Genomic DNA, 45,717 nt, shown 5'->3' with positions numbered 1-45,717 from the left:
GAAGACAGCTTCTCAAAAGAGCTGTTCATGCGATCCGTTACGTTAGACAGGTTTTTCTGACCGTTCAGTGCAGAAACGTTAGTATTTACATATAAAGCCATGGGTATCACCTTAAACTTCTATTATAAGTCTGTACGCTATGCGGCATATAACGCTGTACATCCGCCACATTAACTTTGTGATATCTATTATCGGCCCCCCTAAAAGAAGCTTTAGTATTTTTTATTTTGGCATAAAAAAACCCTGACTCATAAGAGTCAGGGTTTTAATTCAGGCTACAGGCAAAAATTTGCCGCAAAAATACCAACCTTTTCCGTCGGCAGCTAGCCTGTTTAGAAAGATTAACCCAGCAGGGTCAATGCAGTCTGCGGCAACTGGTTTGCCTGGGACAAAATAGTCGTTGATGCTTGCTGAATAATCTGATTACGGGTCAGCTCAGCAGTTTCCGCAGCAAAGTCAGTATCCCGAATGCGCGAACGGGAATCAGAAACGTTTACTACAGCTGTGGTGTTATTACGAACCACAGAAGTCAGACCATTCTGCTCCGCACCTAACTTAGCACGCTGCTTATCAACCTGAGTAATCAGATTGCTCATAGAGTCCAGCAGAGTATCCGTTGCAAAAGCGTGAATGGTATGCAACTCATCACCTGTCAAGACATCTGACCCAGTTCCTGTCAGCCCCATAAAGCCGAGAGCAGCACTAACCGTGGATAGAGTAGTAAAACCACCACTACCATCAGCTTCCTGAGTCAGAATCTTCGTTAACTCATCAATTTTGATCGTTGCAGTACCACGCTCCCCAAGGTTATTAGCCGCAGAAACATTAGCTCGTGGACCAACAATAGCGCTGGCTGCCGCAGCAATATCCGACTCACCGGTAACAGCCATATAAGCGCCAACAATCTCACCCAGAGTACCGTACTGAGACAAGCCGTTGGCGCTCATCGCAGACAGAACGCCCGAGATACCTTCGTCAGTTAATACACTACCAAACAATGCCGTCAGCTTAGCATTACCGGTTGTAATGGTATCCTGCTCACCCGCATGGGCACCGGTTTGGATCTGGAAACCCGCATCAGGAGAGTCTTCATTCAGCAGCTTTTGCGTGCCATAGGAAGTACGCTCTGCAATACCATTATTAACATCTAACAGTTTGGCAAATTCCTGGCCAAGTGCATCGCGGTCTTCAGAGGCTAAAGTCCGGTTACCGCCTTGTACCACTAGCTGACGCATACGCTGAACGTTATTAGTAACCTCACCAAGAGCGCCCTCAGCAATCTGAGCAATGGAAATACCATCATTAGCATTTCGTGTAGCCTGCTCCAGACCAATCACCTGAGTGGTCAGACGGTCTGAAATCTGAAGACCTGCCGCATCATCCTTTGCACTGTTGATACGGCTACCGGAAGACAGTTTCTCAAAAGAGCTGTTCATCCGTGCAGTAACATCACTCAGATTCTTCTGACCATTCAGTGCGGCCACGTTAGTATTTACAAATAGAGCCATATTCAGTCCCTTCCGTTTTTTCAGGTATTGGACACGCAGCTTTAAAAAGCCGCAAATCAATTTAATGTCAGGCGCAGCTACCTGCGGTAAAACGCCTGAGCTTGCCTTGCAAATATAAAAGCAAACTACGTGCCAACTAAAAAATCATTATAAATCAATAGTTTATGTATGGCATGATTGGCACAAGCAAATAAATAGTGCTTTTAATATGAGTCAGGCGGCAAAACCGGACAACCAGAGGGAAATAGTTAGCCGGTATAGATGCAAAAAGGCCGCTCATTTGAGCGGCCCTATTAAAGTCAAACAGTTCGTCCGACATACATAAACCCGTAAACATGTTCTTTAAACAGAATATAGGTTTATCCGAATCAGATGCTAACTAATATAGTTAAATAAACTCATCGTTGCGGTCTTACTGAAAGTCTGCTGAGATGCCTGCAAAGCTGTTTGCTCAAGAATAAATTGGCCAAGAGCTTCAGCGTAATCCAAGTCTTCCAGGTTACTCACCTGTTCCTTCAGGTAAAGCTCAACATTGTCATTATTGCCACCGATTGCATCAATACTGTTACGACGGGTACCATGCTCTGTGCGGGCAACTTCTACACTGTTCAGCCAACTATCCAGATCATTAAGTGATGATGCCAGCATATCTGCGTCTTTTTCTGCGCCGGTAAAGCCCTCTAGGGTTTCAGCCAGCCGCTGCATACCTGTCAGCATATCCTGCTTTTCGTTGTTCACGCGCAGGGTGAAACTATCACCAGTAACAGGCGCCTGGTCAGCAGGTGCAGGAGGAGAAACAGGCAATGCAAGAGCCAAGTTGCCTGTTGAGGCATCCGCACCACTATTCAGATAGCTCGCTAATGCTTCCAGTGTATTTGCCGTACCCGCAGCAGGAGCTGAAAGATCAATAACACTTCCCGTTGGACCAGTCACAATAATCTCTGGTGGAGTCACAGCATCATTTGTGATCTCAATCTCATAATCACCGATTTGATTTCCATTAAGAAATGCCTGAGATCCTGTGGCAGCAATATCACCAGTACTTGTATTGGAATCAGATGGGTAACTCGTAATAGGGCTTTCAGCAAATAGAGCTGAGTCAATATCCTCGAAGATCTCTTTGCCGGTCATATTTAGCGGCGTGCGCACACTGTCTGAAATCTGAACATCACGTTCTTTAGCATCCCCCTGATATTCATAACTGCCATCAGTTTGCTTGGCGAAAGGAGCTGTATCTACCTTACTACCAGAAAAAATATAATTACCTTGCTCATCCTTGGTATTAACCAGCTTTTCCAGCTGATAAGTAATTTCCCGCATCTCAAGGCCGATGGTTTTACGACCATCATCGCCCAGAGTGTCGTTGTTCGCCTGAATCATTAACTGACGAGCACGCTGCAATCGGTTATGAATGGTATCCAAAGTTGACTCACTGATTTGCAGACTTTTCTCAGCATAATCAATATTTTTGCCATACTGTTCAATATTCGCCAGCTTATTTTTAGCATTAAATGCCAAAGTACTTGCAACAGGATCATCCGAAGGCGTCAGCACACGCTTACCCGTGCCCAGCTGCTGAGACGTATTAAACATATCCGTCTGCTTTTTCAGAATACTGTTGGTGTTGCTATGGTTGATCAAAGAAGTTGAAACACGCATTTTAATTATCTCCCTACAGCACTAATCAGTGTTGAGAACAACTGCTGAGAAACTGCAATCAACTGAGCCGAGGCATTATAAGCCTGCTGAAATTTTACAAGATTTGCCGCTTCTTCATCCAGGTTAACGCCAGCCACACTTTCCCGCAGCGACACGCTTTGCTCCAAAATAGCCGCGCCGGACTCAGCATTAATATTTGCCTCTGCTGTCTGAATACCCACAAACTCAACGGTGTTAGCATAAGCATCTTGATAGGTTACTTTGCCATCATCGATAACACCTTCAGACTGAAGATCCGAGATAGCAGCACCGTTGGTGTTATCACCAAAGCCATCACGGTTAAACTCAACCAGAACTGCATCGCCATTCGCGGGTATCCCTCCAAGGTCCATCTTGAATCCCCAGGTATCCGGAATAACGTTCTGCGTCTTGCCTAACTCGAATGCATCGGCACCTGTTGCAGAGTACAAAACGGTACCTGTGCTTGCATCTACAATGTCATATTCCATTGAAGTATCACCGGCTGCATAGGTACTACCCGGATCAAAGTCAATTTTAATACCATCTGGTAGATCAGATACAGTTGGTACAGCACCACTATCATAAAAGCGTAGCTGGCCATCTTTCTGGTCAAAGAAAACACTTGGGTCTGCAGGGGTGCCCAAACTGGTAACAATAGAACCTGTGTTTGATGTTTTGAATGTCTCCGTAACTGCACGGGAAGCAACTTCAATGGAGCCTGTGTTATAGGAAGCAGTCGTCGCCCGCATAGGCGAAGCTAAGGCAATTTCATCGCCATCCGTAATCTCACGTCGGATATCCTGAGCACCATTGCGGGTGGGTGAGATAGTGAAATCATCGCCCTGATACACCTTATTAGAGGCTGATGCTGGTAGCTTAAGTCGCACACCATCCACTTCAACCCGTATAGTCGGATCTTTCAAGTCAGCCATGGTAACAACAGATTTGTTAACCGTAGTGCCAGAGGCATCGGTGTACTGAAAGCGCAATGCATTACCATCAGAGTCACGTAAACTGAAAGTGGCATTGGCCGGGTTGGCATCATCACCCGCAGACAGTGCTGACAAACGATAGTCCTGATTTGTCAGCTGGCTTGAGTCCACAATCTCAACCTGAAGGCCTAGGCTGCCGTTCCGGTTATTATCTTGGTAGGGCGTCACACGCTCTTCCATCAGCTCACGTTCATTCACGTCCCGGAAGAAGTTGCCGCCAATCTCATTATTGAGGTTCATCCCCAGTTTATGCTGGTCATTGAATGTCTCAGAAATAGTAATCGCCAACCGACCCAGCTCATTCACAGCGGGGGTTAGAACTTCTTCTCTGAACCGAAGCAAGCCGCCCATCTCTCCACCTGTGATCAGCTCAGTGATCATCTTATCGCCTTCTTTCGGGTCAGAATAGAAGACATCCAGCTCTCTTTGCTCAGCACGCCCTGGGGCAGCTTTCAGCGTAAAAGATTCTTGATTAATGACCAAAGGAAAGCCGTCACCAATGAATACAGATACAGTGCCATCAGCAACATCTGTGGTCTTAACACCAACATATTCGCTCAGCTCACGAAGTTTTTCATCACGCATATCCATCAGATCATTCGGCGGTAAACCACCTGTTCGGCCACTGGCTGACGCGATCTCTTTGTTAAGCTCAGCGATCGCTGTAGAAATGCGGTTGATATCCTGAATATTCGTTGACAACTGAGTATTCAGGTTATCGCTGGTATTTTCATAGCGGTCATCAATCAGGTTGAAACGCTCAACCAGGGTACTCGCTTCAGACATCACCAGACTACGCAGAGGTTGCGAGTCAGGTTCATCATTAAGGGATTCCATGGCAGCAAAAAATTCATTCAGGGCAGCACCAGGGCTTGAAGATGTGTCCGATAAAAGGTTATCCAACTCCTTGGCATAACCCAGAACAGTCTCATACTCTTTAGCAAGACTGGTATCATTGCGCACCTGCTGGGTTAAAAAAGCTTCGGAGATACGACGCACTGTTGTGGTCATAGCCCCCATCCCGTAATAGCCTTCACCCGTCGCAAAGGCCGGCGCTGTTTGCTGAACGGCCTGTTGGCGGCTATATCCAGGGGTATCAACATTGGCAATATTATGCCCGGTGGTGTTCAACGCATTTTGATGAACATGCGCCCCCGAGTAACCCAGTTTAAGAAGATCTGACATAGTTCTGCTCCAAGATTAAGCCCTGCGCTCAGCATGGCTGGCAAAGTCCTTAACACGTTGAATAACCCGGCATCATCCCTGGCTATTTTGATCATTTTTAGCAGCAAGCGTCATATTGCTGCTATTGATAATACGTTGAATTTTCTGGGCATAAGCCGGGTCCGTTGCATAACCTGCGTCCTGTAGTCCTTTGGTGAACAGAACAGGATCAGAAGCACGCTTAAGGGCCTCGGTGTAACGCGGATTACTCTGCAGAAAATTCGCATAATCTTTAAGGCTTTCTTCATAGCTGCCGTAGGCACGAAAAGCAGCCTGCTCCCGCTGAGCGACACCCCCTCGGTACTCTAAGGTAGAAACAACGGCAGACTCACCATCCCAGCGACTATCAGCTTTAATACCAAACAGATTAAAGCTGTTTTTACCTGATTCATCACGAATCATGTAGCGTCCCCAGCCTGTTTCCAGTGCAGCCTGGGACAGCATCACTTTAGGATCAAGCCCCAGAGCTTTCGCCGCTTTTTCTGCGGCGGGGTATAAGGATGTTATGAAGTCCTGTGGTGAATCAAAGCCCTGCTCTACTCTGTTAGCTTCCGCAAGGGCTGCTTTTTCTTCAGCACGCTCAGCAGCAAACTTATCACGCCAGCTCTGCATCAACGCAGGATCATAACGACTGGCCGGGAAGCGACTGCCGCGATCAAGCATATCCTGAACCGATTTAGGATTACGGGTCTCATCGGCCTCAGTTTCCAGGCCGTAGTCTTTACTTAACTGGCGAACAAGTACGTCAGCCAAACCGAAAGTACCACCCTCGGTAACGGTGACCGCCATCTGTTCATCAAACATCTGTTGATAAAAACGGACCTGTTCACTATCAAAAATACCGTCTTTGGAAAGCAGTTCATTGGACTGACGAGCATTTTTCATAATCATCTGAACCATCATGGCTTCAAATTGACGAGCAACCTCTTTCAGAGCCTCAGGGTCATCCTCCCGCGCACCCTTACGCAAGGATTCTAAACCCTGCACATCGGTAACGACTCTGGCCTGATCGTATTTGCTGTTAATCATGCTGATACCCTTCCACTGTTGCTCGTCACATCTATTCCACTAAGAAGGTTACTCTTCAACCTCCACACCGGCTCAACCAGCAAAGTACTTTGCCGGTTTTATACCCAATAACAGTTAGAGCAAAGTATATGCCACAAAAACAAAAGACTTTAAATAACAACCAGATCAGCTTTCAGAGCACCGGCCTGCTTTAAAGCTTCAAGTATTGCCATCAGATCACCGGGGGCAGCGCCAACCTGATTTACCGCCCGAACAATCTCATCAAGAGTTACACCTGGGGCAAATTTAAACATCGTCGAATCATCCTGACGAATATCAATGGCAGTACTTTCCTGAACCGCCGTTTCTCCATCGGCAAGCGGGTTTGGCTGCACAACTTCCGGCGCTTCCTGAATGGTAACCGTCAGACTACCATGGGTAACCGCCGCAGGAGCTACCCGTACATTTTGACCAATGACAATGGTACCGGTGCGGGAGTTAATAATAATTTTGGCCGCTGCTTCGCCAGGCTGAACTTCAAGGTTCTCCAGAACAGAGAGATAGCTCACTCGCTGAGAAGGGTCACGAGGCGCACGAACACGAATAGAAACTGCATCATAGGCCTGAGCAACATTGTCACCCAATAGATCATTCACTCGTTCAGCAACACGTTTCGCTGTTGTAAAATCCGGACGATGCAGGTTAAACGTAATGCTGTCGCCACCGTAAAAGTTATGAACAACAGCCCGCTCCACAGTGGCCCCATTAGGAATCCGTCCTACGCTGGGTACATTAACCTGAATTCGTGAGCCATCAGCACCTTCTGCACCTAAGCCGCCAACCACAAGGCTACCCTGAGCCACAGCATAGGTATTACCATCCGCACCCTTAAGGGGGGTCATTAACAGTGTACCGCCGCGCAAGCTATCGGCATTACCAATGGAGCTTACCGTCACATCAATACGTTGACCCGGCTTGGTAAAAGGAGGCAATTCTGCATGAATGGTAACAGCGGCAATGTTTTCTGACTTAGGGTCAACACCAGCCGGCAATGTGATGCCGAACTGACTCATCATGTTGGCAAAGGTCTGGTTAGTGAACGGTGCTTTATCACCTGTCCCACTCAAACCAACAATCAGACCATAACCAATCAACTGATTTGTTCTAACCCCATCAACATTCGTGATATCTTTCAGACGGTCAGCATGGGCAAGAGAGGCCATCAGTACAAAAGCAATAGAAAGTAAAATACGCATGGACACAAGCTCCTAGAAAGGCCACCAGCTGCTATTAAAGAATCGGGTCAACCACCCCTGACGCGTTGAGTCCGCCAGGTCACCGGTACCACTATAGGTTAAACGCGCATCTGCCATCTTTGTTGACATCGCTGTATTCTCAGGAGATACATCTTCCGGCCGCAGCAAGCCGCTTACACGAATAACTTCGGAGCCATTGGTCAGATTCAACCACTTCTCACCCTTTACCAGCATCAGTCCATTTGGGTAGATCTGATGTACCGTCACGGTGATACTACCTTCAAGGCTATTACTCTGCCCTGTAGAACCCTTTCCGGAAAAAGAGGTGTCGTTTTCAATATTTGTCGCCAGATTCAGGGGCTGCTGACCGAGAATCGTTGGATTCACCAGCTCAACATCGGTTGACTTTGACAGTGATGAATTTGTCGACTTATTGGAGCTGGTCGTCTCTGTCAGCAAAATAGTAATGACATCACCCACACGATAAGCCTTGCGGTCTCCGTACAGTGTCATGCTGTAATTCTGCTGATAAAGCGAGCCATTCGCTGCCGGAGGTGGCGCAATATGGCTTGGCTGAACAGGAGCGTAAAAGGGATCGTCAGGCTTCACCATCCCTTCTTTGGACTGACAACCTGCCAAAACCAAGGCCAATACAAGTCCTGCAACACGTTTCATATTAAACACCACCCTCAACTCTCTACTATCGACCTTAACTATCAACTGAGCTAAACCTTAAAAATTATAAGGTTTGAGTCAGGTTACGCAGCATGCCATCTGCGGCAGATACTACTTTTGAGTTCATCTCATAAGCACGCTGGGTCGAAATCATATTAACCAGCTCTTCAACAGCATTAACATTTGAGTTTTCAAGCATGCCTTGCTCTGTTGAAGCCAAACCATCCTCATTCGGCACACCAACAATTGGAGCCCCGGATGCTGCCGTTTCTTTGAACAGGTTGCCGCCTATAGACTGCAAACCGGTCGGGTTAACGAAATCAGCAATAGTAATCTGGCCAACTTCATCCTCTTCAGGCTGCCCTGGCAGTTTTACAGAAACGATACCATCCTGACTGATACTGACCGACTGAGTATCTTCAGGAATCTCTATCACAGGCTCCAGAAGAAAGCCGGTAGCCGTTACCATCTGCCCCTCAGCATTCACCTGAAACTGGCCATTACGGGTATAGCTCAGCGTACCATCAGGCATCTGGATCTGGAAAAAACCCCTGCCATCCAAAGCCATATCAAGAGGTGCTTCAGTGACCTGCAGGCTGCTGGCTGTATGCATTTTCTGCGTAGCAACAGTCCGCACACCAGTACCCAGCTGCAGCCCGGATGGCAGCTGAGTATTCAAAGAGGATTGAGCGCCCGGCTGACGCACTTGCTGATACAGAAGATCTTGAAAGATCGCCCGTTCTTTCTTGAAACCAACCGTACTCACATTCGCCAGGTTATTAGAAATGGTACGCAGTTGAGTATCCTGTGCACTTAAACCTGTTTTACTTACCCATAAAGCTGCATGCATTGTCTTGTCCTCAATTCGGTTTTAGTTAGCTCATGCGCATAACAGAAGCGGCCGCAGCCGAGTTTTCATCAACGGTCTTCATCATTTTGGTCTGCATCTCGTACTGACGCGTTAATGAAAGAATACTAATCAGCTCCTGAGCCGCATTGACATTACTTGATTCAAGGAAGCCGGATTCTACTGTCACAAAGGCATCAGCTTCAGCTGGCTCACCTGAGCGCAAACGCATCAGGCCATCCAAGCCTTTTTCCATCTGTTGTTTATCCGGATTAACCAACTTAATACGATCCACCTGAACCAGCTCATTCGCTTCGGCTCCCTGAGCCTGAACAGAGATAACCCCATCCACACCAATCTCAATATGAGACGCAGGGGGAATCACAACCGGACCACCTTCACCCATTACCGGAAGACCTTTTCCGGTGCGCAGAATCCCATTTGGGTCAACAACCATCTCACCTGATCGTGTATAAGCTTCATCGCCGATATTAGACTGCACCGCAATCCAGCCATCCCCCTGAATAGCAATATCCAGAGCACGGTCAGTCTGAATAAAAGCACCGCTTTGCATATCTGTAGCGGGACGCTCTGTCAGAGCATAAACACGGGTTGGAAAATGCTCACCAAATACCGGCATAGCCCGTGACTGTTCAAAATCAGCCTTAAAGCCCGTTGTATTAGCATTGGCCAGATTATTTGCCCGAGCCGTTTGTGCCATCATGTTATGTTTGGCACCGGTCATCGCAATATAAAGCGCTTTATCCATAGTGAGTTACCTCATTATTATCCATTTGACTAAGCGTCATGGGACAACATCAATAGGGTGAGCCTTTGCCGCTTTTTCTTCTCTGCACTCTGTTTGAGGCACCAAAAACGGCAAAGGGCTTACAATTACCTAAGTAAATGCAAACCCTATGCCAGAAGTGACTTTCATGAGATCAAACAGAGAAAATAAAAAAGCCTCTCCGGAGAGAGGCTTATAAAGTTATGAAACGCTGCTTATCGCAGGTTGATAATAGTCTGCGTCAACGTATCGGCTGTTTGCAGAGTCTTGGCATTTGCCTGGTAATCACGCTGAGCAATAATCATCTCAACCAGCTCTTCTGAAAGATCAACATTTGAATCTTCAAGAGCTTTAGACGTAATGTTACCGGCAATACCTACACCCGGAGCATTAACAACCGGATCACCGGATTTAGTGGACTCAGCCCACATGGTGCCGCCAACAGGGGTCAGGCCTTGCTGATTACGGAAGTTAGCCAAGGCAACCTGTCCCACCAGCTTAGTCTGGCTGTTGGTATAACTGGCAATAATTATCCCTTCATCATCAATATCCAGCCCCGCCAATTCACCTGTCGCATAACCATCCTGAGCAAGAGAGTTTGCTCCAAAAGAGCCCGCAAACTGGGTAGTCCCGGTCAGATCAATCTCAAAGACCTGAGGCGAATCAGCACCAGTAAAGATACCCAGACTATCTTTAGGTTCCCAGTCTTTGATCGCCATGGTTTTCAACGGCTCATCCAGATCCCCAAACTCCGTAAAATTAAAGGAGAAATAATCCGGCGTATTCACGTTATCATCAGTAACTGTTTCACCGTCTACCGTGACGTGCATATGCCAGCGGTTATCTGCAGCCTCAGATTCCAGCCCTGCCATGACTTTTATCATGGACTCCTGCGCAGCATTAGGATCTGACCAGTCCTTCTCAATATCCTGCAGTACATTAAGAGCTAACTGATAAACACCAGCAACCTCTGTTCCGACATACTTATCACGCTCTGCCTCCAACGCACTAACGACCTCGTTGTATCGGTCTTCATAATCAGATGCCAGCGCCGGAACAGGCACGTTGGTAGAATTAATCTCTGCAGTTAAAGGGTCAGCAGGAGCGACAAGCGTTGTCATCACGGCTATTCTTAAATCACCGGTAACGGTATCAATACCCGCATAAGCTTTCTGCCCATCGCCAATCACACCGGCAAGCTCCTCCAAAGCACCGGTAAAGACTGTCCCAGTGACCTCCGTAGGAACTGTTGGCAAGTAGTCATCAAGAGCTTTATACGCCTCTTCATAGAACTCTTTTGTGCGCCCATCCTCGGTATCCACGAGATCTGAAAGAGCCTGCTTAATCGCTTTCAAACGGTCAGCCAAATCAGTCCGCTCAGCAACTGTAGCACCGGCAGGCGCAGCTGTAGCAAACTCCGGGTCAGCAAGAACATCGACCGAGACACCATTCAGAATAGCCGCAATATCAGCATCCAGAGTACCATCACCGACATCATCAGGAGCGCCAATAGTACCATCAGCATCCCCTGGGAAAACATCAGTCTCATCGGTAAGAGGGCTATAGGAACCCGGTGCAACCGAACCTGCACCACCATGACGAGCCGCACCGATAAGAGTTTGTATCGCACGGGTTGGCTCACCGTATTCAGGCAGATAAGGCGGCTGCTTGACGAAGTACTGGGTCATCGTATGAGAGTTACCCAGGGTGTCATAAATGACCGACGGATACAGATGGGTATAGGTATCTGAATCATTCGGGTCAAAAATATAGTTAGTAGGCGCATCTGCACGGGAGTCCAGATTGAATGCAACGTCAATTTCAGAGGTCGCATTCGGCGAGATATTCGCCTGCGGGATAAAGATATCGTCAATAGCCCCGACAGCAATACCATCACCATTGGCATTGGCAGGGTATCCCTGAAGCTTGTAATCCGTATTGGTTACAACATAACCATTTTTATCTACACCAAACATACCTGCCCGGGTGTAGTTGATCTCACCGTTACCCGCCTCAACAACAAAGAAACCGTTACCATCAATCGCCATATCAAGGCTTCTCTGGGTAAAAGACGTCCCCCCCTGAGAAAACTGCTGCGAGATATTAGTAACCTGCACACCATTCCCTGTCTGGTTTGATGTGGACCCCATACCCGATGTTGCGTAAACATCCGCAAACTCTGCACGGGATTTTTTAAAACCAACTGTACTGGCGTTAGCAATGTTATTACCAACGGTATTCAGGTGTTTTTTAGCCGCTGACAGGCCAGAAATACCAAGACTGAATGTGCTCATAATCCTTAATCCTTACTTTCTAAATTTAGAAAAATTCATTCACTTCGCTTAATGCAATCGAACCTTTACCGGCAAGGTTTAGCCACACTTCACCGCCATTAGCGATAGTGACACTGTTCACATTAGCGTTGGTATAGGTTGTAAGAGACAGTGCCTGACCATTAATCTCAGCACTTGAAATCACCTGATACAAACCTGGTTCGGCTGGCTCACCATTATCCATGACGCCATCCCATTCGAAATCAATCTGACCTTCAGAAAAAACACCTGATTCATTACGGTACTGGCTGGTATCAACCGTCTTCAGTACCTGGCCATTATTATCCACAATCTTCATATCAAGGTTATTTGCTGTAGAAGACAGGAAAACACTTCCAGTGAAATTCTCACCTTCAACCAAATTACCGATATTCGATTGAATCTGAACTTTTCGCCCCACCAAAGCAGAAGCCTGCAGTGCCTGAGAGGACTGTAGCGAAGTGATGAAACCTTCAGTTACGGTGTTCAGGTTCTGAATACCCTCAACCATAGAAAGCTGAGATAGCTGAGCCATATATTCAGCATTACCCTGAGGCTCCAGCGGGTCCTGATTATTCATTTGTGCAATCATGAGTTTCATAAACTCATCTTTACCCATCTCATTACTTTTAGCTGCGCTAGCTGCTGCTTCGGCCTGTTTAACAGCATCAATGCTGTTATTTGCCCAAAATTCACTATTCGTATTTATCGCCATGATCCGCTACCTCGCTTACTGGCCTAACGTCAGAACACGCTGCATCATCGTCTTTGCAGTATTCATGACTTCAACATTGGTTTGAAATGAGCGAGAGGCAGACAGCATATCCGCCATCTCTTCCACAACATTAACGTTAGGGTAGAACACATAACCTTCTTCATTAGCCATCGGATGATCTGGCTCAAAACGGCGCTGAAGCGGGGCATCACTTTCCACAATCCCGCGAACTAAAACACCTTCACCCGCGCTATCTCTGGGATCGAAACTGGTTACCGGATTCCCCAACTCGCCCTGCTTATAATTCTCCAGCATAGGAGCAAAAACTGCCTTACGGGCCCGGTAAGTCTCATCAACACTACTGCTGACACTCTGCGCGTTCGCCATATTACTGGCAGTGGTATTCAGACGAAGCGTCTGAGCACTCATTCCGCTACCCGCGATATTAAAAACCTTACCTAAAGACATAATTATTCACTCCTCAGCGCTTTACTTAACCCTTTGAACTTGCTGTTCAAAAAGGTAAAGCTTGACTGAAATTCAAGAGAGTTACGGGCATATTGTGCCTGCTCAATATCAGTTTCTACCGTATTACCATCAACAGCAGGCTGAGTCGGAATCCGATATTTCAGCGAGCTTTCTGTAGCAACGGCTTCAGCAGGAATATGACGCGCATTAGTACGATTCAGCTCCATACGATCCCGACTCTCATACTCACCACGCAGAATCCCTTTAAAATCCAGATCCCGCGCTTTAAAACCCGGCGTATCCGAGTTTGCGATATTGTTCGCCAGAATCTCAGAGCGCTCCGTACGAACACGAAGTGCATCGGGATGAATACCCAGAGCGTTTTTAAAACTGATTGCGGTCATAGCTTGCCCTACCTGTTTTCTTTGCCAAACATAGATACAAACATCATGCCAAATAAAAAAAATCCTTTAAAAACAATTGCATATAAAAAAATAAAGACTTAAAAACAGATTTTATTTTTTAAAAAGGAAGAGTATTGCCGCTTTTTTTCAGGCACAAAAAAACCGCCCGAAGGCGGTTTTTACAGGTAATATTTTGAAGAGAATCAGAAAATCAATTTAGCTCCTTCAAAATCTCCCTTGCGATAATCACGCGCTGAATCTCGCTGGTACCTTCATAAATTGAAGTTACACGAGCATCCCTTGCGAATCGCTCCAGAGGGTATTCTTTAACGTAGCCATTCCCCCCCATCAACTGCAGAGCGCTGTAACAGGCAGTGTTGGCTTTTTCCGTGGCGTAGAGTTTGGCCATTGAGGCTTCTTTGGCAAAAGAAAGCCCTTGTTCCTTTTTCCAGGCCGCGTTCATCAGCAACAAACGCGCGGCTTCTAATTCGGTATAATGATCAGCCATCATCCATTGCAGGCCCTGGAAACTTGCCAGAGGCTTGCCAAATTGCTCGCGTTCTTTAGTGTAACGAGCCGCATAATCCATGGCTGCACTTCCGATACCCAGCGCCAGCGACCCGATACCAATACGCCCTCCAGCAAGCTCAGCAACAGCAATACGAAAGCCGTCATTCAGTTTACCCATCATGGCAGAATCCGGCACACGACAGTTATCGAACAGCACCTCATTGGTGGCAGAGGCCTTCTGCCCCATCTTATCTTCTGCTTTGCTGATCTTTACACCGGGATTATCAGCATCAACCAAAAAGCAGGAGATGCCCTTACCTTTAGGCGCATCTTTATCGGTCACCGCCCATACGACAAATACACCGGCATACTCAGCGCTACTGATCCACTGCTTGGCACCATTGATGATCCAGTCACCACCATCTTTCACTGCACTGGCACGCATACCGGAAGGATCAGAACCAGCATTCGCCTCGCTTAAACAGAAGCTTCCGGCAGCAAATTCACCGCTGCAGATTTTAGGGATATATTTCTGACGCTGCTCTTCATTGCCTACTTCCTGAATCACTTCGGCCACCATATTGGTTACCGACATGGTGACAGCGGTGGAAGCACAAGCTCGGGCAATTTCTGTCATGGCGACACTAAATGCAATCACACCTGCTTCAGAGCCACCATATTCCGCTTTTACATTCAGCCCCATAAACCCCAGCTCTGAAAGCTTTTTCAGGTTGGATAACAGAGCCTCTCTATTGCCAGTCTGATCCAGCTCTGCAGCCACCGGCTCCAGTTCTGTTTCGGCGAATTTACGCGCCATATCCTGAATCATCTGCTGCTCTTCGGTTAATGCCATCTGCATCGCGGTCTTCCTCAATTCTTCAAATTAAGCGGCATATTCAATATGGTTTAAACCATACGAATGGCACCATCCAAGCGGATCACCTCACCGTTTAGCATGGTGTTTTCAATAATATGGCAGGCCATTGCGGCAAACTCTGCAGGCTTGCCTAAGCGTTTAGGGAAAGGTACTGAGTTGCCTAAAGCTTCAACGGCTTCGTCGGGGATATCGCTCATCATCGGCGTTTCAAATACGCCCGGCGCCAGCGTCATCACCCGGATACCATGACGGGAGAGCTCACGGGCTAAAGGCAATGCCATGCCAGCAACACCCGCTTTAGATGAGGAGTAAGAAGCCTGGCCAACCTGACCATCAAAGGCAGCAATAGAGGCTGTATTAATAATGATACCGCGCTCGTTATCCGCCAGAGGCTCGTTTTTAGCCATAGCCTGAGCAGCCAGCCGGTTCACATTAAACGTACCCACTAAGTTGATATTCACACCTTTAGCAAACAGCTCAAGAGAAGCTGGATTCAGGTCACGATCCAATAGTTTTTGTACAACAACAATACCAGCACAATGTACGACGCCATGCAGAGCGCCATATGACTCAACGGCCAAATTAACGGCATTTTGTACATCCTCTTCCGAGGTAATATCGGTAGCAATAAAGCTTGCGGCCTGACCCAGCTCCGCTGCCAGCTCGACACCCGCCTTATTGATATCTGCCAGCACAACATTGGCACCTTGTTTGACAAGGCTTCGGGTAGTTGCTTCACCTAAGCCTGAAGCAGCGCCGGTGACCAGAAAGGTTTTTCCTGAAATTTGCATGGAGTTTCTCTCACGTTTGCGCTACCACGCCGAGCATGGGAGCGAGTTGACTCTTAATGGGCTACCACGTTCTGCGTGGTAGCCAAAATAATTTTTCTTTGCCGCTATAACGTGTCGGGCTAAAGCCCGACCTAAAAAACGATGAATCGTAAAAGTTACGAGCCATAAAGCTATAAGCTATGCAGTTGCTGCCTCATCTGCTGCTTTTTTACGCAGGATAAAGCGCTGAATCTTGCCGCTTGGAGTCTTAGGCAGCTCATCAACAAACTCGATTTCCCGCGGAAATGCATGGGTCGACAGACGCTCACGAACCAGGTTCTGGATATCCTGCACCAGTTCAGCCGAAGGCTCATAACCATCGCGCAGCACAACAAAAGATTTGATGATATGGCCACGTTTAGCATCAGGTTTACCCACCGCAGCACTTTCTGCCACAGCCTCATGCTCCAGTACTGTACCTTCGACATCAGCTGGCCCGACGCGATAGCCTGCAGTGGTAATAATGTCATCATCTCGACCACTGAACTGGAAACAACCATCACGGTTCTCAAATACCATGTCGCCGGTCAGATAGTATTTTCCATGGAAGGGTTTCTTTTCCTGCCAGGTATAACCCTGAAAGAAAAATGCCGGTGAATTTTCCATATCCACTGCAAACTGCCCTTCTTCACCGGCACTGACTTCATTGTAGTCAGCATCCAGAGCCACTACCCGGTAACCTGGCAGAGCGTAGCCCATCGCACCAATGTGCATATTATGTTCAAGCGCGTGATGGTTACAGCAGGTCATGCCGGTCTCAGTCTGGCCATAGTGATCCATAACCGGACAACCCAGAACATCGCTCACCCAGTTAACAACCTCTGGGCTTAGCGGCTCACCGGCAGAGCTGGCACGGCGTAGTAACAGCTTAGGTTTCATCTCATTATGAGCATCACTTGCCATCATCATCCGGTAAGCAGTCGGTGCCGCCGCAAGGTTCGTAATCTGGTATTTTTCCAGCATCTCGTAGGTGTTTTCGGTGGTAAAACCTGCCTCATTAAAGTGGGTGGCAACCCCCGAACATAATGGGCCAGTAATCGCGTAGTACAAGCCATAAGCCCAACCCGGATCAGCCACATTCCAGTACTTATCATCTTGCTCTAAACCGATGGCGTACTTCATATAAATATAGAAGCCCAGCAGCGCTTTTAACGGCACCGCAACGCCTTTCGATTTGCCGACAGTACCGGAGGTGAACATCTGCAAGAAGGGTTGATCAGCATTCAGAACAACAGGCTCAAACTGATTGCTTTGCGCTGCCATTATCGTAGCAAAATGCAGATCACCTTTAGTCTTAGCTTCTGCATCACTTCCGCAAACCTGAACAACAGTTGGCAGACCTTTTACCTGGTCAAACTTATGGCGATTAGCCGCATCAGTGACGACGACTTTTGCATCACACTGGGTGATACGATATTCAATCGCCTCATAGCCAAAGGCGGTAAATAGCGGTTGATAAACTGCACCGATACGCCATGTACCGAGCACCACAACCAAAAGGTCCACAGTGCGAGGAAGCATACAGGAGATACGGTCCCCTGCTTTTACACCCTGAGAGGCCAGAAAGTTTGCAAACTGAGCTGACTTAGCCTGCAGCTCAGCCCAGGTATGGGTCGAACTGGAACCATCAGCCGCTTCACAGAAAAGGCCAACCTCATCGCCACGTCCTGCCAGAACCTGTTTATCGCAGCACTCTATGCAAGCATTAAATCCCTCTTTGAGACTCCCAGTAAACTGAGCCTCAATTTGATCCATAGAAAAATCAGCCATAAAGGCGGCAAAATGCTGCTTCTCAGCAGCAGAAGTTGTCATAGGGTTTATTTTTTGATCTTTGTTAGCTGTCATGACGGATCTCCGAATATCCAATGCCTGATTATTTTTATTCGTGGCGGGCAACCGGTTTTTTTTATTTACAGATATCATTTCTTTTGAAAAAAATGACACCATCACAGTTTACGTAAACGTAAGCCAAACACTTCAAAAAAAGCGCTTAACTATTAACTAGCAAGCGCTCGGTTTTATAACAATTTAGCGATCCTGAAGCTGTCGCGCAAGCCCTTAAAATGCATTTTTCTGTTAAGTGGTGGATTAAAAGCCGTTCCCTGTTTTTATGCAGCACCTTATAAACACTGACAAGACTCTGATCTGCAAACAAAAACAGGCCGTTTCACTCCCTCATGCAAAGCCTTATCCCAGACCAATCAGCTCGCCTAAAGCCTGAGCAAGATCATCTGGTGTTTTCTCACCATCAGCGTCGTACCACTGAACCGTCCAGTTTAAGGCTCCCAGGGCAAAACGGCGAATCAGCGGCTGATCACCGTTGATCAGACCTGCCGCGACACAATCATCTATAACCTGTTGCCACAACTGCTCATAACGATCACGCATATCAATCAATACACTTAGAGATTCCCCTGTCAGGCTGCGCCATTCATACAGAGCAACAACATGGGCATTTCTGTCATTCAGCAAGGTGCTAAGATGCGCTCTGGCCAGCGCTTTAAAACGCTCTTTCGGCTGAGTAAGCCCTTCCAGCGCCTGATCCGCAATGGTCATGGCGCTTTCCATGCCATCCTGTATAACCGCACACAATATTTCCTGTTTGTCGTTAAAGTGATGAAAAAGACTGCCGGACTTAATGCCCATGGCATCAGCCAACATACGCACCGTTGTTCTTTCATAGCCCTGCTCACAGAACAGTCGAGCGGCGATGGCTACCAGTTCCTTGCGTCGTTTTGAATTATTAGTTAGAGTCATTTCAAATCTAGCGCTTGCTTGGTTTTTGGTTAATGGCTACCAAATTAACCACAATCCCCCTAAAGCGGTCAAATATTAGGGTGATAAAATCACAGAGCAATGCGCACCTGTCTCAGGTTCAATAACAAAAAGAGGTTCAAGCATGAAAGAAGATGCAGTGGTAATCGTTTCCGGGGCTCGTACCCCGATGGGTGGCATGATGGGTAGCCTGAGCTCTCTGACAGCACCTCAACTTGGCAGTGTTGCTATTGCCGATGCGATTGATCGCGCCAGCCTTAAGCCTGAAGACATTCAGGAAGTGATTATGGGCTGTGTTCTTCCGGCAAGTCTTGGGCAGGGGCCTGCCCGTCAGGCCATGATGGGTGCTGGTATCCCTGTTTCCACTGGTGCAACCACCGTCAATAAGCTGTGCGGTTCTGGTATGAAAGCCGCTATGCTGGCACATGACCTGATTAAAGCGGGCAGCAATGACATTATGGTTGCCGGTGGTATGGAAAGCATGAGTAATGCGCCTTACCTGATGACAAAGGCCCGTAGCGGTATGCGCCTCGGTCATGGTGAGGTCAAAGACCATATGTTCCTTGATGGCTTAGAAGATGCCCGCACCGGCAAACTGATGGGCGTATTTGCTCAGGAGATCGCCGATGATCGAGACTACACCCGTGAAGCGATGGATAACTTTGCCATTGCATCCCTTAAAAAAGCGATGGCTGCAATTGATAACGGCAAGCTGAAAGCTGAAACAGCTCCCGTCACCGTCACCAGCCGTAAAGGCGAAACCGTCATTGCCGATGATGAGCAACCCCATAACGCCAATATCGATAAAATTCCTTCTCTGCGACCTGCATTTACGAAGGACGGTACGGTAACAGCGGCTAACTCCAGCTCAATCTCAGATGGTGCATCTGCTCTGGTACTCATGCGTGAGTCCGAAGCTAAAAAGCGCGGCCTGAAGCCTATGGCGCGTTTTGTTGCCCATGCCACTCACTCGATGCAACCATCAGAATTTACCCTAGCGCCCATCGGCTCCATTGAGAAGGTTCTGGATAAGGCGGGCTGGTCGATTGAGGATGTAGATCTGTTTGAGATCAACGAAGCCTTTGCCATCGTCACCATGTTGGCGATTGACGGCCTTAACATCCCGGAAGAAAAGGTGAATATCTATGGTGGAGCCTGCGCTCAAGGCCACCCGATTGGCTCCACCGGCTCCCGTATTCTGGTTACTCTGATGCACGCCTTGCAACAGGAAGGCAAAAAACGTGGCATCGCTTCGCTCTGTATTGGCGGCGGCGAAGCAACGGCGGTGGCGGTTGAGTTACTCTAAGCTCTAGCTAGAATTTAACAAACTTCAGATTAAAGATAAAAAAAGCCGCTGCGTCCAATAAGAGAACGTAGCGGCATTTATAATGCTATTTCCAGATAAAACCAACGCTAAACTTTGAAACGCTCTACCTTCTGGTCCAGCTCGTTCACTAGAGACTCCAACTCTCTACTGGTTGCTGCGGCGTGGTCAACAACCTCAAAAGTCATCTTAGCTTCAGCTACAATCTGTTCCAGTGCACGCGTCATGCTCTGAGCACGAGATGACTGATCCGATGTCATATCCGTGATTTCTTCAAACATGCGATGCAAGTTATCCACAGAGGTACTGACTGTTGCCAGGCGCTCATCAGACTGACGCATCCCTTCAATACTGTTCCGGGCAATTTCACTGGCATTATTGATCGCCTGCACAGCTTTCTGAGTACCGGATTGAAGTTCACTGATCTGCTGCTCAATATCCTCTGTTGATTGCTGAGTCTTACTGGCCAGCATGCGAACCTCATCAGCAACAACTGCAAAGCCGCGGCCGGTCTCTCCTGCCCGGGCTGCTTCAATAGCGGCGTTTAACGCCAAAAGGTTGGTTTGTTCTGCAATAGACTTAATCATATCCAGCACATCACCAATCTGATCGCTTTGAGTCGCCAAACGGTTAATTACTTCCGCAGTATTCTCAACATCGGTTACCAAAACTTCAATATCATGGCGAACCTGCCGCGAAATCACTGAGCTCTGAGTCGTTTCCTCACGAATTCTATCAACGTTTTTAAGTGTTTCTGCAACACTTTCACTCTCCTCAGATACACTCTGGGCAATATACGCCACAGACGATGATGCATCAGAAGCGGCTCCCTGCTGTCTTTCGGTTGCCTCAGAAGCCTGTAGCGTGCCTTTATGCATCGTCGAAACGACATCAGTGGTATGACGGGATAACTGCTGTACATCATTGATGATGCTCTGTATCGCTCCCACAAAGTGATTCACTTTATCGGCCATCTCAGTAATTTCATCATTACCGGATACCTTAATCCTGCGGGTAAGGTCTCCTTCCCCGGCGGAAAGATCCTCCAGGGCATCGGTCAGCACATTAACCCGGCGTAATAAGCGAACAGAAAGCACAATCACCAGTACAACCACAAGTACGAGTGCACTGATCACTGACACCAAGGTCATATGAGTCACCAACTCATCAGAAGAGCTCTCAATGCTTTTGCCAATACTCTCCCGGGCTAAATCATTATTTCTTTGAATACTATCTAAGCGTTTCAGAAGCTCAGCGACAGATTGGACGCCGCCGCTACCAATACTCGCTTTTACTGAGGAAATGCTCTGATCAATCAGGGTATTGAAGCCTGACTCCATCTTTTCGGTTCCATGAATCACCGCATCACGGCTGACACCGATAACCAAGTGACCTATCACCGCACCATTCGGATTGATCGGCTGCTCAATTACAATCAAGCGCTCATGTTTTTTTGCCGCATCCACAACCCGACTCAGCGTATTATCGCCATCACCGGTCTTCATCAGCTCTTTAACCAGATCACTTTTTCGATTCAGGTAGCGAGTCAGACGTTCACCATAGCCGTCATAAAAACCGGCAAAAACCACATGCTCACTTTCATGTGCCATTTTCACGTATTGCGTTAACTGCGGTGTATCACGATCCCAGATCGCCTGAGGTGAAACAGCGGCCAGCAATACCGCCATATTCCGGGATGTCTCCATAAGCGAAGATTCAAGTAAAGCGACTGTCGACTGCTTTTCCTGCTCCAGTTGCAGCTGCAACTTTGCAGAAAGGTCATCGGAGACACTTTGCGTCATACGGGAGATCTGAGCCTGCACGCCTTCACTCGCAGCCTGGAGCTCATTAGAAACTTTGCCATTTTCAACACTCAGACGACTGCGAATATCCGAGATAAGGTTTTTACCACCAGAGGTAGTCAGAAAAATAGTCAGCAGGGTCTGTATACCTGCAAGAAAGATAATAGCGATGATTACCGGGCGCAGTAATCGACTATTTAATGCAAATGACTGCTTCGACATAACAGCACCTAATTTTAAAGCAACTTGTGGTTGCCTACCCTTTGGTCATATTATTTATGCCGTGGGCGTATTTATTATTTTTCTGAGCTTCAGATCTATAAAGCGTCAGACCCTGACAAAGAATAATACTTTCATCTCGCAATAAAAACCGCTTTATTGTGCTTTTAATCCAAAAAAACACTACTTTTTGCTGAAAAATCGATCAAAACCCACCGTTTCAATGAGAAGTCCGATAAGTGTTTCTCTACTTGCCCTCCTTATATTCACACACTTTTTTCATGCTCATTGCTGTAGCAAGTGGTTGTCATCTCTTGGCAGGCTCACCATAATTGAGCTAGTTTTAAGTCCTCATTTACCCATTAGTCTGTCCATGGTGTTTGCGATGCGATCCAGAAGTAAGAACAGTGCGCACTTTTTTATCAATGCCGCCACCGTTGCAGCAGAGTTGAGCGAAGTTCTCACCGAAGCAAAGAACATTTCTCTGGAAGCGATGAATGCAAAAGCATTAGTTGCTAGGGCTGGTGACAATGTCCGTACTTTTAAGCCTATCACTGATTTCATGGTTGAATTAGCAAACGACACCATTTGGCTGGTCAAGGAAATCAATCGGGAGGCACTGGTTTTATCCAGAACCTCCCTGAACGAGCTACACAGCTCTGATGCTAATATCCGTTTTGCCAAAGCCCAACAAAAAGCTTCAACAGCGCTTTATGTGGAAACCTTGGATCCGATGGCGAGAGAAGCGTCCAACCGGCACCACCAGCAAGCCGTTCAGTTAAAGCGCCATATGAGAAAGCTGTTCGAGCTGCTTGATGAGATTGAGTCCCGTATGCTGGCGGCAAACGTTGTCACGGCAACCTCCCGGCTTGAAGCTGCCACTGCAGCCGATAGCTACCAGGCAAGCCTTGAAGGTATTGTTGTTAAACTGGAAAAAGCCGCCAATCGAATTAAGCATATAGCAACCAAATGCCGACGCTCTCTGGAACGCTGAGGCAACAAATCACTCACATTTTTACGCGGCCCTTCTTTTGGGAAGCAATTAAAGTAAAACGGGTTCAAATATGAAAGTTGTAAAGCTTCACGAAGGACGTAGCCATGAGTGGTTGGTTTTTGGGCGGGATGAAGAGCGTCCGAGTAAAATCATTGATACAAACCAATATATGATCAAGACGGCTAACCACGCCATAATGCTCGACCCGGGTGGTATTGAATTATTTTCTGCTATGCTCGCGGCCGTTGTTCACCATGTTCCGGTTAACCAAATCACGCATTTATTTGCCTCTCATCAGGACCCGGATATCATCTCTTCTCTGGGGCTATGGGATAAAACACTCCCCCACGCCGAGCTTTACGCACCCTGGCTTTGGGAAGGCTTCCTGCGTCATTTTGGCTGCAACAGCATTCGCTACAATCCATTACCGGACGAAGGTAAAAGCATCCGGCTGGATGATATTGAGCTGCAGTTTGTTCCCGCGCACTACATGCATTCCTCCGGTAATTTCAGCGTGTATGACCCTCAGGCAAAAATTCTGATGAGCGGTGATATTGGTGCCGCACTTCTGCCTGACGGTGCTCCACTGTTTGTGGAAGACTTTGATGCTCATGTCGAGAAAATGCGCCTGTTTCACCAGCGTTGGATGCCATCTAATCGGGCAAAGAAGGATTGGGTTCGCCGTGTACGCCAGCTTGATATTGAATATATGGCACCTCAGCATGGAGCTATATTCAAAGGGCGCGATGTTCAGCGCTTCCTCGACTGGCTTGATGAGCTTGAAGTCGGTACAGGCATACACCAATAAGTCATGCAATGTGTGCTAAAAATGCCACCCAGGGCCCAGTGGACTAACAAAAGTCATTGGGCTTCACACTTAACCAATAATTTATCCGCCCTGACATCTGACCCGTAACTTTTTCCATACAGTTATTATGGTCTGAACAAGCTTGTCGTAAACCCTCACTCTTGCCGTATAAAATAGTTTACAGGCTTACTGGGTTTAACCCGCTTACCCGCATTACCCGGTAGCTAAAATCAATCGAAAAAGACGTTAGTATCAAGCTGTTATATTGAGCTGCCACTCCTGTGCTCATTGATCAAAACAAAAATATTGTTATATCCTTTCTTCTTTGGAGCCCTCCATGTTCGAAAATGTAAAAGCCATTCCCGGTGATGCCTTGCTGGCACTCATGATGGAATTCAAGAAAGACCCCACACCTGCAAAAATTGATCTTGGCGTTGGCGTATACAAGGATGATGCAGGCCTGACACCGATTCTCCCAGTCGTAAAAAAAGCAGAAGCACTGATTCTGAAAAACGAACAGAGCAAGGGCTATATCGGCCCGGCAGGAGCCCCTGAGTTAGCTCCACTACTGCAGTCTCTGATGCTGGGTGACAACCATACTCTAATCCGTGAAAAACGCATTGCCACTACTCAAACACCTGGCGGCACAGGTGCTCTTCGGGTAGCTGGCGACCTGATCAATGCACTGAACCCAAACGCAAAAATATGGGTAAGCGACCCCACATGGTCCAACCATTTCCACGTCTTCGCCGGTGCGGGTATTGAAGTACGTACTTATCCGTATTATGACGCTCAGCAAAACGCCCTGGCTTTTGACAATATGCTGGCTGCAATCCATGAAATACCATCCGGCGATGTGATTCTGCTCCACGCCAGTTGTCATAACCCAACAGGCATTGATCCGACTCTGGAGCAATGGCAACAGATCAGCGACCTTGTCGCTGAACGCTCTCTGCTACCGTTAATTGATTGCGCATACCAGGGCTTTGGCGACGGTTTAGAGGAAGATGTACAAGGTTTAAAACTGATTCTGGAAAAATCTCCCGAAGCTTTGATCACCACATCCTGTTCGAAAAATTTTGGCCTTTATAACGAACGTATCGGAGCCTTGAGCGTAGTCGCAGCCGAAGCTGAACATTGCAACAATGTCTTCTCCCAGGCGTGCAATTGCATTAGAGCGAACTATTCAAACCCTCCGGCCCACGGAGCAGCCATTGTGACCACCATCCTGTCTGATCAGGCTTTGCGCCAGCAGTGGGAGACCGAGTTATCAGAGATGCGTACCCGTATTCACCGCATGCGTACGGAGCTGGTTAAAAACCTGAGCGCTCTGTCCGAGGAACGTGACTTCAGTTTTATCGCAGGGCAAAAAGGGATGTTTTCATATTCGGGGCTGAGCAGAGACGAAGTAAAATACCTGAAGGACAAGTACGCCATCTACGCAGTCGATTCAGGCCGAATCAATATTGCCGGCATTAATGATGGCAATCTTGAAAGACTGAGCCAGGCGATTGCCGAGGCCATCGACCGTTAAGCGGGCCACTTAATAACAAAGATCTCAACCGAGCTTATAGGGACTGCAAATCATCAGCGGTCTCTATACTTGCTTCTGATACCTGAGGATGACGTTGTAAGCTAATGTGATTTAATCTCAGTGCCAGCCGAGTCAGCAGGTTGCGGCAAAATACCAAATGATTCCACATCGTGCACAAAAGCACTGAAATCTGTAGCCATCATGGGCTTAGCAAAGAGGTAACCCTGGCCTTCATCACACCCTCTTTCCCTTAACCAGTCAAACTGGGCAAAGGTCTCAATCCCTTCAGCGATCACAGGTATGTTAAGGTTCTTGCCCAACTGCAAAGCAGCAGCAACAACTGCTTCATTTTGCCCCTGTGAGCCAGATGAAAGAAGTGTATCCCGCACAAACTCCTGAGCCAGCTTCAGCCGACCGATTGGCAGCCGCTGCAGATACAGCAATGATGAATAGCCAGTACCAAAGTCATCAATAGAAAATCGAATACCCAAAGCACGAAGTCGATTCATCACTAGTTCTGCCTGACGAATATCCTGGACCAATACGGTTTCTGTAATCTCAAGCTCCAGTAAACTCCCCGGAAGCTGATGCAGCTCCAAAGCATCTTTAACCTGTTCAAAAAAACCCTGCGCCAATAGCTGCAAAGAAGAAATATTAACGCCAATACCACCAAAACTGACGCCCTGGTCTAACCAGCTTCTTGCCTGGCGACAGGATTCATATAAAACCCAACGTCCGACCTGATGAATCAGGCCTCGTTCTTCTGCAAGAGGAATAAAGACTGCCGGAGGAATTACCCCACGGTCTGGGTGCTGCCAGCGAAGCAAAGCTTCGCAACCAATCACAGCCTGTCGTTGCAATGCAACCTGCGGCTGGAATACCAGAAAAAGCTCACCATTATACGGAGCCTTCTCAAGATCTTTAGCCAGCAAGGTGTTTTCATAAATACGCTGACTCATACGGTTTTCATGAAAGCGGTAGCTACCCTGCTGCTCACGCTTTACTTCTGATAAAGCGATATCTGCATACTCCATCGCCTGCTCAATCGTTGCGGTTCCCTCAGTCCAGTAAGAGATCCCCATGCTGGCAGAGATTCTGAGGTCATGGCCATCCAATACCATTGGCTGAATTAGCTCTTTCTGAAGATGTTCGGCCCAACCTATGACTTCAATATTACTAGCAGGAGTATCCAGCAAGACAGCAAACTCATCGCCATCCAAGCGACCAAGAAAGCCTGAAGGAGGCAAAGCAGCTTTAATCAACTCTGCAACACGGCAAAGAAGCATATCTCCTACCCGGTGCCCTAGTGAATCATTAACCTGCTTAAAGCGATCCAGATCGACGAGCATAACGGCAAATGGCTCTCCCTGAGTGTTCAGCTTATGCACAGCCCTTTGCAGGATAAGTTTGAACCGCTCACGATTGGCAACACCCGTCAACTGATCGAAATAAGCCAGGCGTCGCACTTCATCCTCGGAACGCTTGCTTTCAGTGATATCCGTGATAGAGCCACAAAGACGAATTGCGCGACCTGCCGGGTTCCACTGTGCCTGACCACGCATCCTGACCCACAACCAGTTCTCCTGCTGCCCACGCACACGATAACGAATATCCAGTAATTCATGGTTTTTAACATGTTCCCGCACGGCGGAGCGGACCTTCTGCCGGTCTTTTGGATGAATACGTTCCAGCCAGGTTTCTGTGCCATGCCACTCTAAGCCATCGTCAGGGGCCCTGTATCCCAGAATTTCAAGAAAACGAGGAGCTAAATAAAGTGCATCAGTTGCGGTATTCCAGTCCCAGATACCATCATTGGTACCTCGTATCGCCAATTCGAACCTCTCTTCACTTATTCTCAGGGCTGCCTCAACATCCTGCCTCTGAGCCACCTCACGGCGCAAACGCCGGATAGAGAAAGAACCGAATAACAGCAGAGCAATAATTAAAAACGCAAAAATAATACTTCCGTAGCGATACACCAAATCTTTATTGATAACACCAGAAAGCTCCGGGTGTAGCCAGCGACGATGAATATCGTCTCGTTCATTACTACTGATGCTATAAAGGCCTTTTTCCAGGACATCGACCAGAAACGGTAGTTCTTTACGCACTCCAAAACGTACGGCATAACTGAAGTTTGTATCACCACTAACGTCCAGATTACTGATGCCTTCGCGTTTTATATGCCACCAAGCACTGGCCACCACTGAGATTGCAGCATCGACGTCGCCCGATGATAGCGCCAGCATCAGATCACGGGAGTTTTTTAATTCCAAAAGTTTAATATTCGGCTTAAAAATACGCAGATGTTCGGCAACAGCAGTTCCCTGAATAACCGCAACGGACTTACCGGATAAGTCATCCAGTGTTTTATAGCTCTGACTGGTTTTTCTTACGAAAATTTTATTGGACAAGAAAGTATAAGGTGAAGTGAATAACAGGTACTTTTGCCGCTCTGGCGTTGAGGAAGCAGCAAAAACGATATCCACTTCCCCTGCCTCAGCTCCTCTTAATAAATCACTATAAGAGGGGTAAAACTGAGTTTTGAAATCTAACGGTAACTTCTTTTCAAGCAACGACAGAAAGTCCATCGCAACTCCGTGATAATCGCCATTTCCATCCTGAGTCAACGTATGGGGAGGGACAAAAGCAATACCCACAGTGATCAAATTACCCCTTTGTTGCAGCCATTGACGTTCTGACTCTGTTAGCGTGATATGGGCATTAGCAGAACCATGAGCAAAGGTGGCTAAAGGTAGTATCAAAAGTAGTAAAAGTAGTAAAAGTTGTCCAACCGCCTTGAGTAGTTTCTCACGAAATAAACACCTCTGTGGATACATCTTGCCAACCTCGTCAGAAAAAACAAAGCATGTAAAACATTACAAAAACACACACAATAAAACCTTAGATACAATCATGCCTATATTATACCTTTAATGATTATCAAATAGCAAAGCTAAGAAAAATATAAAAAATGAGATCACTAAATAAAAAAACAATAATATATTACGGTTATAATGAAAATATAATACTCCCTATGACCACTCAGTTTAGCAGAGAATATAAAAACAAAATTAAGGAAAAGTTGGCCGATAACGCTAGATAGACCCTGAAAACTGCAACAATTAGCCAAAAAAAATGAGCCTATAAGATATAAAATATTCGAAATATTTAAATTTTCTAATACCTTAGTTTAACTCGTATCACCACCTATAAAATAAAAAATATAAGGCTATGGAAAAATAGCTGTATTTAGCTTTCCTGGTTGATAAGGCGATACCCAATGGGTAACCGTTTAGTACTCGATCTATTCTCTGTCAATGATTAATACTGATGAATTTTATTTCAGAGCTCCCCTCGCTATTACCAAGTGACTCAATAACAGCTGAGGACCTCTGAAAAAAGGAGCCAGGAAAAGCTACACAACAAGCTGTAAGCAGCCTGAAAACAGCCCGCTCTTAGGTCGGATGATTTGACGCATAAGCTTAAGCCGGACTCAACCGGGTCTGAATTTGTTGGATCATCACATCAGCATCTTTATAGTCCAAACCAATCTCTAACCACTGCCCCCCTTGCTTCAAAATCAAAGTCGGAAAGCTACGCACACCTAACTGATGATTAAACGCCAACTCCTCGTCCAGTGCTTTATTCGTCTTTTCACTGAGTAGTGCTTCCTCAAACGCTTTAGCATCCATACCAATTTTCTGGGCACAGGTAACCAGGGTATCCGTATCTGAAGGATTTTTTGCTTCAAGATAATAAGCCTGCTGAATGGCTGCAATCATTGCATCTTCTTTTTTCTCATGACGGGCAAGTACAAGCGCTCTGCAGGCTGGATAGGTCGAACGTCTAGGCTGACAGCACTGCCAGAAATCATGATTGAACGTGGTGCCAACTGTTGATTCAATCTTTCGCCATATCCCAGAGATCTGTTCTTTCTGAGAATCCGACATAGGCTCGTGACTATCAGGTGCCAGGCCCCCCGCAAGGGTGTAATAACCCAGTTGTGGGAAGGCTGCACGAATTTCAGCCAGTACAGGCTTAAATGCCCAGCACCAGCTGCACATCGGATCCATGACATAAACTAAAGCTGGCTTATCATCCTGAACCAGTTGCTGTAGATACTCACCCATAACGCTCTCTCTTTTATAATTATCTCTGGATACTTTCGCCTGTCAGTCAGGCCGGAATGCATCAGCGGTATTAACAGCCGCAGACCAGCAAACAGGCTTGCATTGACGGTTAAGCAGATTATGATGCCTGCTTCTAACGCAGGGTATGATGATGAATTTAATCTTACTATATGAGTCAGACTTTATCAGTGAAGATAAAGTTCTCCTGAATGATTACAGAGCACAACACATACAAAAGGTTCACCGGGCGAACATCGGCGATCAACTGAAGATTGGGCGCATAAACCAGTTGATGGGATCAGGGGTTGTTTTGCAATCAGATGAAAAGGGCGTTGTTCTGAGAACCACTTTTGATCAGCAACCGCCTGCCCCTTTACCACTGACACTGATACTGGCTTTGCCCCGCCCCCGTATGCTGGCCAGATCCCTGCAACATATCAGCACCCTGGGCGTGAAACGTCTGATTCTTCTGCACAGTCAACGGGTAGAAAAGAGCTACTGGATGTCACCGGAGGTCAGCCCGGAGAAGATTCACGACAACCTGATTCTGGGGCTTGAACAGGCTAAAGATACCGTGCTACCGGAGGTGCTTCTGGAGACTCAGTTTAAGCCCTTTGTCGAAGACCGTTTACCGGAAATAGTTACCGGAACCCGTGGTTTAGTAGCTCACCCTAGCAGCCCTGACGCCTGCCCCAGGGGGCTAGTTGAGGAAACAACCCTTGCAATAGGCCCTGAGGGAGGATTTATTCCTTACGAAGTGGAAAAACTGGCAGAGGCTGGCCTGCAACCTGTACATCTAGGTGATCGCATATTAAGGGTAGAGACAGCTGTTACCGCACTAATTTCCCGACTGTTCTGATTAAGCCCCCACCAGGCAAACTATAAGCCTGTGACGCAAGCCCTCAAAAAAAAGCTCCGATGCCCAATAGGCGACGGAGCTTTCTCTATATTCAGTCGTCAACAGAATTTTACACGGTGATCTTCTGCTGAATAAGATCAGCTAAAAAAGCGATGTGATCGTGTCTATCATTCAGCGCTGGAATATAACTCAGCAACTCCCCTCCAGCCGCACAAAAAATATCCCGGTTCTCCACCTGAATCTCTTCCAGAGTTTCCAGACAATCCGCCGCAAAAGCCGGACAGATTACATCAACCTGACGAATCTCTTTCCCCCACTGCTCCAGAGTCTTATCAGTATAAGGCTGAAGCCATTCCTCCCGGCCAAAACGGGACTGGAAGCTGCACAGCCACTCAGACTCTTTCAGGCCAAGCCTTGCAGCCAGCTGCTCAGCAGTATGATGACAATGCTGTGGATAAGGGTCCCCATTATCAGCATAACGTTTTGGAATACCGTGGAAGGAGATCAGCAGGCGTTCGCCCCTACCATACTCCTGCCAATGGTCTCTCACCGATTGCGCCAAAGCATCCAGGTATCCTTCACGGCGGTAATAGTCTCGGATAAAGCTGATACCAGGGAACTCAGGGCGTTTAGCAATCACCTTGGCAAGCTTATCAAACACAGCCCCAGTCGTTGTCGCTGAATACTGAGGGTAGAGCGGCAATACAATCACCTCTTCAACACCTTGGCTAACGAGGGAATCTAAACCTGTGGCCATGGAAGGGTTACCATAGGTCATCGCCAACTCAACAGGTATGTCAAAACCACGATGGTTAAGCTCTTTCTGAACAGCGAGCTGCTGCTGACGACTGATCGCCAGTAATGGTGAGCCACTATCGGTCCAGACCTCTGCATAAGCTTTAGCCACTCGCTTGGGGCGCACCTGAAGAATGACACCATGCAGGATAGGGCACCATAACCAGCGCGTCAGATCGACAACACGATGGTCGTGTAAGAACTCAGCGAGGTAACGCTTAACGGCCGCAGAAGTAGGAGCATCAGGTGTACCCAAATTAACCAGAAGTACACCCTGTGGAAGGTTTGAATCACTGCCTGCAGAAGACTCAGTGGCAGCTGAAGGCGCTTTCGCAGCCAAGATAGCATCGGACATCGTTATTCCCTGTATCAACACATAAACCCTGCTCTATTGCTCTTTCTGTAAGCTCTGTTCGTAGCCTAAGAAAGTTGCTCAGCATCTGAGGCTCTTATACGGTGCTGATATGATAACGTGTCCTGAGGAATAAAAAAAAATAGCTGAGGGGTTTATTTTGATACAGCCTCGAAATAAGAAGCCTCAAGCAATCTGCGCGCGCCACCCATGGCTTACTTCTGGCTGAGCAAGGGCTGAAAAGTGAGAGAGGATACGGCGTGACTTAACTCGCTCAACTCCGACTTGTTGCAACATATTGCGCGCTGATTCTTCATCACGAAAAACCAAAGGCTTATCTTTATGTCCATGCAGGCGGTGAGTTTCTTCGTTGTGGGAGATCTCCACTGTGAAGTAAACACCTTCATGGTGAGACTGAATTTGAATATCAGTCGCTGGATGCTGTTCCAGCAGATGGTGGAGTTCTGTCATTTTCATAATCATTATCTCGTTTCTGTCTTATCATTTTAGGGTTGGTTTTTTTACCAACAATCTTATTTTCGCTTTGCGTAAACATATTTATACCGGGGCTAAACGACAGTATTGCGACATATTTATGACAGTACCATGACAGCTCTTAGTTTATCTTGCACCTGATGCATACTCTTCCGATTCTGAAAACAGGTTCACAACAGACCCGGCCAGCTGAGCAACCAGGCTATTGCCTTTAGCGTGTTTAGCTTCATGCTTAATATGACTAAGTTGTCCGGCAACTTCTTTAGCCGAACTAAAGTCTGCTGAATCTGAATCAATTGCGGCAACGGAGATACTCATCAGGTCAAAAAAACGCTTCTCACCAAAGCGGTCTTCAGTCCAGATACCACCATCGCGCAAATGCTCTGCACTGTAGAAGTTAAGACGATGCTGGCTAAACTCATTTAAGATAGCCTGAACATAACTCTGCCAATCCGAGCTTTTGAAAACCACAACATAATCATCTCCCCCCACATGGCCGACAAAATCACGTTGTAAATGGCAGTGCTTTTTTAGAAGCAGAGACACGCTAAGCAAGATCTCATCACCTTTAGCGTAACCATATTGATCGTTGTAAGCCTTGAAGTTGTCTAGGTCGAAATAGCAGACCACAAAAGATGCCTGATTCTCAATTAACTGATCGATCCTTTCCTGAATCAACACATTCCCAGGGAGCCCGGTCAGAGGGTTTGAGCTCTGAGCACTCTTCAGCTGCATCTCTGTGATCTCTTTCAGCAGGTCAATGACCTGCCCAACACCGTAGTAATAGCTATTTCGGGTAATAATAAAGTCTTCTTCAAGCTGATGCCGGTTTCTTTGTGTCACCTGCTGGCTAACCGTTTCTAAGCGCATATGGTGCTCAACCGACATAAACTCCTTATCCAGAATCTGACTGACCGGTTTTTTACTGTACAGATCGCGACCAAAAGCTTTACTGAGTTTCTGCAGCAGCCTTGAACGCATGACAATCCCCACAGGCACCCCGGCAGATACCACAGGTACAGAGAACCAATGTTCATTCTGCTCGAAGATATCCACTACATCCTCCACCAATGTTTCAGGGGTCACGGGTGGAATATCAAGCTTTAAACGACCAATATGTCCATCATCCTTGCACATTTCTCTGCTCTCCTTGTTTTGCTTCAGGACCATCCTGGCTGGCCGGGAAACACTCCTGATCGGCTGGGGATGCGGCCGGGCAAAGTAATATCCCTGAAAGAAGTCAACACCAATATCTGTAAGAGTCTCAAACTCCTGGCGAGTCTCGATACCTTCTGCTACAACCTGACTATTCACCGCACGGGCAATCTCAAGTATGGAACGTACGAAATCCCGCTTCACCTTGTCACTCTCAATACCGGAAACAAAATGCCGGTCAATTTTCACATATTCAGGCTGTAACTCGGACCAGAGACGAAGGCTGGAATAGCCAGCTCCCAGATCATCCAGTGCGATGGAAAAGCCCTCTCCCTGATAGTGGCGAACAGCGCAACACATTAACTCGTAGTCATGGGTTGGAGAGTGCTCAGTAATTTCAATAACAACCTGGTCCGGCTGCAAACCATAGTTATTCAGCAGGTCTAATGTTAAACCTTTGTGATGGTCCGGCTGCAAAAGCGTCTCAGGCGTTACATTCAGAAAAAGTTTTCCCGGGAGCTGCTGGCGGGTAAAATTTTCAATGGCCCGACGCCGGCAGATACTTTCCAAAGCGAAGAGCTGGTGCTGCTGCTTGGCTTCTTCAAAAAGGCGTACCGGACTACAAAGATAGCTGTCAGAAGGACCGCGACTCAGAGCTTCATAAGCAAAAATAGATTCGCCACGGGCACCAATGATAGGCTGAAAAAGAGTGTTGATGGTCTGGCTCTCGATAATCTCGGTCAGCACGGAAGTATGGGGCATGGAACAGTCATCTCCGGTAAGGCGCACAGGGCGCGCGCCTCTGTTTATCACAAACAATTACACCAATGAAAAATGACAGAATTACTACAAAGCTACGTTATCTATGTAAATGATATAAAAGTTAGACTCCAGTCAATTCCCTTGCTTTATTTTATATTCCAAAAAATCATCACCCACAAAAAAGCCATGGCGAACTTTTAGGGTTCATTTCAAACCATGGCTTTTCTAAAAACTCACTCTACACAAGTGTTAGTCGGCAAAAACAGACTCAATTGATATGCCTTGCTTCTCCATCATACGGCGTAAGCGGCGCAGGGCTTCAACCTGAATCTGGCGGACTCGCTCCCGCGTTAAACCAATCTCTTCTCCCACCTGTTCAAGTGTGGAAGGCTCATGACCATGCAGACCAAAACGGCGAACAACGACTTCAGACTGCTTTTCAGTGAGTTCAGATAGCCAGAGATTCATATGCTGAGTAAAGTCATCTTTCTGCAGCATACTGGCAGGATCCATATCGTCAGCATCAGCGATAGTTTCCACCAGAGGCTTATCCATATCTCCACCAATGGGGTAATCCATTGATGTGACCCTTTCATTCAACCCCAGCATTTTCTCCACAGCCGCCACCGGACGATCCAGCGCCACAGCAATATCCTCAGGCGTCGCTTCATGATCCAATTTCTGAGTCAACTCACGGGCAGCTCTCAGGTACACATTAAGCTCTTTAACCACATGAATTGGCAGCCGAATGGTTCGGGTCTGATTCATCAGCGCACGCTCAATGGTCTGACGAATCCACCAGGTCGCATAAGTAGAGAAACGAAACCCTCGCTCAGGATCAAATTTTTCTACGGCTCTGATCAGGCCAAGGTTACCCTCTTCAATCAGATCCAGCAGAGACAAACCCCGATTAAGATACCGGCGGGCAATCTTCACAACCAAGCGAAGATTACTTTCAATCATGCGTCGACGCCCTGCTTCATCACCCTTGCGGGCAAGGCGACCAAAATAAACCTCTTCTTCCGGAGAAAGAAGTGGAGAGAACCCGATTTCATTAAGGTATAACTGAGTAGCATCCAGACTTTTTTCAGTTTTACCCTCTCGCTCCAGTGCCCGTTCAAAATCTGCCTCAGCCTGCTTTTCTATCGCTAAGGTATCGGAATGACTTGCTGTATCCGTTGTTACAGCGTTTTCTTCTGTTGCAAACTCATCGCTTAAAATCGTCATAGCAGTATTCCCATGTCCCGTAGTGAAGTCTTTTCGGAAAAAGCATATTCACTATTATTTTTATCAATACAGGCCTGTGACTGGGTGTTGTGACTGCTCTACTTCCGCTGTACTAATATCTATCACAACCGACCAAATTGGCCCTTGTTTCCTTACTTGAGCATATGCGCCCGGCAGATGATGAATTCTTATACAATCCGCAAAAAGCAGAATACAAGATCCACAAAGAACTCTAACCAATTGATTTATAAGCTATTATTTTTATTTGGCCAGATTCCAATGTTATATGATTTTGCAGATAATCAAGAAGAGCATCTGCAAATCCACACTTAAGACGCTATATCTTTCGCGGTAGGGCCTGCAACTGTTTTTTAAATTCTTTTAGGGAACAGTGATGAAAATTTTTCACAGAAGAGAGGAAAGCTGCCTGAATAAATATCAAACAGCCTTGGAGATCAGTAACATACGGAAACAAACAAAACACATCAATTGATTAATTTATTTATCCGTTTGCCGATAAAAAAACCAAACCAGAGCAAATCCAAGAATCATAAGAATCAACGCCGGCACCATTTGCGCGTTCATACCGGTTAACTGCTCATAGACAGAGGGTAAAAGATTGTCATGAGTAATTGGTGCCGCCCGACCATGACTGTCAATTTTATAAGAAACCACCTGACGCCATGGCCAGATCTGAGACAGTGATCCAATCAAAACTCCGGTAAGCAGTGCAAGCGTTGTCTGATAAAAACGGTGGAGCAACCAGCTAAGAATCTGAGAAAAAACCAGAATCCCTACCGCACAGCCACTTGCGAACCACAGCATGGTCATCAGTTCAAAGTTTTTCACCGCATGCATAACACCGCCATAAACCCCCATAATTAACAGCAGGAAGCTCCCGGAGATACCCGGAAGGATCATGGCACAGATAGCAATAGAGCCCGCCATAAAGATATGTAATGGATTGCCGGCATCAAGTGTTGGCATTAATTGATTAACCAGCAACATCAGGATCACACCAGCTAATAATGCGACGGTAGTTTTCCAGCTACGATCCGTAATCTCACCATAAATAACCAGTACAGAAGCACTTACTAAACCAAAAAAAAACGCAGACAGCAGCACAGGCTGCGCCTCCAGCAAGTAACTGATCACATGAGCCAACAGTAAAATGCTGCTGATAATGCCCGCCAGAAGGGTCAGTAAGAAGTTTCCATCTATTTTTTGCCAGACGGCCTTAAAACCCTCTTTACGCCAGGTCAGCAACAGACTTGGGTTAATACTGCGAATCGACTCAATCAGCTGCTCATAGATCCCTGAAATAAAGGCAACAGTACCTCCGGAAACCCCTGGAACCGCATCAGCTGCACCCATCGCCATACCTTTAATGAAAACCCGGATACCATACTGATGTTTTGCCACGGGGGAATGCTGATAACTCTCACCCTTTGATAGCTCGGACTGAGGTTGGTCGGAATGAGGCTGGTTTGGACCGGATGGCTTAGACGTGTTCAATCAGGATACTCCCTATACAAAAACAAGCGGTTCACGAGATGCGTTAAACAACACCTTGCTGCAGCGGTACGAAATGTACTGGCGCAATAACATCAGAGGTATGACCCGATTCATTCCGCGTCACACGTGTCAGAGACTGCTCTTCGCCTTCTCCTACCGGCAATATCATAACGCCGGTTTCACTCAGTTGGTCAACCAGCGTTGCAGGTACAGATGCCGGAGCAGCCGTAACCAGAATGGCATCAAAGGGGGCTTTTTCATTCCAGCCCTCATAGCCATCGGCATGGTGCAACTCGATATTGGACAGCTCTAATGCCTGAAATCGTTGCTTCGCTTTTGGCTGAAAACCACTAATACGTTCAAGGCTGATCACCTGCTTAAAAAGTGAAGACAGGATAGCGGTCTGATAGCCAGAGCCTGTGCCTATCTCCAGCACTTTGTCTGGGCGTTCGGGCATCTCCAGCAGTAATTCTGTCATTCTGGCCACTACCCAGGGCCGAGAGAGCGTCTGCTGATGGCCTATGGGTAAGGAGATATCTTCATATGCTCTGTGGGACAGTGCCTCATCCAGGAAAATATGACGGGGCACTCGCGCCATCAGAGTTAGTAACTCTTCATTCTCAATGCCCTGTTCCTGCAAACGCTCTATCATCCGGTTTCGGGTTCTCTGGGAGGTCATCCCAATACCCTTAAGATTCCACGGGCTGTTGGTCTGACCCTCAGTCACTCTATAATCTGTCATCAAGGTTCCTCAATCTGCCACCAACTCAGTGGCTGAGCTGACAGATGAAAGCCAGCTGGCCAGATTCTTTCTGGCGCGATCCTGAGTCAGGTCCACGTGTAAAGGCGTAATACTGATATAGCCTTCAGCGACTGCATAAAAATCCGTATCGGGCCCGGCATCACGAGTGCCACCGGCAGCAGGAATCCAGTACCTCTGCCTGCCTCGTGGGTCACAAACAGGCACAGGCTCACCAGCAGGATGGCGCTTCCCCAAACGGGTCAGACGAATACCCTTAACCTGATCATAGGGAAGATCAGGTACGTTAATATTAAGAATACTCCCCTCCGGTAAATCCAAGGTGTGGTAACCGCCTAATAACCGGGCCACAAACTCTGCAGCTGTTGCGAAGTATTTTTTTCCAGCCAGAGAAACGGCAATAGAAGGCACCCCCAAAAAACGGCCCTCCGTTGCAGCGGCTACAGTGCCGGAATAAAGCACATCATCCCCCAGGTTTGCACCGTGATTAATACCCGCAATAACCAGGTCTGCTTCAGACTGAAACAGTTGCGACAATCCCATATAGACACAATCCGTTGGTGTACCATCAATGCTGTGGAATCCACTTTCCATCGTCTCCGGACAAAGAGGACGGCTCAGGGTGAGTGAATTACTGGCACCGCTGCGATCACGGTCCGGTGCAACAACGGTAACCTTCGCAACGTCGTGCTGCAGACGTTCTGCCAAAACCCGCAGGCCTTCAGCGCGAACACCATCATCATTTGATAGCAGTAACTTCATTAGGTTATAGACCTCATCTGTGTATCGTTCTATTTCAACGCAGTACTGTCATTATACGGGTGTTACCTTAATCACTTTCAGATCAGCCTCAGCGATCCTCTGCTTCTGTAAAATGGCTATCCCAGCGTGCCACTTCACGCAACATCGATGTTGCAAAGGTGCCTACCGGCAATAAAAAGCTCAGGAGCAGGTCTGTTTGTCCTGCTTCACGCTCGGTTTCCCAATCCCAGTGCAACTGCTCAGGTATCAGTCGCAGGGCTCGTCGCTCCGGGCTCAAACCAGCACTTTCAATGCCTTCAGCCAGCGCTGTATAGCGTCCGGCTACATCTGTTTCAAGCTTACGGGCTACGGCTGTCACTTTCGGCTCCCCTGCTCCCCAGAGGGGGCCTGTTGGATGAATAACCCCATCCTGAAGCCGCTGTTGGACATCTGCATCACCAAGCTCAATAGCGAACTGGCTGCGACTACCAGAGAAAGTGGCCACATCACCTTCAAGCCAAGTTTGCCAGTTATTCTGCTCAATACGCTCAGCCAGTATTCGATTAAATAACCAACTACGCAGGGCAGACAACATCATGGCGTGACCATCCTTATCACGTTTGCTCAGTTTCAGAGACTGTCCGGCTTCCACCCGGGCAACAGCTTTAGTCAGATTGTTCCCGTTTCGACCAAAACGCTGCTCGCCAAAATAGTTCGGCACGCCCTGAATGGCGATTTTATCCAGCAGCTCTTCAGCTGCAGCCTGATCCCCTTTGAAGCCTCTCAAACGAATTGAAAATTTGTTAGCCCGATGAACACCTCGTTTGAGTTTTTTACGATGGCGGATCGCCTTAAGAATCTCGACACCTTCAACACAGAATGCGCTCCAGTCCGGTGATTCCAACCCTGGAATATGCACGCTGAACCATTGCAGTGTCACGGCATGGCGGTCTTTCATACCGGAATAAGAAACCGCGTTAAAACCGACATTAGCAAAGCGCGCCAGCTGACGAGCAACCCAATCCGTATTATTGCCACGTTTGCGAACCCAGAGAAAATGATGCTCCCCTTCGCCTTCCGGTTCAAAGCCCAGAATCTCCTCCACCTGGAAATCTTCAGGCTCTGCACGGAGCTGTGCTGTCGCTATAGGACCTCCCCAGGCATAGGGAAATTCAAGTGATAACGGGCATACCAAAATATCCTCGTCATAAGAGTTACTGTGGCTTACAGGTGCAGAAGAGGATTCAGACATTCAATCAGTTCCAATAAAAAGTTCAGAAGGGCTGACGCCCCATATTCTGTAAAACAGGCTTAAGATGCCGGCAGTAACAGAGCTACCGCATGAGCTGCAATACCTTCTTTACGGCCGGTGAAGCCAAGCTTTTCTGTTGTCGTTGCTTTAACATTTACAGCGGATATATCAACGCCCAGATCCTTGGCCAAATTCTTACACATCACACCAATATGCGGGGCCATCTTAGGAGCCTGGGCCACAAGAGTGCTATCGATATTTCCGACAACCCAGCCTTCCTGATGAAGTAGCTTCACAACATGACGCAATAAATTACGGCTATCAGCGCCTTCAAATTCAGGATCAGTATCCGGAAAGTGTTTGCCGATATCCCCTAGGCCTGCAGCACCCAAAAGTGCATCACACAGAGCATGGATCAGGACATCGCCATCAGAATGCGCCAGCAACCCCTGTTCATAAGGAATGCTCACTCCCCCTAAAACGACATGATCTCCGGGGCCAAACTTATGTACATCAAAACCATGACCGACTCGCATGATCTCTCCTTGGATGAATAGGAATAAAACTACGGGGCTGACCCGGCCTTATCTGCTTCGCTGTAATCAACCAGGCTCTGCTCTTGCTGAGCCTGGATAAAGAGCTCGGCAAAAGCCAAATCATCAGGGTGAGTCACCTTGATGTTGTCTCTGTGACCGGTAATCAGCTGTGGAGAGAACCCAAGCCATTCCAGCGCAGAAGCTTCGTCAGTAATCGTAGCGCCAGCAGCCAGGCCTTCTTCCAGTGCCTGATACAGTCTGCCAAAGCGGAACATCTGAGGGGTCAGCGCATGCCAGAGTGCGGTGCGGTCAACGGTTTCAGAAATAGACCCATCCGCACGACTCCGTTTCATGGTATCCGCTACCGGCAACGCAAGAATACCGCCAATATCCGAGCCTTTAAGACTCGCCACCAGATCTGCAATATCACTTACCCGTACACAAGGACGAGCCACATCGTGTACTAAGACCCAATCGTTTTCAGAGGCTTGGCTGGCAATCATTTTCAGGCCATTGAACACAGAATCTGCCCGTTCTTTACCACCGGGTACTTCACGCAGACTAATACCTTCCGGCCGTTGAACTGATGGCCAGTATGGGTCTTCCGGATTAAGACAGATCACAAACTCAGCATGGGGTAAAGCAACCGCCAGACGTTCAAGGGTGTGTTCAATAATAGGCCGGCCGTTTAAGAGCAGGTACTGTTTAGGTCGATCCGCCTGCATTCGGGAACCTACGCCCGCAGCTGGAATAATCAGCCATATTTTAGTCGCCACTTCAGGCTCACTCATGACGTAATCTGTCTTTGTCTTTGTTCACTGAATAACCGCTTCCTACTGGCTCAATCCGGCAGCTGGAGAAACGACCTTACCGCCCTGCTCAGGCTCATCGATTAGCAGAAAGAAGGTTTCATTGGGACGAACCATACCTAGCTCATAACGCGCCCGCTCTTCAATAGCATCAAGACCACGACGAAGATCAGCAACCTCCGCTGCCAGTGCTTCGTTTCGCTTTGCCAGGTCGGCATTTTCCGCTTTACGGGTTTCGATCCGGCTTTCCAGCTGCCAGGTTTCCGGCAAACTGCTTTCACCAAACCACAGGCGAACCTGTAAGAGAAGAATCAGTACAACCAAAATTAAATTCAGAAAACGAAACATGGTTTCGATCAGTATCCCGATAGTTAGCCATCGAACCCGCAAAATGCAAAAGTACTGGCTGTTGAGAAAACAGGCATTATGAGTGAAAAAGCAGCGACAAAAAAGGGGAACCCTAAGGCTCCCCTCTTTTTACCTGCCTCTAAAGACAAGTTTCAGGTCTGACTGGCGAATTAAGCCTGACCTTTGATCTCTTTCAGACCGTTGTAAACGGCTTTGTCACCCAGCTCAGCTGCGATTTCCAGCAGGCGATTGTACTTAGCAACGCGGTCAGAACGGCAGAGAGAACCGGTCTTGATCTGACCGGCTGCAGTACCTACGGCCAGATCAGCAATGGTGGTATCTTCTGTTTCGCCGGAACGGTGAGAGATAACAGCAGTAAAGCCTGCATCTTTCGCCATTTTGATCGCATCCAGGGTCTCAGAAAGAGAACCAATCTGATTGAATTTAATCAGAATGGAGTTACCGATGCTTTCTTCAATACCACGGGACAGAATCTTGGTATTGGTTACGAACAGGTCATCACCCACCAGCTGAACTTTGTCGCCGATCTTGCGGGTCAAGTAAGCCCAACCTTCCCAGTCAGACTCATCCAGGCCGTCTTCAATCGAAATAATCGGGTAGTTTTCAGTCAGAGCGGCAAGGTAATCACCAAAGCCTTCTGCGTCGAAAACTTTACCTTCACCGGACAGGTCGTATTTGCCATCTTTGTAAAACTCGGATGCTGCACAGTCCAGAGCCAGAGTCACGTCTTTACCCAGCTCGTAACCCGCGTTGCTGATCGCTTCTTTGATCACAACCAGCGCTTCTTCATTAGATGCTAGGTTAGGTGCGAAACCACCTTCATCACCTACCGCAGTGTTCAGGCCTTTGGCTTTCAGTACCGCTTTCAGCGCGTGGAAGATCTCTGTACCGCAACGCAGCGCTTCGTTGAAAGAGGTGAAGTTAACCGGCTGAACCATGAACTCCTGGATATCAACGTTGTTATCCGCGTGTTCACCACCGTTCAGGATGTTCATCATCGGCACAGGCATAGAGAACTGGCCTGCAGTACCATTGATCTCTGCGATATGCGCATACAGAGGCATGCCTTTGTCAGCTGCTGCTGCTTTAGCCGCCGCCAGAGAAACCGCCAGAATCGCATTAGCGCCCAGAGTGGCTTTATTTTCAGTGCCATCCAGTTCCAGCATTTTGTTGTCCAGCCTACGCTGGTCCGCAGCATCCATACCGATCAGCGCGGCACGGATTGTAGTGTTCACACCTTCAATGGCTTTCAGAACACCTTTACCCAGGTAACGGCCTTTGTCGCCATCACGCAGTTCCAGCGCTTCACGGGAACCGGTAGACGCACCGGAGGGAGCGCAAGCACGGGCACTTACACCAGACTCCAGAATTACTTCGGCCTGTACCGTTGGGTTACCACGAGAATCAAGCACTTCAAGTGCTTTGATATCAACGATTGCTGTCATTTGGATTTTTCTCCAGAAAATGTCATTTCTTAACTGAAACGATTTAGTTCTATGACTGAAAATGAACAGAGCAAAAGGCTCTGATCAAAAAACACTCTGTTCAAAAAAACAGACCGATGAGCAGCAAAAGCTAGTCACCGGCCGGACACCTTAATACCCTGAATTATCGGATATCCAGTGGGGCAAAGTCTTTAACCAGATCGTCGATAGCCTTCATCTGAGCCAAAAAGGGCTCCAGCTGTGTCAGCGGCAATGCCGACGGGCCATCACATTTGGCTTGTTCAGGATCCGGGTGCGCTTCAAGGAAAAGCCCAGCAAGCCCTAACGCCATACCTGCACGGCCCAGCTGAGCCACCTGATGACGACGACCACCGGAAGCCGCGCCCATAGGATCACGACACTGCAGAGCATGGGTGACATCAAAAATCAGTGGTGCGCCTTTACAGACCTTCTGCATCACATCAAAGCCCAACATATCCACAACCAGATTGTCGTAACCAAAGCTGGAGCCACGCTCGCAGACCATCACTTTGTCGTTACCACACTCAGCAAACTTCTCTACCATATTGCCCATCTGAGCCGGGCTGGTGAACTGAGGCTTCTTAATGTTGATAACAGCTCCGGTCTGCGCCATCGCCTGCACCAGATCCGTCTGACGCGCCAGAAAAGCCGGCAGCTGAATGACATCGGCCACCTCAGCCACAGGCTGAGCCTGATACGGCTCGTGCAGATCGGTGATAACAGGTACATTAAACTGCTGCTTAACTTCCGCCAGAATCTCCAGACCTTTTTCCAGACCCGGACCACGGTAGGAGTGGATCGAAGAGCGGTTGGCTTTATCAAAAGACGCCTTAAAGACATAAGGTATGCCCAGACGCTGAGTCACTTCAACATAATGCTCAGCAATCTGCATCGCCATATCCCGGGATTCCAGAACATTCATGCCACCATAAAGCACAAAGGGCAGGTTGTTAGCACACTGCAAACCGGCGAACTCAATAACCTTGTTACTGTCCTGTGGTGAATCAGGCTGTGACATGATGCATCTCTCTGTCAGATATCGATAAAACGGAGTGTTTCAGCCCTGCAACAGAAAAGATTGCAGCAACTGAAAGACAAAAGCCCTTAATTAAAAGGGCTTTTGCATCGGGTAACGATTAGCTGTCCTGTGAAGCAGCTTTTTTGGCAAGACCCGCCTCAACAAAACCGGTGAACAGCGGATGGCCGTCACGTGGGGTTGAGGTAAATTCAGGGTGGAACTGGCATGCCACGAACCATGGGTGATCTTTCAGTTCAACCACTTCAACCAGAGACTCATCAGCGGAGCGGCCAGAGAAAATCAGGCCAGCTTTTTCCAGATCGCCAACAAACTGGTCATTAACTTCATAACGGTGGCGGTGACGTTCAAAAATCACATCCTGACCATAAACTTCACGGGCCTTGGAGCCTTTCAGCAGTTTACAATCCTGTGCACCCAGGCGCATGGTGCCACCCAGATCAGAGCTTTGATCACGCTCTTCAATCTTGCCTTCAGGGTTAACCCATTCAGTAATCAGACCAATAACCGGGTGGGTTGTATCGTGGGTAAACTCAGTAGAATGTGCATCTGTCATTCCGGCAACGTTACGGGCATAGTCAATTACCGCAACCTGCATACCCAGGCAGATACCCAGATAAGGAATGTTATTTTCACGGGCAAACTGTGCAGTTGTAATCTTACCTTCCACACCACGCTCACCGAAGCCGCCGGGAACCAGAATCGCATCTTTGTCCTTCAGACGGTCAGTACCATTGTGCTCAATATCTTCAGAGTCAATATATTCAATATTAACTTTAGTTCGGGTTTTGATACCGGCGTGATCGATCGCTTCGATCAGAGACTTGTAGGCATCCAGCAACTCCATGTACTTACCGACCATGGCAATGTTGATGCTCTTCAGCGGGTTCAGCTTGGCGTCAGCCACAGCAACCCACTCAGACAGGTCTGCCGGAGGGCATTGCAGGCCGAAGCGTTTAACAACGATCTCATCTAGGTTCTGACCATGCAGCATACTCGGAATACGGTAAATAGTATCGGCATCTTCCAGAGAGATAACGGCTTTCTCATCCACGTTAGTAAACATGGAGATTTTACGGCGTTCGTTGGCTTCAATCGCCACTTCGGAACGGCAAACCAGAATATCAGGCTGAATACCGATAGAGCGCAGCTCTTTTACAGAGTGTTGCGTCGGCTTAGTCTTCGTCTCACCGGCGGTCTTGATGTAAGGCACCAGCGTCAGATGCATAAACATTGCGCGATCAGAGCCTACTTCAACCTTCAGCTGACGCACTGCTTCTAGGAACGGCTGGGACTCAATATCACCCACGGTGCCGCCGATCTCAACCAGTGCAACATCGCAGCCTTCAGCACCGGCAATCACACGATCTTTGATCTCATTAGTGATATGCGGAATAACCTGAACGGTACCACCCAGATAATCACCACGACGCTCTTTGCGTAGTACGTGCTCATAAACACGACCCGTCGTAAAGTTATTGCGCTGAGTCATCTTGGTACGGATGAAGCGCTCGTAGTGGCCAAGGTCAAGGTCTGTCTCTGCGCCGTCTTCCGTCACAAAAACTTCACCGTGCTGGAAAGGGCTCATAGTGCCCGGATCAACGTTGATATACGGATCCAGCTTCAGCATGGTAACTTTCAGACCACGAGCCTCAAGAATAGCGGCCAGAGATGCGGAGGCAATGCCTTTCCCTAAAGAAGAAACAACACCACCTGTGACGAAGATATATCGCGTCATGGATAACCTGTTTTATGCTGCAAATAGAAAGAAGGGGGGTACTCATTCTTGTGCCTGACCCGTGTAAAATTACGCATCATAAGTACAAAAATAGATGGGAGTGCAGGATACCAGAAGGCCTTGCCCTTCACAATTCAGACCGCGTGAATTCAGCAAGAAAAACTCAAA

The 45,717-nt window shown here is 47.7% G+C and carries 38 protein-coding genes; 5 read left to right on the top strand and 33 right to left on the bottom strand.

Features of this window, described 5'->3' with window-relative positions; genetic code table 11:
- Positions 1 to 341: 341 nt before the first annotated feature.
- The 16 genes from ACN0R8_RS10805 to ACN0R8_RS10730 form a co-directional block, all read right to left on the bottom strand.
- On the bottom strand, positions 342 to 1,508 hold the full coding sequence (locus ACN0R8_RS10805; RefSeq protein ID WP_417597270.1) for a flagellin: 1,167 nt from the start codon (positions 1,506 to 1,508) through the stop codon (positions 342 to 344).
- 375 nt (positions 1,509 to 1,883) lie between these two features.
- Complete coding sequence (gene flgL / locus ACN0R8_RS10800; protein ID WP_417597268.1) at positions 1,884 to 3,167, bottom strand: flagellar hook-associated protein FlgL; 1,284 nt, start codon at positions 3,165 to 3,167, stop codon at positions 1,884 to 1,886.
- A 5-nt stretch (positions 3,168 to 3,172) separates the two neighbouring features.
- Positions 3,173 to 5,365: a flagellar hook-associated protein FlgK gene (gene flgK, locus ACN0R8_RS10795; RefSeq protein WP_417597266.1), complete on the bottom strand. Its 2,193-nt coding sequence runs from the start codon at positions 5,363 to 5,365 to the stop codon at positions 3,173 to 3,175.
- 72 nt (positions 5,366 to 5,437) lie between these two features.
- Entirely contained in the window at positions 5,438 to 6,433 is a 996-nt protein-coding gene (gene flgJ, locus ACN0R8_RS10790) for a flagellar assembly peptidoglycan hydrolase FlgJ (protein WP_417597264.1), read from the bottom strand.
- A 149-nt stretch (positions 6,434 to 6,582) separates the two neighbouring features.
- A complete protein-coding gene (locus ACN0R8_RS10785) occupies positions 6,583 to 7,668 on the bottom strand; it encodes a flagellar basal body P-ring protein FlgI (protein ID WP_417597262.1) in 1,086 nt (361 codons plus the stop codon).
- A gap of 12 nt (positions 7,669 to 7,680) precedes the next feature.
- Complete coding sequence (gene flgH, locus ACN0R8_RS10780; protein ID WP_417597260.1) at positions 7,681 to 8,343, bottom strand: flagellar basal body L-ring protein FlgH; 663 nt, start codon at positions 8,341 to 8,343, stop codon at positions 7,681 to 7,683.
- Positions 8,344 to 8,407: 64 nt separating this feature from the next.
- Positions 8,408 to 9,193, bottom strand: a complete 786-nt coding sequence (gene flgG, locus ACN0R8_RS10775) for a flagellar basal-body rod protein FlgG (RefSeq protein ID WP_417597259.1) — start codon at positions 9,191 to 9,193, stop codon at positions 8,408 to 8,410.
- 25 nt (positions 9,194 to 9,218) lie between these two features.
- Positions 9,219 to 9,959: a flagellar basal body rod protein FlgF gene (locus ACN0R8_RS10770; RefSeq protein WP_417597257.1), complete on the bottom strand. Its 741-nt coding sequence runs from the start codon at positions 9,957 to 9,959 to the stop codon at positions 9,219 to 9,221.
- Positions 9,960 to 10,192: 233 nt separating this feature from the next.
- Positions 10,193 to 12,271, bottom strand: coding sequence for a flagellar hook-basal body complex protein (locus tag ACN0R8_RS10765; RefSeq protein ID WP_417597255.1), 2,079 nt, complete (start codon positions 12,269 to 12,271; stop codon positions 10,193 to 10,195).
- Positions 12,272 to 12,296: 25 nt separating this feature from the next.
- Positions 12,297 to 13,004, bottom strand: coding sequence for a flagellar hook assembly protein FlgD (locus ACN0R8_RS10760; RefSeq protein ID WP_417597253.1), 708 nt, complete (start codon positions 13,002 to 13,004; stop codon positions 12,297 to 12,299).
- Positions 13,005 to 13,019: 15 nt separating this feature from the next.
- Positions 13,020 to 13,472, bottom strand: a complete 453-nt coding sequence (gene flgC, locus ACN0R8_RS10755) for a flagellar basal body rod protein FlgC (RefSeq protein WP_077243044.1) — start codon at positions 13,470 to 13,472, stop codon at positions 13,020 to 13,022.
- A 2-nt stretch (positions 13,473 to 13,474) separates the two neighbouring features.
- Entirely contained in the window at positions 13,475 to 13,876 is a 402-nt protein-coding gene (flgB, locus tag ACN0R8_RS10750) for a flagellar basal body rod protein FlgB (RefSeq protein WP_417597251.1), read from the bottom strand.
- Positions 13,877 to 14,087: 211 nt separating this feature from the next.
- Complete coding sequence (locus ACN0R8_RS10745; RefSeq protein ID WP_417597249.1) at positions 14,088 to 15,245, bottom strand: acyl-CoA dehydrogenase family protein; 1,158 nt, start codon at positions 15,243 to 15,245, stop codon at positions 14,088 to 14,090.
- Positions 15,246 to 15,292: 47 nt separating this feature from the next.
- Entirely contained in the window at positions 15,293 to 16,054 is a 762-nt protein-coding gene (locus ACN0R8_RS10740; RefSeq protein ID WP_417597247.1) for a 3-hydroxyacyl-CoA dehydrogenase, read from the bottom strand.
- Positions 16,055 to 16,231: 177 nt separating this feature from the next.
- On the bottom strand, positions 16,232 to 17,938 hold the full coding sequence (locus ACN0R8_RS10735) for an AMP-binding protein (RefSeq protein ID WP_417597245.1): 1,707 nt from the start codon (positions 17,936 to 17,938) through the stop codon (positions 16,232 to 16,234).
- A gap of 342 nt (positions 17,939 to 18,280) precedes the next feature.
- Positions 18,281 to 18,850, bottom strand: coding sequence for a TetR/AcrR family transcriptional regulator (locus ACN0R8_RS10730; protein WP_417597243.1), 570 nt, complete (start codon positions 18,848 to 18,850; stop codon positions 18,281 to 18,283).
- A 142-nt stretch (positions 18,851 to 18,992) separates the two neighbouring features.
- Here ACN0R8_RS10730 and ACN0R8_RS10725 point away from each other — a divergent pair, with 142 nt between their 5' ends.
- Entirely contained in the window at positions 18,993 to 20,174 is a 1,182-nt protein-coding gene (locus tag ACN0R8_RS10725) for an acetyl-CoA C-acyltransferase (RefSeq protein WP_417597241.1), read from the top strand.
- A gap of 107 nt (positions 20,175 to 20,281) precedes the next feature.
- Here the strand turns inward: ACN0R8_RS10725 and ACN0R8_RS10720 are convergent, their stop codons facing one another.
- Positions 20,282 to 22,216, bottom strand: coding sequence for a methyl-accepting chemotaxis protein (locus ACN0R8_RS10720; RefSeq protein ID WP_417597239.1), 1,935 nt, complete (start codon positions 22,214 to 22,216; stop codon positions 20,282 to 20,284).
- 382 nt (positions 22,217 to 22,598) lie between these two features.
- On the opposite strand from ACN0R8_RS10720, the gene ACN0R8_RS10715 reads away from it, so the two are divergent.
- From ACN0R8_RS10715 to ACN0R8_RS10705, 3 genes are all read left to right on the top strand, one after another.
- Positions 22,599 to 23,207, top strand: coding sequence for a hypothetical protein (locus ACN0R8_RS10715; RefSeq protein ID WP_417597237.1), 609 nt, complete (start codon positions 22,599 to 22,601; stop codon positions 23,205 to 23,207).
- 70 nt (positions 23,208 to 23,277) lie between these two features.
- Entirely contained in the window at positions 23,278 to 24,015 is a 738-nt protein-coding gene (locus tag ACN0R8_RS10710; protein WP_417597235.1) for an MBL fold metallo-hydrolase, read from the top strand.
- A gap of 337 nt (positions 24,016 to 24,352) precedes the next feature.
- Complete coding sequence (locus ACN0R8_RS10705; protein ID WP_417597233.1) at positions 24,353 to 25,549, top strand: aromatic amino acid transaminase; 1,197 nt, start codon at positions 24,353 to 24,355, stop codon at positions 25,547 to 25,549.
- Positions 25,550 to 25,650: 101 nt separating this feature from the next.
- Here the strand turns inward: ACN0R8_RS10705 and ACN0R8_RS10700 are convergent, their stop codons facing one another.
- Entirely contained in the window at positions 25,651 to 28,389 is a 2,739-nt protein-coding gene (locus ACN0R8_RS10700; RefSeq protein ID WP_417597231.1) for an EAL domain-containing protein, read from the bottom strand.
- Between the two features lie 645 nt (positions 28,390 to 29,034).
- Entirely contained in the window at positions 29,035 to 29,682 is a 648-nt protein-coding gene (locus tag ACN0R8_RS10695; RefSeq protein WP_417597229.1) for a DsbA family protein, read from the bottom strand.
- A 151-nt stretch (positions 29,683 to 29,833) separates the two neighbouring features.
- On the opposite strand from ACN0R8_RS10695, the gene ACN0R8_RS10690 reads away from it, so the two are divergent.
- Positions 29,834 to 30,541 (top strand): 16S rRNA (uracil(1498)-N(3))-methyltransferase, encoded by a 708-nt coding sequence (locus ACN0R8_RS10690; protein ID WP_417597227.1) that lies wholly within the window; start codon positions 29,834 to 29,836, stop codon positions 30,539 to 30,541.
- A 109-nt stretch (positions 30,542 to 30,650) separates the two neighbouring features.
- On the opposite strand, the gene hemH is transcribed toward ACN0R8_RS10690, so the two are convergent.
- From hemH to ACN0R8_RS10620, 14 genes are all read right to left on the bottom strand, one after another.
- Positions 30,651 to 31,691 (bottom strand): ferrochelatase, encoded by a 1,041-nt coding sequence (gene hemH, locus ACN0R8_RS10685; protein ID WP_417597225.1) that lies wholly within the window; start codon positions 31,689 to 31,691, stop codon positions 30,651 to 30,653.
- A gap of 183 nt (positions 31,692 to 31,874) precedes the next feature.
- A complete protein-coding gene (locus tag ACN0R8_RS10680; RefSeq protein WP_417597223.1) occupies positions 31,875 to 32,159 on the bottom strand; it encodes a DUF6482 family protein in 285 nt (94 codons plus the stop codon).
- A gap of 150 nt (positions 32,160 to 32,309) precedes the next feature.
- Positions 32,310 to 34,100, bottom strand: a complete 1,791-nt coding sequence (locus ACN0R8_RS10675) for a GGDEF domain-containing protein (protein ID WP_417597221.1) — start codon at positions 34,098 to 34,100, stop codon at positions 32,310 to 32,312.
- Positions 34,101 to 34,349: 249 nt separating this feature from the next.
- Complete coding sequence (gene rpoS, locus ACN0R8_RS10670) at positions 34,350 to 35,327, bottom strand: RNA polymerase sigma factor RpoS (RefSeq protein ID WP_417597219.1); 978 nt, start codon at positions 35,325 to 35,327, stop codon at positions 34,350 to 34,352.
- Positions 35,328 to 35,825: 498 nt separating this feature from the next.
- On the bottom strand, positions 35,826 to 36,842 hold the full coding sequence (locus tag ACN0R8_RS10665) for a DUF368 domain-containing protein (protein WP_417597217.1): 1,017 nt from the start codon (positions 36,840 to 36,842) through the stop codon (positions 35,826 to 35,828).
- A 43-nt stretch (positions 36,843 to 36,885) separates the two neighbouring features.
- Positions 36,886 to 37,584 carry a protein-L-isoaspartate(D-aspartate) O-methyltransferase gene (locus ACN0R8_RS10660; protein ID WP_417597215.1) on the bottom strand — a complete coding sequence of 233 codons (699 nt, stop codon included), beginning with the start codon at positions 37,582 to 37,584 and terminating at the stop codon, positions 36,886 to 36,888.
- Positions 37,585 to 37,593: 9 nt separating this feature from the next.
- The gene (gene surE / locus ACN0R8_RS10655) at positions 37,594 to 38,364 is read right to left on the bottom strand and encodes a 5'/3'-nucleotidase SurE (protein WP_417597213.1); all 771 of its coding nucleotides are present in this window, start codon (positions 38,362 to 38,364) and stop codon (positions 37,594 to 37,596) included.
- Positions 38,365 to 38,452: 88 nt separating this feature from the next.
- Entirely contained in the window at positions 38,453 to 39,595 is a 1,143-nt protein-coding gene (gene truD, locus ACN0R8_RS10650; RefSeq protein ID WP_417597211.1) for a tRNA pseudouridine(13) synthase TruD, read from the bottom strand.
- A gap of 59 nt (positions 39,596 to 39,654) precedes the next feature.
- Entirely contained in the window at positions 39,655 to 40,131 is a 477-nt protein-coding gene (gene ispF, locus ACN0R8_RS10645; protein ID WP_417597210.1) for a 2-C-methyl-D-erythritol 2,4-cyclodiphosphate synthase, read from the bottom strand.
- 29 nt (positions 40,132 to 40,160) lie between these two features.
- Complete coding sequence (ispD, locus tag ACN0R8_RS10640) at positions 40,161 to 40,922, bottom strand: 2-C-methyl-D-erythritol 4-phosphate cytidylyltransferase (protein WP_417597208.1); 762 nt, start codon at positions 40,920 to 40,922, stop codon at positions 40,161 to 40,163.
- Positions 40,923 to 40,964: 42 nt separating this feature from the next.
- Positions 40,965 to 41,288 carry a cell division protein FtsB gene (gene ftsB, locus ACN0R8_RS10635; RefSeq protein WP_417597206.1) on the bottom strand — a complete coding sequence of 108 codons (324 nt, stop codon included), beginning with the start codon at positions 41,286 to 41,288 and terminating at the stop codon, positions 40,965 to 40,967.
- 170 nt (positions 41,289 to 41,458) lie between these two features.
- Entirely contained in the window at positions 41,459 to 42,754 is a 1,296-nt protein-coding gene (eno, locus tag ACN0R8_RS10630) for a phosphopyruvate hydratase (protein WP_417597204.1), read from the bottom strand.
- 163 nt (positions 42,755 to 42,917) lie between these two features.
- On the bottom strand, positions 42,918 to 43,793 hold the full coding sequence (gene kdsA, locus ACN0R8_RS10625) for a 3-deoxy-8-phosphooctulonate synthase (RefSeq protein ID WP_417597202.1): 876 nt from the start codon (positions 43,791 to 43,793) through the stop codon (positions 42,918 to 42,920).
- 118 nt (positions 43,794 to 43,911) lie between these two features.
- The gene (locus ACN0R8_RS10620) at positions 43,912 to 45,549 is read right to left on the bottom strand and encodes a CTP synthase (protein ID WP_077243069.1); all 1,638 of its coding nucleotides are present in this window, start codon (positions 45,547 to 45,549) and stop codon (positions 43,912 to 43,914) included.
- Positions 45,550 to 45,717 lie beyond the last annotated feature (168 nt).

The organism is Oceanospirillum sp. (genome assembly GCF_048265165.1).
Lineage (GTDB): Bacteria > Pseudomonadota > Gammaproteobacteria > Pseudomonadales > Halomonadaceae > Oceanospirillum.
The sequence above is the reverse complement of the archived record's forward strand: the minus strand, read 5'-3'. Positions and strand labels throughout refer to the sequence as shown.

What these genes read in the sequence shown, in the direction of transcription:
- rpoS (WP_417597219.1), bottom strand. Translation starts at nt 35,327, where the DNA reads ATGACGATTTTAAGCGATGAGTTTGCAACAGAAGAAAACGCTGTAACA.
- ACN0R8_RS10785 (WP_417597262.1), bottom strand. Translation starts at nt 7,668, where the DNA reads ATGCGTATTTTACTTTCTATTGCTTTTGTACTGATGGCCTCTCTTGCC.
- ACN0R8_RS10770 (WP_417597257.1), bottom strand. Translation starts at nt 9,959, where the DNA reads ATGGATAAAGCGCTTTATATTGCGATGACCGGTGCCAAACATAACATG.
- ACN0R8_RS10730 (WP_417597243.1), bottom strand. Translation starts at nt 18,850, where the DNA reads ATGACTCTAACTAATAATTCAAAACGACGCAAGGAACTGGTAGCCATC.
- ACN0R8_RS10620 (WP_077243069.1), bottom strand. Translation starts at nt 45,549, where the DNA reads ATGACGCGATATATCTTCGTCACAGGTGGTGTTGTTTCTTCTTTAGGG.
- flgC (WP_077243044.1), bottom strand. Translation starts at nt 13,472, where the DNA reads ATGTCTTTAGGTAAGGTTTTTAATATCGCGGGTAGCGGAATGAGTGCT.
- ACN0R8_RS10680 (WP_417597223.1), bottom strand. Translation starts at nt 32,159, where the DNA reads ATGACAGAACTCCACCATCTGCTGGAACAGCATCCAGCGACTGATATT.
- ACN0R8_RS10700 (WP_417597231.1), bottom strand. Translation starts at nt 28,389, where the DNA reads ATGTATCCACAGAGGTGTTTATTTCGTGAGAAACTACTCAAGGCGGTT.
- ispF (WP_417597210.1), bottom strand. Translation starts at nt 40,131, where the DNA reads ATGCGAGTCGGTCATGGTTTTGATGTACATAAGTTTGGCCCCGGAGAT.
- hemH (WP_417597225.1), bottom strand. Translation starts at nt 31,691, where the DNA reads ATGTCCGATGCTATCTTGGCTGCGAAAGCGCCTTCAGCTGCCACTGAG.
- flgK (WP_417597266.1), bottom strand. Translation starts at nt 5,365, where the DNA reads ATGTCAGATCTTCTTAAACTGGGTTACTCGGGGGCGCATGTTCATCAA.
- flgL (WP_417597268.1), bottom strand. Translation starts at nt 3,167, where the DNA reads ATGCGTGTTTCAACTTCTTTGATCAACCATAGCAACACCAACAGTATT.
- ispD (WP_417597208.1), bottom strand. Translation starts at nt 40,922, where the DNA reads ATGAGTGAGCCTGAAGTGGCGACTAAAATATGGCTGATTATTCCAGCT.
- ACN0R8_RS10715 (WP_417597237.1), top strand. Translation starts at nt 22,599, where the DNA reads ATGCGATCCAGAAGTAAGAACAGTGCGCACTTTTTTATCAATGCCGCC.
- ACN0R8_RS10725 (WP_417597241.1), top strand. Translation starts at nt 18,993, where the DNA reads ATGAAAGAAGATGCAGTGGTAATCGTTTCCGGGGCTCGTACCCCGATG.
- ACN0R8_RS10745 (WP_417597249.1), bottom strand. Translation starts at nt 15,245, where the DNA reads ATGCAGATGGCATTAACCGAAGAGCAGCAGATGATTCAGGATATGGCG.
- ACN0R8_RS10660 (WP_417597215.1), bottom strand. Translation starts at nt 37,584, where the DNA reads ATGACAGATTATAGAGTGACTGAGGGTCAGACCAACAGCCCGTGGAAT.
- ACN0R8_RS10735 (WP_417597245.1), bottom strand. Translation starts at nt 17,938, where the DNA reads ATGACAGCTAACAAAGATCAAAAAATAAACCCTATGACAACTTCTGCT.
- ACN0R8_RS10710 (WP_417597235.1), top strand. Translation starts at nt 23,278, where the DNA reads ATGAAAGTTGTAAAGCTTCACGAAGGACGTAGCCATGAGTGGTTGGTT.
- kdsA (WP_417597202.1), bottom strand. Translation starts at nt 43,793, where the DNA reads ATGTCACAGCCTGATTCACCACAGGACAGTAACAAGGTTATTGAGTTC.
- ACN0R8_RS10765 (WP_417597255.1), bottom strand. Translation starts at nt 12,271, where the DNA reads ATGAGCACATTCAGTCTTGGTATTTCTGGCCTGTCAGCGGCTAAAAAA.
- ACN0R8_RS10805 (WP_417597270.1), bottom strand. Translation starts at nt 1,508, where the DNA reads ATGGCTCTATTTGTAAATACTAACGTGGCCGCACTGAATGGTCAGAAG.
- ACN0R8_RS10695 (WP_417597229.1), bottom strand. Translation starts at nt 29,682, where the DNA reads ATGGGTGAGTATCTACAGCAACTGGTTCAGGATGATAAGCCAGCTTTA.
- ACN0R8_RS10720 (WP_417597239.1), bottom strand. Translation starts at nt 22,216, where the DNA reads ATGTCGAAGCAGTCATTTGCATTAAATAGTCGATTACTGCGCCCGGTA.
- surE (WP_417597213.1), bottom strand. Translation starts at nt 38,364, where the DNA reads ATGAAGTTACTGCTATCAAATGATGATGGTGTTCGCGCTGAAGGCCTG.
- eno (WP_417597204.1), bottom strand. Translation starts at nt 42,754, where the DNA reads ATGACAGCAATCGTTGATATCAAAGCACTTGAAGTGCTTGATTCTCGT.
- flgB (WP_417597251.1), bottom strand. Translation starts at nt 13,876, where the DNA reads ATGACCGCAATCAGTTTTAAAAACGCTCTGGGTATTCATCCCGATGCA.
- flgH (WP_417597260.1), bottom strand. Translation starts at nt 8,343, where the DNA reads ATGAAACGTGTTGCAGGACTTGTATTGGCCTTGGTTTTGGCAGGTTGT.
- flgJ (WP_417597264.1), bottom strand. Translation starts at nt 6,433, where the DNA reads ATGATTAACAGCAAATACGATCAGGCCAGAGTCGTTACCGATGTGCAG.
- flgG (WP_417597259.1), bottom strand. Translation starts at nt 9,193, where the DNA reads ATGCATGCAGCTTTATGGGTAAGTAAAACAGGTTTAAGTGCACAGGAT.
- ACN0R8_RS10760 (WP_417597253.1), bottom strand. Translation starts at nt 13,004, where the DNA reads ATGGCGATAAATACGAATAGTGAATTTTGGGCAAATAACAGCATTGAT.
- ACN0R8_RS10690 (WP_417597227.1), top strand. Translation starts at nt 29,834, where the DNA reads ATGAATTTAATCTTACTATATGAGTCAGACTTTATCAGTGAAGATAAA.
- ACN0R8_RS10675 (WP_417597221.1), bottom strand. Translation starts at nt 34,100, where the DNA reads ATGCCCCATACTTCCGTGCTGACCGAGATTATCGAGAGCCAGACCATC.
- ftsB (WP_417597206.1), bottom strand. Translation starts at nt 41,288, where the DNA reads ATGTTTCGTTTTCTGAATTTAATTTTGGTTGTACTGATTCTTCTCTTA.
- ACN0R8_RS10740 (WP_417597247.1), bottom strand. Translation starts at nt 16,054, where the DNA reads ATGCAAATTTCAGGAAAAACCTTTCTGGTCACCGGCGCTGCTTCAGGC.
- truD (WP_417597211.1), bottom strand. Translation starts at nt 39,595, where the DNA reads ATGTCTGAATCCTCTTCTGCACCTGTAAGCCACAGTAACTCTTATGAC.
- ACN0R8_RS10705 (WP_417597233.1), top strand. Translation starts at nt 24,353, where the DNA reads ATGTTCGAAAATGTAAAAGCCATTCCCGGTGATGCCTTGCTGGCACTC.